This is a genomic window from Pediococcus ethanolidurans (genome assembly GCF_001437405.1).
Taxonomy (GTDB): Bacteria; Bacillota; Bacilli; order Lactobacillales; family Lactobacillaceae; genus Pediococcus; species Pediococcus ethanolidurans.
Genome location: NZ_JQBY01000005.1, coordinates 1 through 57,671, shown reverse-complemented (window position 1 = coordinate 57,671; position 57,671 = coordinate 1). Strand labels below are relative to the sequence as shown.

At 37.7% G+C, this 57,671-nt stretch carries 58 protein-coding genes (1 of these 58 running past the window's edge); 14 read left to right on the top strand and 44 right to left on the bottom strand.

Features of this window, described 5'->3' with window-relative positions; translation table 11 throughout:
* The 3 genes from IV87_RS03160 to IV87_RS03150 form a co-directional block, all read right to left on the bottom strand.
* Window positions 1-1,191: the 5' portion of an ABC transporter ATP-binding protein gene (locus IV87_RS03160; RefSeq protein WP_057805461.1), read on the bottom strand. The gene continues 546 nt to the left of window position 1, outside the view; the window shows 1,191 of its 1,737 coding nt (coding positions 1-1,191); it begins with the start codon at window positions 1,189-1,191; its stop codon lies beyond the left edge, outside the window.
* The gene (locus IV87_RS03155; RefSeq protein WP_057805460.1) at window positions 1,188-1,643 is read right to left on the bottom strand and encodes a MarR family winged helix-turn-helix transcriptional regulator; all 456 of its coding nucleotides are present in this window, start codon (window positions 1,641-1,643) and stop codon (window positions 1,188-1,190) included. Before IV87_RS03155 ends, IV87_RS03160 begins: the two co-directional genes overlap by 4 nt.
* A gap of 192 nt (window positions 1,644-1,835) precedes the next feature.
* Window positions 1,836-2,516 carry a YjjG family noncanonical pyrimidine nucleotidase gene (locus IV87_RS03150; RefSeq protein WP_057805459.1) on the bottom strand — a complete coding sequence of 227 codons (681 nt, stop codon included), beginning with the start codon at window positions 2,514-2,516 and terminating at the stop codon, window positions 1,836-1,838.
* A gap of 154 nt (window positions 2,517-2,670) precedes the next feature.
* Here IV87_RS03150 and IV87_RS03145 point away from each other — a divergent pair, with 154 nt between their 5' ends.
* On the top strand, window positions 2,671-2,859 hold the full coding sequence (locus IV87_RS03145) for an LBP_cg2779 family protein (protein ID WP_057805458.1): 189 nt from the start codon (window positions 2,671-2,673) through the stop codon (window positions 2,857-2,859).
* Between the two features lie 761 nt (window positions 2,860-3,620).
* Here IV87_RS03145 and IV87_RS03140 read toward each other — a convergent pair.
* The 4 genes from IV87_RS03140 to IV87_RS03125 form a co-directional block, all read right to left on the bottom strand.
* The gene (locus tag IV87_RS03140) at window positions 3,621-4,130 is read right to left on the bottom strand and encodes an O-acetyl-ADP-ribose deacetylase (protein ID WP_057805457.1); all 510 of its coding nucleotides are present in this window, start codon (window positions 4,128-4,130) and stop codon (window positions 3,621-3,623) included.
* Window positions 4,131-4,142: 12 nt separating this feature from the next.
* Complete coding sequence (locus IV87_RS03135; protein WP_143053129.1) at window positions 4,143-5,309, bottom strand: hypothetical protein; 1,167 nt, start codon at window positions 5,307-5,309, stop codon at window positions 4,143-4,145.
* 14 nt (window positions 5,310-5,323) lie between these two features.
* Window positions 5,324-6,517, bottom strand: coding sequence for an MFS transporter (locus IV87_RS03130; RefSeq protein WP_057805455.1), 1,194 nt, complete (start codon window positions 6,515-6,517; stop codon window positions 5,324-5,326).
* Between the two features lie 192 nt (window positions 6,518-6,709).
* The gene (locus IV87_RS03125) at window positions 6,710-7,090 is read right to left on the bottom strand and encodes an iron-sulfur cluster biosynthesis family protein (RefSeq protein WP_057805454.1); all 381 of its coding nucleotides are present in this window, start codon (window positions 7,088-7,090) and stop codon (window positions 6,710-6,712) included.
* 131 nt (window positions 7,091-7,221) lie between these two features.
* Between IV87_RS03125 and IV87_RS03120 the strand changes: the two genes are divergently transcribed.
* Window positions 7,222-7,749 carry a GNAT family N-acetyltransferase gene (locus IV87_RS03120; RefSeq protein ID WP_057805453.1) on the top strand — a complete coding sequence of 176 codons (528 nt, stop codon included), beginning with the start codon at window positions 7,222-7,224 and terminating at the stop codon, window positions 7,747-7,749.
* Here the strand turns inward: IV87_RS03120 and IV87_RS03115 are convergent.
* The 4 genes from IV87_RS03115 to IV87_RS03095 all read right to left on the bottom strand — a co-directional run bounded on the left by IV87_RS03115 (window position 7,746) and on the right by IV87_RS03095 (window position 12,200).
* Complete coding sequence (locus IV87_RS03115) at window positions 7,746-8,597, bottom strand: ribonuclease H family protein (protein ID WP_057805452.1); 852 nt, start codon at window positions 8,595-8,597, stop codon at window positions 7,746-7,748. The two genes, IV87_RS03120 and IV87_RS03115, sit on opposite strands and share 4 nt — an antisense overlap.
* Window positions 8,598-8,795: 198 nt before the next feature.
* The gene (locus tag IV87_RS03110; protein WP_057805451.1) at window positions 8,796-8,975 is read right to left on the bottom strand and encodes a hypothetical protein; all 180 of its coding nucleotides are present in this window, start codon (window positions 8,973-8,975) and stop codon (window positions 8,796-8,798) included.
* A gap of 246 nt (window positions 8,976-9,221) precedes the next feature.
* On the bottom strand, window positions 9,222-10,289 hold the full coding sequence (locus IV87_RS03105) for a DNA glycosylase AlkZ-like family protein (RefSeq protein WP_057805450.1): 1,068 nt from the start codon (window positions 10,287-10,289) through the stop codon (window positions 9,222-9,224).
* Window positions 10,290-10,886: 597 nt separating this feature from the next.
* The gene (locus tag IV87_RS03095) at window positions 10,887-12,200 is read right to left on the bottom strand and encodes an NCS2 family permease (RefSeq protein WP_057805448.1); all 1,314 of its coding nucleotides are present in this window, start codon (window positions 12,198-12,200) and stop codon (window positions 10,887-10,889) included.
* A 294-nt stretch (window positions 12,201-12,494) separates the two neighbouring features.
* Here IV87_RS03095 and IV87_RS03090 point away from each other — a divergent pair, with 294 nt between their 5' ends.
* Window positions 12,495-13,460 (top strand): hypothetical protein, encoded by a 966-nt coding sequence (locus tag IV87_RS03090; RefSeq protein WP_057805447.1) that lies wholly within the window; start codon window positions 12,495-12,497, stop codon window positions 13,458-13,460.
* A gap of 639 nt (window positions 13,461-14,099) precedes the next feature.
* Here IV87_RS03090 and IV87_RS03085 read toward each other — a convergent pair.
* Both IV87_RS03085 and IV87_RS03080 read right to left on the bottom strand, forming a co-directional pair.
* Entirely contained in the window at window positions 14,100-16,019 is a 1,920-nt protein-coding gene (locus IV87_RS03085; protein WP_057805446.1) for a M13 family metallopeptidase, read from the bottom strand.
* Window positions 16,020-16,091: 72 nt separating this feature from the next.
* Complete coding sequence (locus IV87_RS03080) at window positions 16,092-17,063, bottom strand: asparaginase (protein WP_057805445.1); 972 nt, start codon at window positions 17,061-17,063, stop codon at window positions 16,092-16,094.
* Between the two features lie 180 nt (window positions 17,064-17,243).
* Here IV87_RS03080 and IV87_RS03075 point away from each other — a divergent pair, with 180 nt between their 5' ends.
* The gene (locus IV87_RS03075) at window positions 17,244-18,002 is read left to right on the top strand and encodes a potassium channel family protein (protein ID WP_057805444.1); all 759 of its coding nucleotides are present in this window, start codon (window positions 17,244-17,246) and stop codon (window positions 18,000-18,002) included.
* Between the two features lie 76 nt (window positions 18,003-18,078).
* Here IV87_RS03075 and IV87_RS03070 read toward each other — a convergent pair whose 3' ends face one another.
* Window positions 18,079-18,405 carry a heavy metal-binding domain-containing protein gene (locus tag IV87_RS03070; RefSeq protein ID WP_057805443.1) on the bottom strand — a complete coding sequence of 109 codons (327 nt, stop codon included), beginning with the start codon at window positions 18,403-18,405 and terminating at the stop codon, window positions 18,079-18,081.
* 544 nt (window positions 18,406-18,949) lie between these two features.
* On the bottom strand, window positions 18,950-19,600 hold the full coding sequence (locus tag IV87_RS03060; RefSeq protein ID WP_057805441.1) for an MIP/aquaporin family protein: 651 nt from the start codon (window positions 19,598-19,600) through the stop codon (window positions 18,950-18,952).
* Window positions 19,601-19,811: 211 nt separating this feature from the next.
* On the opposite strand from IV87_RS03060, the gene IV87_RS03055 reads away from it, so the two are divergent.
* From IV87_RS03055 to IV87_RS03045, 3 genes are all read left to right on the top strand, one after another.
* On the top strand, window positions 19,812-20,246 hold the full coding sequence (locus IV87_RS03055) for a hypothetical protein (RefSeq protein WP_057805440.1): 435 nt from the start codon (window positions 19,812-19,814) through the stop codon (window positions 20,244-20,246).
* A 185-nt stretch (window positions 20,247-20,431) separates the two neighbouring features.
* Window positions 20,432-21,163 (top strand): C40 family peptidase, encoded by a 732-nt coding sequence (locus IV87_RS11200; protein WP_057805439.1) that lies wholly within the window; start codon window positions 20,432-20,434, stop codon window positions 21,161-21,163.
* 111 nt (window positions 21,164-21,274) lie between these two features.
* A complete protein-coding gene (locus IV87_RS03045) occupies window positions 21,275-21,598 on the top strand; it encodes a magnetosome magnetite crystal formation protein family (protein WP_057805438.1) in 324 nt (107 codons plus the stop codon).
* A gap of 1,390 nt (window positions 21,599-22,988) precedes the next feature.
* On the opposite strand, the gene IV87_RS03040 is transcribed toward IV87_RS03045, so the two are convergent.
* The 6 genes from IV87_RS03040 to IV87_RS03015 all read right to left on the bottom strand — a co-directional run bounded on the left by IV87_RS03040 (window position 22,989) and on the right by IV87_RS03015 (window position 29,128).
* The gene (locus IV87_RS03040) at window positions 22,989-23,978 is read right to left on the bottom strand and encodes a ribose-phosphate diphosphokinase (protein WP_057805437.1); all 990 of its coding nucleotides are present in this window, start codon (window positions 23,976-23,978) and stop codon (window positions 22,989-22,991) included.
* A gap of 146 nt (window positions 23,979-24,124) precedes the next feature.
* Complete coding sequence (glmU, locus tag IV87_RS03035; protein ID WP_057805436.1) at window positions 24,125-25,534, bottom strand: bifunctional UDP-N-acetylglucosamine diphosphorylase/glucosamine-1-phosphate N-acetyltransferase GlmU; 1,410 nt, start codon at window positions 25,532-25,534, stop codon at window positions 24,125-24,127.
* A 26-nt stretch (window positions 25,535-25,560) separates the two neighbouring features.
* Entirely contained in the window at window positions 25,561-26,379 is an 819-nt protein-coding gene (gene purR, locus IV87_RS03030; RefSeq protein WP_074693806.1) for a pur operon repressor, read from the bottom strand.
* 364 nt (window positions 26,380-26,743) lie between these two features.
* A complete protein-coding gene (locus tag IV87_RS03025) occupies window positions 26,744-27,538 on the bottom strand; it encodes a metal ABC transporter permease (RefSeq protein ID WP_057805435.1) in 795 nt (264 codons plus the stop codon).
* Window positions 27,531-28,226, bottom strand: coding sequence for a metal ABC transporter ATP-binding protein (locus IV87_RS03020; protein WP_057805434.1), 696 nt, complete (start codon window positions 28,224-28,226; stop codon window positions 27,531-27,533). Before IV87_RS03020 ends, IV87_RS03025 begins: the two co-directional genes overlap by 8 nt.
* The gene (locus IV87_RS03015) at window positions 28,223-29,128 is read right to left on the bottom strand and encodes a metal ABC transporter solute-binding protein, Zn/Mn family (protein ID WP_057805433.1); all 906 of its coding nucleotides are present in this window, start codon (window positions 29,126-29,128) and stop codon (window positions 28,223-28,225) included. The genes IV87_RS03020 and IV87_RS03015 overlap by 4 nt, the downstream gene beginning before the upstream one ends.
* A gap of 410 nt (window positions 29,129-29,538) precedes the next feature.
* On the opposite strand from IV87_RS03015, the gene IV87_RS03010 reads away from it, so the two are divergent.
* Window positions 29,539-30,717, top strand: coding sequence for a GNAT family N-acetyltransferase (locus tag IV87_RS03010; protein ID WP_057805432.1), 1,179 nt, complete (start codon window positions 29,539-29,541; stop codon window positions 30,715-30,717).
* Between the two features lie 74 nt (window positions 30,718-30,791).
* Here the strand turns inward: IV87_RS03010 and IV87_RS03005 are convergent, their stop codons facing one another.
* The 18 genes from IV87_RS03005 to IV87_RS02925 all read right to left on the bottom strand — a co-directional run bounded on the left by IV87_RS03005 (window position 30,792) and on the right by IV87_RS02925 (window position 44,047).
* Window positions 30,792-31,094: a nucleoside triphosphate pyrophosphohydrolase family protein gene (locus IV87_RS03005; protein WP_057805431.1), complete on the bottom strand. Its 303-nt coding sequence runs from the start codon at window positions 31,092-31,094 to the stop codon at window positions 30,792-30,794.
* Between the two features lie 367 nt (window positions 31,095-31,461).
* Window positions 31,462-32,049, bottom strand: a complete 588-nt coding sequence (locus IV87_RS03000; RefSeq protein WP_057805430.1) for a hypothetical protein — start codon at window positions 32,047-32,049, stop codon at window positions 31,462-31,464.
* A 49-nt stretch (window positions 32,050-32,098) separates the two neighbouring features.
* On the bottom strand, window positions 32,099-32,410 hold the full coding sequence (locus IV87_RS02995) for a hypothetical protein (protein ID WP_057805429.1): 312 nt from the start codon (window positions 32,408-32,410) through the stop codon (window positions 32,099-32,101).
* A 36-nt stretch (window positions 32,411-32,446) separates the two neighbouring features.
* Entirely contained in the window at window positions 32,447-33,664 is a 1,218-nt protein-coding gene (locus IV87_RS02990) for a CPBP family intramembrane glutamic endopeptidase (protein ID WP_057805428.1), read from the bottom strand.
* Window positions 33,665-33,705: 41 nt separating this feature from the next.
* Complete coding sequence (locus IV87_RS02985) at window positions 33,706-33,930, bottom strand: hypothetical protein (protein WP_143053127.1); 225 nt, start codon at window positions 33,928-33,930, stop codon at window positions 33,706-33,708.
* Window positions 33,931-33,963: 33 nt separating this feature from the next.
* Window positions 33,964-34,527, bottom strand: coding sequence for a hypothetical protein (locus IV87_RS02980; protein ID WP_057805426.1), 564 nt, complete (start codon window positions 34,525-34,527; stop codon window positions 33,964-33,966).
* Window positions 34,528-34,565: 38 nt separating this feature from the next.
* Window positions 34,566-34,850 (bottom strand): hypothetical protein, encoded by a 285-nt coding sequence (locus IV87_RS02975; RefSeq protein ID WP_057805425.1) that lies wholly within the window; start codon window positions 34,848-34,850, stop codon window positions 34,566-34,568.
* Window positions 34,851-34,873: 23 nt separating this feature from the next.
* Entirely contained in the window at window positions 34,874-35,152 is a 279-nt protein-coding gene (locus IV87_RS02970; protein WP_057805424.1) for a hypothetical protein, read from the bottom strand.
* Between the two features lie 220 nt (window positions 35,153-35,372).
* Entirely contained in the window at window positions 35,373-35,744 is a 372-nt protein-coding gene (locus tag IV87_RS02965) for a hypothetical protein (protein WP_074693802.1), read from the bottom strand.
* 15 nt (window positions 35,745-35,759) lie between these two features.
* The gene (locus tag IV87_RS02960) at window positions 35,760-35,948 is read right to left on the bottom strand and encodes a hypothetical protein (RefSeq protein WP_057805422.1); all 189 of its coding nucleotides are present in this window, start codon (window positions 35,946-35,948) and stop codon (window positions 35,760-35,762) included.
* Between the two features lie 602 nt (window positions 35,949-36,550).
* Complete coding sequence (locus IV87_RS11020) at window positions 36,551-36,712, bottom strand: hypothetical protein (RefSeq protein ID WP_156407367.1); 162 nt, start codon at window positions 36,710-36,712, stop codon at window positions 36,551-36,553.
* A 139-nt stretch (window positions 36,713-36,851) separates the two neighbouring features.
* Window positions 36,852-37,937 (bottom strand): DUF871 domain-containing protein, encoded by a 1,086-nt coding sequence (locus tag IV87_RS02955; RefSeq protein ID WP_057805421.1) that lies wholly within the window; start codon window positions 37,935-37,937, stop codon window positions 36,852-36,854.
* A 115-nt stretch (window positions 37,938-38,052) separates the two neighbouring features.
* Complete coding sequence (locus IV87_RS02950) at window positions 38,053-38,514, bottom strand: hypothetical protein (RefSeq protein ID WP_057805420.1); 462 nt, start codon at window positions 38,512-38,514, stop codon at window positions 38,053-38,055.
* Between the two features lie 174 nt (window positions 38,515-38,688).
* Window positions 38,689-40,011, bottom strand: coding sequence for a PTS cellobiose transporter subunit IIC (celB, locus tag IV87_RS02945; protein WP_057805419.1), 1,323 nt, complete (start codon window positions 40,009-40,011; stop codon window positions 38,689-38,691).
* Between the two features lie 316 nt (window positions 40,012-40,327).
* A complete protein-coding gene (locus tag IV87_RS02940) occupies window positions 40,328-41,092 on the bottom strand; it encodes a MurR/RpiR family transcriptional regulator (RefSeq protein ID WP_057805418.1) in 765 nt (254 codons plus the stop codon).
* 569 nt (window positions 41,093-41,661) lie between these two features.
* Entirely contained in the window at window positions 41,662-43,110 is a 1,449-nt protein-coding gene (locus tag IV87_RS02935; RefSeq protein WP_057805417.1) for a 6-phospho-beta-glucosidase, read from the bottom strand.
* Between the two features lie 67 nt (window positions 43,111-43,177).
* Window positions 43,178-43,519, bottom strand: coding sequence for a PTS lactose/cellobiose transporter subunit IIA (locus tag IV87_RS02930; protein WP_057805416.1), 342 nt, complete (start codon window positions 43,517-43,519; stop codon window positions 43,178-43,180).
* 213 nt (window positions 43,520-43,732) lie between these two features.
* Entirely contained in the window at window positions 43,733-44,047 is a 315-nt protein-coding gene (locus IV87_RS02925; protein ID WP_057783362.1) for a PTS sugar transporter subunit IIB, read from the bottom strand.
* Window positions 44,048-44,443: 396 nt separating this feature from the next.
* Here IV87_RS02925 and IV87_RS02920 point away from each other — a divergent pair, with 396 nt between their 5' ends.
* Window positions 44,444-45,145, top strand: a complete 702-nt coding sequence (locus tag IV87_RS02920) for a GntR family transcriptional regulator (protein WP_057805415.1) — start codon at window positions 44,444-44,446, stop codon at window positions 45,143-45,145.
* 82 nt (window positions 45,146-45,227) lie between these two features.
* Here IV87_RS02920 and IV87_RS02915 read toward each other — a convergent pair whose 3' ends face one another.
* Complete coding sequence (locus tag IV87_RS02915) at window positions 45,228-45,944, bottom strand: GntR family transcriptional regulator (RefSeq protein WP_057805414.1); 717 nt, start codon at window positions 45,942-45,944, stop codon at window positions 45,228-45,230.
* 194 nt (window positions 45,945-46,138) lie between these two features.
* Here IV87_RS02915 and IV87_RS02910 point away from each other — a divergent pair, with 194 nt between their 5' ends.
* Together IV87_RS02910 and IV87_RS02905 are read left to right on the top strand one after the other, a co-directional pair.
* Complete coding sequence (locus IV87_RS02910; RefSeq protein WP_057805413.1) at window positions 46,139-47,512, top strand: glycoside hydrolase family 1 protein; 1,374 nt, start codon at window positions 46,139-46,141, stop codon at window positions 47,510-47,512.
* Between the two features lie 28 nt (window positions 47,513-47,540).
* The gene (locus IV87_RS02905) at window positions 47,541-48,896 is read left to right on the top strand and encodes a PTS sugar transporter subunit IIC (protein WP_057805412.1); all 1,356 of its coding nucleotides are present in this window, start codon (window positions 47,541-47,543) and stop codon (window positions 48,894-48,896) included.
* Window positions 48,897-49,188: 292 nt separating this feature from the next.
* Here IV87_RS02905 and IV87_RS02900 read toward each other — a convergent pair whose 3' ends face one another.
* From IV87_RS02900 to abc-f, 3 genes are all read right to left on the bottom strand, one after another.
* Entirely contained in the window at window positions 49,189-49,500 is a 312-nt protein-coding gene (locus tag IV87_RS02900) for a hypothetical protein (protein WP_057805411.1), read from the bottom strand.
* A gap of 189 nt (window positions 49,501-49,689) precedes the next feature.
* Entirely contained in the window at window positions 49,690-50,571 is an 882-nt protein-coding gene (locus IV87_RS02895) for a GW dipeptide domain-containing protein (RefSeq protein ID WP_057805410.1), read from the bottom strand.
* Between the two features lie 241 nt (window positions 50,572-50,812).
* A complete protein-coding gene (abc-f, locus tag IV87_RS02890; RefSeq protein ID WP_057805409.1) occupies window positions 50,813-52,315 on the bottom strand; it encodes a ribosomal protection-like ABC-F family protein in 1,503 nt (500 codons plus the stop codon).
* Between the two features lie 1,044 nt (window positions 52,316-53,359).
* Here abc-f and trpX point away from each other — a divergent pair.
* The 3 genes from trpX to IV87_RS02875 are packed head-to-tail and all read left to right on the top strand — an operon-like array spanning window position 53,360 to window position 56,032.
* A complete protein-coding gene (trpX, locus tag IV87_RS02885) occupies window positions 53,360-54,352 on the top strand; it encodes a tryptophan ABC transporter substrate-binding protein (RefSeq protein WP_057805408.1) in 993 nt (330 codons plus the stop codon).
* A complete protein-coding gene (locus IV87_RS02880; RefSeq protein WP_057805407.1) occupies window positions 54,349-55,275 on the top strand; it encodes an ABC transporter permease in 927 nt (308 codons plus the stop codon). The genes trpX and IV87_RS02880 overlap by 4 nt, the downstream gene beginning before the upstream one ends.
* Window positions 55,268-56,032, top strand: a complete 765-nt coding sequence (locus IV87_RS02875) for an ABC transporter ATP-binding protein (protein ID WP_057805406.1) — start codon at window positions 55,268-55,270, stop codon at window positions 56,030-56,032. Before IV87_RS02880 ends, IV87_RS02875 begins: the two co-directional genes overlap by 8 nt.
* Window positions 56,033-56,238: 206 nt before the next feature.
* Here the strand turns inward: IV87_RS02875 and IV87_RS02870 are convergent, their stop codons facing one another.
* Entirely contained in the window at window positions 56,239-57,309 is a 1,071-nt protein-coding gene (locus IV87_RS02870; protein WP_057805405.1) for a hypothetical protein, read from the bottom strand.
* Window positions 57,310-57,671 lie beyond the last annotated feature (362 nt).

Sequence of the window (57,671 nt, the reverse complement as noted above, 5' to 3'; positions counted from 1 at the left end):
GACGTTTTGCCCACCAACATCCACTTTGCCTTTATTCACATCATATAAACGCGGAATCAATTGAACCAATGTACTTTTACCACTACCAGTTTCACCGATAATGCCAATTGTTTCACCAGATTTAATATGCAGGTTAATATCATGCAAACGGGTGACATGATCATCAGCATAATTAAAATCAACATGTTTAAATTCAATATCTCCGTTGGCAACATTAGTTAAGGCATCCTTAGGAGTGGTTAACGTGCTGTTATAAGTTAAAACTTCATCAATTCGTTGCGCCGATGCGAGTGAAATTGTCATTTGATTAAATACGTTTGATAAAATATTCAAACTCATTAAAACGGACATCGCGTAAGCAAGCAAACTGACTAATTGTCCCGGCTGCATTGTGCCGGCCACAATACGTTTGGAACCAAACCAAGCCAAAAATAATAACGTTCCATACATCACGAACTGCATGATCGGACTATTCAATTGTAAAATGCGTTCCGCTTTACTAAATACTTCATAAATACGAGAAGAGGCTTGTGCTTCTTTTTGGTTTTCTGTTTCTGCACGATTATAAGTTTTAACAACGCGAATACCACGCAGATTTTCACGAACTACCCGATTTAATCCGTCATAACGTTGATAAACTTTCTTAAATAATGGGCGACCAATTGCAATAATTATCGTGAGTCCAATTGCCATGGCTGGAACAGAAACTACAAACACCATGGCCATTTGTGCATCCACTGTAAACGCCATTGTAATCGAAAAGATTAGCATCAAAGGTGCTCGCGCTGCAGCCCGAATTAACATTTGAAACGCTTGTTGAATATTCATAATGTCTGTCGTCAAACGAACTACAATACTAGACGTTGAAAAATGTTCATAATCTTCAAAGGAAAAGTCCTGAATATGATAATACAGATCATGTCGCAAGTTTTTAGCAAAACCCGCACTGGCTTTACTGGAGTACCAACTTGCTCCCGCGCCTCCAGCTAGTGAAATAAAAGTTCCCACCAGCATAAAAGCACCTAGTTTTTCAATATAGCCTAAGTTACCTGGAATAATTCCTTTATCAATCATATTTGCCATTAAGTACGGAATAAACGTTTCAATAAAAGTCTCGATTGCCACTAACACTGGTGAAATTAAGGCATATTTTTTAAATTCTCGAACTGAATGTCCCAAACGTTTTATCATTGTTTATCACTTCCTGAATCTTGTTTTTCTAAATTTTTAATCATTTTTTGAGTAACCTTTTGCCACGCCGTTATTTCTTCGTCTGAAACTCCTTGAAGCAGAAGTTTTTCAAAATCAAACGTTCCAGCTACAACATTTTTACGAAACTTTAAGGCTTTGGGAGTCAAAATAATTTGTTTTAACCGCGCATCTTTGGCAACGGCCTTTCGCGTAATATACCCTTTTTCTTCCAAAGCTTGCAGTAAGCTTGTGACTGAAGAGCGGCGAATACCAAAATACTCCTCTACATCGCGTTGATAAATATCTTTCTTACCTACACGCAGAAGTAGAAAATGCAAAATACCGCCCTGTTTACCAGTTATATCATCACTTAAAAAAGTACGGTTAAATGTACGTGTTGCCCGGTTTGACAAAATATGTAACTGTCGATTAATACCTAAATGTTTTTCCATAATGACCTCTATTATTATTGTTAGAATTCTAACAATAGATAATAGCACTTCCTGAAAATTCATGCAATTAATTAACATTTTCTTGAGTTTTCATATTCTTTTGCACAAAAAAAGCAATCTCCAACTGTTTTCGATTTAGACTCTCGAATTCAATGAGTGATTGCTTGTTCAATTTGAACATAAATTTTAATATTACAGAATCGTCTGCAGATCCAGCAAATCGTCAATTTGATATGTAGGACTGACTGTTGAATGATTTGGTTGCAACTTAGGATTAAACCAGACTGAATCAATGCCTGCGTTCACGCCACCTTGGATATCCGAAGTGAGTGAATCACCAATAATTAACGAATTTTTAGGTGTAAATCCGGCAATCTTTTTCGCAACGTAATCGAAAAATTCGATCCGTGGCTTTTGGTAACCAACCTCTTCGGAAACAAAAATGTGTTTAAAGTAATCAGTTAGACCCGAATCGTTTAAACGATGTGCTTGAACTGATGCAATGCCGTTAGAAACAATAAATAAATTAAATTGTCCCTTTAAATCGTTTAACAGTTCGCGGGCATGGGGTTCTAATTGATGACCTTGATTCAAAAAGCTACGATAAATTTTTTCATACTTGATGCCATCAACCTCTTCGTTAAAATGTGCGAAAAGTTTCGTGAAACGGGTGTTGACTAAAGTTTGGCGATCCAATTGACCTAATTCAAACCGTTGCCACATTTTTGCGTTTAAAACACGAAAATAACTGACCACATCGTCTGTTAATGGATATCTGATTTCTGTAAATAATCCTTTAAGGGCTTGATTTTCAGCCGCTTTAAAATCTAATAATGTGTCGTCCACATCAAATAATAGATTTTGATACTTCATGCTTTTCACCTCAATCCCTCTTGAGTTGCATTATAACAAATTATCCCGCACTTTGACGAATTTCTTTAAAAAATACACACAATTCACGTTCTTTTTGCCCTCAACTATGGTACATTAAATGTAAAGGGAACCAACCACATTAGGAGGATTTGTAATGAATGATTTAACTAAACTTGCTGAAGAGATTGTCGGTTATCAGAAGAAACATGACTTAACAGATGCAGATGTAGCGTTCGGGACTCATTTATCCGTGGAAAAGATTCACAATATCAAAATAAATTCGTATACCCCAACAGCAGATGATATTCAAAGAATTAATAATTATATGAGGGACAACAAATAAAAGTGAGCGAAACAAGGCGCTAAAGTCAAGAAAAATAAGCAGGATGGAGGTGGGATCGCAATCCCACTGGAATCCTGCTTATTTTTCTTGGCTTGCCTTGAGGAGCTGTCCTAAAACAGTGAGCGGATTGAAGCGTTTAGCTCTTAAAAGATAAGGACGACGGAGGGGGATTGTAATCCCACGGGAGTCGTGCTTATCTTTTAAGGGCTGCTTCAAGGAGCTGTCCTAAAAATAGTGAGCGGAACAAAGCGTTAAGATAAAAAACTCTAAGGAAGACGAAAACGGGATCGCATCCCGTTGAGAGTCTTGCTTAGAGTTTTTTATCTGCTTTGTGTAGCTGTCCTAAAAATAGTGAGCGGAACAAGGCGCTAAAGTCAAGAAAAATAAGCAGGATGGAGGTGGGATCGCAATCCCGCTGGAATCCTGCTTATTTTTCTTGGCTTGCCTTGAGGAGCTGTCCTAAAAATAGTGAGCGAAACAAGGCGTTAAAGCAGAGAGCTATAAGCAGGATGGAGGTGGGATCGCAATCCCGCTGGAATCCTGTTTATAGCTCTCTGCTTGCCTTGTGTAGCTGTCCTAAAAACAGTGAGCGGATTGAAGCGTTTAGCTCTTAAAAGATAAGGACGACGGAGGGGGATTGTAATCCCACGGGAGTCGTGCTTATCTTTTAAGGGCTGCTTCAAGGAGCTGTCCTAAGAAAAAGAAGCCCAAAACACGCAATTCCAGGAGCATGTTTGGACTTCTTTATATTTTAAAAAACCTCATCCAACCGCCTTAATCGCCATCAAGTAAGCTTCGTAAGTTCCCTCATCAAAGCAAACCATCGTCACATCTTTGACAAAGGTTGCTGTTTTCAAAAATTTTAAAATCGTCGCGACAGCTATTTTAGCGCCTTCGTTCAGTGGAAAACGGTAAACTCCGGTACTAATTGATGGAAAGGCAACACTCTGACACTGATTTTTCTCAGCCAATTTCAAACTGTTTAAATAACTATTATGCAAGAGCTCCGCTTCATGATGAGTACCGCCACGCCAAATTGGACCTGGGGTATGAATAACGAATTTAGCCGGTAATTTGAACCCCGGTGTAATTTTAGCCTCACCGGTCTGACAACCATGAAGCGGCCGACAAACCGCTAATAGTTGCGGACCAGCTGCCTGATGAATTGCCCCGTCAACACCGCCACCACCTAATAATGTTGTGTTAGCAGCATTAACAATCGCATCTACTCGCATTTTTGTAATGTCACCACGAATCACATCGAATGCCATTTACTCACCTTCTTACAAAAGTCCTTTATCACGTAAATGATTTTCTAATAACACGGCATTTAAGAAATCAAACGAGAGTTCATCCACATCCTCAATTGTAACTTCCACGCCAGTTTGATCAACATACAAATCTGGATCAATCACATGAAAGCGAAAATTTTCAGCTCCAAGCTCTGTGATATAACCCATTTCACGCACACCCGTTATTAACGTCATGCTGAGAACACGTGAAAAAGTCTCAGCTTGTTTTATTAAAGCTAAAAATAAATCATCCGTTGAATCAAATAAACGTTCTTCATTCAAAACAGGTTGGACAAAGGTTTGATGCTTTTTTTGATAGTTAACGAATGCTTGAATGACCTGTAGATAGTCTGACTTTAACGTAATGCTGGCAATCGTATCCATTCGAATCAAAGAATAACCGCCAAATTGACCCGCCATATCCACTAAATTACATAAAACTTCATCTTCATTAACCGCATTCACTGTCCCAACGAAAAAGTTAGTCGATTTTGTTTCATCGTTAATCGTGATCAGTGTCTGACTTTGTTCGGCTGATTTTAGGACTTCATAAAAGCTCGACTCATCCGTAACTGTCAATCTTGTTTTTGGTGTTTGGGTCATAATTTTAGGCCACGTAGCAGACTCAACCGCCAATTCACGACCAGAAAATTCTACAATTTCGGCTTCCGTATATTTAATTGTTGCTTCAACACGATGCATCAAATTAAACTTATCAACCAGTGTCATTTCAAAATCATTTTCATGAACTGCCGTCACAGTACCTTCTTGATAGTTCTGCAAGTCACTTCTAGTTAAGACTAAAAATTGGTGGCTGGCAAATGCCGCTTCAACAACTTGTTTGATTAAATCACTAGTACTATCAAAATCAGGAATTTGATCAGTTGCCATAATTAGCTGATCTGTTTCTGCAATTTGAATGGTTTCTAACATATTATCTAAGTCAGGACTATCATATTCAACATTATCAATTGCATCAAATTGAACATAAACTGACCCATCCGCTTGGCCTGTGTCATCAAAGGTGTTAAGGACTACGCCATCGGCACCAATACTATTCACAAACCCTGTGTAAAAAGTTTCTTGCGCTTTTGGAAAAACATTGGCTAAACGTTGATCGTTTTTGGCAAATTCTAAATCATATAAAATCGAATCCACTTCGACACCTTCTTTCATTCTGGTGTTCTTTCCATTAAGTATACGACCAATAATCCGAAAAGTACTAATCCGCCAAGCACGAAAAATGTACCATGATTAAACCAGTCTGAAATAAAACCAAATACAAAGGATCCAAATGGATGCATGCTGTCAAAGCATAAAAACCAAATTGAAAAGACCCGCCCTAAATAAGCAACTTCGGTGGCATTTTGAACAATTGTCATCATGCGGACGCCCATTCGTGCTGTATAGAAACCATAGACTAACGCAATGGCCAGCAATAGCAAGTAATTCACCCAAATGCCCGTAACAATTAAACTAATCCCCAAAATAAATGCGTCTTGATAATTATTTTTAACTTTTGGTTTACGTTTATCTAAAACCAATGAAAGGCCGCCCAGCATGCCGCCAACAGCTACCAATGTCAGTACATAACTGTATAAACGTTCATCCCCGTTGTAATACCGATCAACATCATAGGGTAAAAGTAAAGTAAAGCCCGCATACATTGCAGCCAAAAAAGCATCAAAGATAATTAATCCAAAAACATCACGATTATGCCGAACATAATTTAATCCCTTGGATAAACTCTGTAAAATGGGCATCGTTTCCTTAGTGTGATCCTTTTCAGGCGTATATTTTAAAACCCACGTAAAAATAAATGACAACAAAAAGGATAACGCATTAATAATCAAAAACGATTTAAAATTAATCCAGTGTAACGTCAACAAAAAGCCACCAAAAAGTGGTGCGATAATGTCAGCCAATGTTAACCCAGTATTTGACCAAGAATTAAAAATTGATAGTTTGTCGCTACGAATTATTTCCGGAATCACCGCCTTAGCAGCTGGAAAATTAAACGCCAAACCGATATCAATTACGCAGGTTAACAAAACTAACTGATAAAAAACAGGTTCATTTACATCCATAATGACCGCCATGATTAAACACGCAAAAAAACTGACGGCATCTGCCATAAGCATAATTATTTTGCGATTATATTTATCTACCATGGGACCCGCAAATAGATCGCCAGCCACGAGGATAATTCCACCAATTCCTTGTACAATTCCCAAAAGAGAAGCATGGCCGGTCGCTTTTACAATGAACCAGTTTAACCCAAAAATAAATAACGCATCGCCCAATCTAGACACAAAAGGACTAAAAAATAAAGGCCAACTAAATTCCTGTTTAAATCGCTCTTCCATTTTGACACTTCCCCTGTAGTAAGTCTCTCCATTCTACAAGAATTTTTAGAAAGGAACAAGGGAGAATCCGCTTTATATCTAGGATCAAGCGAATAAATTGCCGTAATCATCACAAACTTTTTCTAAATTAAAACTAACAACCATCACGAATTTTTTTAATTCGTCATAATTGTTAGTTTTTGGTAAAACAACTTATTTAGCTGGATTGTTCTTGACACCATTTTTATCTGTAAAATCAATAAATCCAACATTGTCATCGATTGCACCGCCATCTCCGCTCAGTTGCAGGGTGCCAAGATGTGAGTTCAATTTGATAGTCATGTTTTCTTCCAAATCTGCTGCTGAATAATCTTTAATTAATAAATCACCAATATTCGAATGAACAATGGCATTATAACCATCGATTGGCATATCATTACCCACAATATTAATTGTAAACTGCACTTGCATATGAATCATGGCATGTTGCGAATAGGCACCCACACCATCCTCAAATGTTAACAATAATTTTTTTGATTCATCTAAATTTTTTTGAACTTTATTTGCCGCAGCAGAATCAAACTGAATTTTCATTTCAATTGACCTCCTATAATTTTCCCTTATTGTATTCGCTTTCTAGATTAAACCCAAGCAAAATTACTTGGCTATCATGCAAAATGTTATATGCTATGATTATAAATAGAAAACAAACGAGGAGCTTTTCAATGGAAAAATTCGAAAAATATCATCCAATTTTGACAACGCATTTTACCCTTGACTGGTTAACAGCCACCAAAGTAAAAGACATTTATGCCTTACGTCATGACACTTCAATTGCAGCCATGAGCGGTCGCCATGTTGACCAGGATATTAAAGAAACTGCCGACTATGTCAACAAGATGATGCGCTTAATTATGCACAATGATTCATTACTCTGGGGAATTTCCGATCGTAAAACTGAAGAATTTTTAGGTACTTTTTGCATTTGGAATTTCAACGATGCCAAAACAACTGCTGAAGTGGGTTTCGAAATTCTTAGTGATCATCAGGATCATGGCATCATGTCTGAAGTTTTAAGTCACATGATTAATTTTGCCTTTGCCGAACTCAAGTTAACAAGTCTTTATGCCGTAACGGCGCAAACAAATTTGGCTTCGCGTGCCGTGCTTACCAAAAGCGACTTTACGCCTGATTCAAATTATCCCGGAGAAAAAGAAACGATCAGCTTCAGCCTAACTGCTCCTAAAAATTAATCATTATACCATTCTAGTTTTTCCAAACTCTTTTTAAGGGCGTCTACCGATTTTTGATGATCTTCGGTTACCACGTCCTTTTTTGTATACACTCTTTTTGCTGATTCAGGTGCAGTTGGTCTGATCGCTGTTTTCTTAACATCAGTCGTCTTCGTACTCATTTGATCCATCGTTTGATTTAGCAAAGTATCTACAAAAACATTTCCGCGATTAGTCGCATGACCCTTTGTCCAGTAATAATGCAGATTTGGGAAGTGACCCAGCAACTGATCTAATTGTCGCCACAACTCACTGTTAGCAAGCGGTTGACCAGAACCGCGTTTCCAACCCCGTCGTTTCCAGCCAGCTAACCAATGTTTTTGAATCGCATTTAACACATATTGAGAATCCGCAACAATCGCAATTTTTGCTTTGGAATCAAGATTGGTTTCCAGCCATTTCAGTGCCTCAATTAAGGCCATAATTTCCATCCGATTATTTGTAGCACCAAATTCACCTTTAGAATCGGAATACTGTTGTCCATCTGTCTCTATTAAATAGGCCCATGCAGCCTTATCCTGCTTTTTAACATGACCGCCGTTAACGTTACCTGTATTGCGTGAACCACCATCTGTGTAAACCACAATCGATTCTGTCGGGTTTCCTGCCGTTTGGTGAACAACACTCTTGACTGTTTTTGAAACAGGCTGATCACCCTTTAACCAATGTTGTGCCTCTTCACGTGTGGCAAAGCCCTTATATCTCGCACCAGAATAGCCGTCAATCTGCTTTTTGGTTTCATTCCAATCAGTGAAGATACCGGTTTTTTTACCCTTTGCAACAGCATAAAACTTTTTTTTAGTTGCCATTTTAATTCCTCAATTCAAATTTAATCGTTTGTAGTTAATTGAACCACATTGTTAAAACACGTTTCAAGCCATTTTTAAGCAAAAAAATTCCTCTAGGGTAAGTTTAATACTTTTGTATCAACTTATCCTAGAGGAACTGAACTCGTTACCCGAAACGGAATCATCAGCATTCAAAATTGCTAGACCTCGAATTTCTTATTAGTTTGCGTACCGGAGTACTTGACCGTCAGTTTTTTCGTTTAACTTGTTAAGTGCTTCTGTGATGGTTACACCACTAGCTTTAATGTTTGAATCGTGTTTGTCACTAGCCCAGAACAACTGTGTTTTCGTGTCCAAAGCAATACGGTAACTACGATTACTAAAGTTTCCAAATCTCATTGTAAAACCCTCTTTCCTTTTGTTTCTCAACAAAGGTCTCAATGAGATACGAAATATCAATGATTCAAAATGAATATATTTTTTGCAGCCGCGTTCTTCCCTTCAAAAATGATATGTCGTACCAAAATACCTTTGTTCGATTGCAATTACCAATTCTCTAATCACAATCGTCATTTGTTAGACTAACATCAAACAAGGGTAAAACGCAAATAAAAAGCTTGCCGAAATATCGATTCAGGATCTAGTTTAATTCATTTTTTTAAATGTAAATTTTGGAACAGATCCTTGAAACTGAGCAATTTTAGTCAATTTATCTTTTAAGGCGTTCTGATTCGTTTTACTGATCACTAGCCAATGATTAATTGTAAATTGGATGTAGTTTTTCTTAATTTGTTGCGTCCAATAACCAGTCAGATCCCCATTAATAATAATCGGCGCCCGCAAAATACCATTTTTAGTCCACATTACTTTTTGCATCTCTGGCTTCATTAACCAGTTTTTATCTGCATAGCCTGTTAAACTGGCATCAAACGGTGCTGCAATTAAGACCTTGGTTTCTAATTCATCGGCTAATTCCTGTAACTGACTTTGGGAGTATGCTCGTAAACTTACCAGTTCTGACTGTTCAAATTGGTTATGTGCTTTTGCAATTGACTCCCACACTGGCCGAACCACGGAAACTTTGATTCCGGACCACCGTACAAAATCAGTTAAGCTCGCTGGTCCAAAGCCCTTCAAATAACGACGAATCAGAGTTGCAACTGATTTCGCCCCTTTCTGTGGCTTAGTTGCGATAATTCGCCAGTTTTGCGTTGAAGAAGTAGCATCAAAATACAAATAACCCTTCATTGTCAAAACCTGTAAAACAACATAAATAAACCGACCATCTAGGTCTAACGTTGGAAATTGTTGGTGTAACTCGGTTAAGACATCTTCACGCATCAACGTTTTGTGCTGCAATAACTGTTTAATTACTTCGCCTACTGCTAAAATTTGATCTTTTTGTCCTAAAAAATAAGCTGCCGGAATTTTTTCACTACTTCTGGCATTAACCACCAATTGAAAATCAGCCAGACTAAATAAATGCAATGTCCATCTCTGTCCCCAAGCGCGAACAATCTGTTGTTGTTGAGCCATTTTCATAACGGTGTCTAAATTTGCATTTTGTGTATGTAATCCCCAATTTAACCATGCTGTTTGTGGCTGCTGGCTTTGAATGCCAACAATTCTTTCAATCGCCTCAGTTGGATCCTCAAAAGGATGCAATAGTCCTTGATTAGCCAATCGTACTGCTCTTAATTGTTTAATTTCCATATGATTTCCTTTGCAGAAGTTCAAGATTCTTCTATTAGTATAGCAAGAATTGTTAGGTTATTTTTGGATAAAGCCAAATTTTCCTTAAAACCGCTCGATAAGTCAAAAAGAGAACCACAAGCACAACTCCCGTGGGATTGCGATCCCGCATACTTCCTCTTGGCTGTTTTTTTCCCGCTGAGCTCTAGGACCGCTCGACAAAACAAAAGACGGAAATTAAGCATGATTCCCGCGGGATGCGATCCCGCATACATCACGATTGTTTGCTTTTTTCCGCTGAGCTCTAGGACCGCTCGACAAAACAAAAGGCGGAAATTAAGCACGATTCCCGCGGGATTGCGATCCCGCATACATCCTCTTGGCTGTTTTTCTCCGCTGAGCTTTAGGACCGCTCGACAAAACAAAAGGCGGAAATTAAGCATGATTCCCGCGGGATGCGATCCCGCATACATCCTCTTGTCTGTTTTTCTCCGCTGAGCTCTAGGACCGCTCGACAAGTCAAAAAGAGAACCACAAGCACAACTCCCGCGGGATTGCGATCCCGCATACGTTGTGCTTGTGGTTCTCTTTTTACCGACTTGTCTCGCGCACTCTTCTCTATCCCTTACTCAAAATATACATGAAGAAGATAAACACAAAGAACAACCCATACATAATCGGATGCACTTCCTTACCCTTCTTCGCCGCAATCATCGTAATCGGATACGTAATAAATCCAAGCGCAATCCCATCCGAAATACTATATGCCAGTGGCATTCCAATCAAAATCAAGAACGATGGAATCGCAATCTCCATCTTTTCCCATGACACATGCTTCATCGACTGCGCCATCAACACTCCCACAATAATCAATGCCGGTGCCGTCACCTGATTCGTCACCACCGTCAACAACGGTGAGAAAAACATCCCTAAAATAAACAGCACACCCGTTGTAACCGCCGTCAATCCCGTTCGACCACCAACCGCAATCCCGGCTGACGATTCCACATACGCACCCACCGGTGAAGTTCCCAAAACCGATCCTGCCAACATCGCCGTTGAATCTGACATCAATGCCTTACCTACTCGTGGCATCTTATTATCTTTCATAAATCCAGCCTGCTGCGCCAAACCAACCAATGTACCAGCCGTATCAAAAAAGGTAACCAGCAAGAAGGTCAACACAACAACCCACAATTGAATCGTATTAATATCGCCAATATGACGAACGCCTACCATAAATGTAGGTTTCAAACTTGGTGCCGCAGAAACCCATTGTGAAGGGCCCTTAATTAGTCCAGTTACCAAACCTAAAATGGCAGTAGCAGCCATCCCAATAAAAATACCACCAGGTACACGCCGAACCATCAAAATAGAAGTTAAAATCAATCCGAAAATAGTCAACCAGGTGGTCGCCACACTCAGTGATCCCAAACCAACGACCGTTGACTTGTTTGCCACAATCAAACCACCATCATGCAATCCGATAAACGCAATAAACAAACCGATCCCACTTGAAATTGCATATTTTAAATCGGCTGGAATTGCATTAATAATCATTTCTCGTAATTTAAAAATTGTAATCACAATAAATATTAATGAAGCCACAAAAACACCGGCTAAAGCAGTTTGCCAAGGAATCTTCATCCCGATACAAACTGAATAAGCAAAGAACGCATTAATTCCTAACGCAGGAGCCGTTGCAATGGGATACTTTGCAAGTACACCCATTAAAATACATCCCAATGCACTAGCTAAAGCAGTTGCAGTGAAGACCGCCCCTTTATCCATCCCCGAAGCACCTAAAACACTTGGATTAACGAATAAAATGTAAGCCATCGAAATAAAAGTAGTGAAACCTGCCAAAATTTCACGTTTTACCGTGGTATGTAACTGGTCAATCTGAAAATAATTATTAATCTTTTCTCCCATAATTGCTTTCTCCCTTAGCATTACTGATTCAAAACTAAAAAACTAGTTTTGTTCGTGTTTTGCTCTTGAAACAACAATATATATCTTACAATAAAATTCATTCAATGTAAAACACAAACTTTAATTAATTTAAAAAACAGTTCATTATTAAAAATAAATTAATTGCGGTTATTCGTTCTCACGTCACGATTAAATTAACCTCGTATTTCTTTGCATAAGGGTGTATAATTCATGATTATGACAGTGTGTCACATCAAACACACGAATGTAAACTTTAAAGGTGGTTATTAAATTATGAAAAAGTTTTTACCGGGGATCATTGGCCTTGCTGCCATTTTCGCACTTGCTGGGTGTGGCAATCAAAAGCTAACCGTGGGAGCATCAACTAAAACGCCGAGTGGCATGGTTGCCGTAATTAAGGGCAAAACCAACAAAGATGCCAAGATTAGCTATCAAGTTAAAGGCCAATCCAAAAAATCAGTTAAAAATACTGATGGTGCGTATGTTATTGAAGTACCCGCAACCACAAAAACGCAAAACGTTACAGTAACTTCAAAAAAAGGTTCCAATACAATCACTAAAAAGGTGACGATTAAAAAAACCAAAGCTTTGGCAAAATATCAAACAATTGCCTCTAAATATAATCAAGCTGTAATTGGTATGTCGTTATCTAAATCAACGCAGAAAAAGGCACAAGAATTAGCTGCCGCCGAAAAGAAAGCAAAAGCTTCTAGCTCAACTGCTACTTCCGCTGCTAAGGCTAAAGCTGCAATTGCTAAATTACCGGCGAGTCAACAGAAAAAGGCTCTTGCTAAACTTCAGGCTGAACAAAAAGAAATGCTCGCTTTACAAAAAGAAGCTAAAGAAGTTCAAGCAGCCATGGCTTCAGCAAAGAAGAAAAACAAGGACAAATTACTCCCAACAAGCCTAAATAATGGTGTTCAAAATGTCATCACTCAAAAGAATTACGCAGTGCGTGCAAACTACCAAGACAAGGATTTGATGGGTCTCACTTTAATTGTTCCGGTTAAAGCAATGAAAAAATCAAGCGGTCAAAAAGATTTTGGAACGGTCTTTGCGTTGCTAACTAGCGAAGTTGGTGCTAAACCCAAATCCGTAATGAAACAATTTAAAAAAGTTCAAAAAGACGCCAAAAACAGTACCAGTACTTCCACCACTACTCACGTGATCAAATCAAACGGTGTTAAATTTCAGGTTGGCTATTCAACAACCCATCTGTACATTTACATTACCCGATAGATGGAAGCTAAAAAGACCAACTAATTATGCTTACAAGCGTAATTGGTTGGTCTTTTTTGGTTAACTTTTGTATGTTTTTAGAGCGCTTTTCCTTTACAGCCGAAACGTCCAAAAAAAGGCAGCTTTCTCCGCTTGCCAGTTCTTGCGGCGTGGTTTACCGCCACAAGAATGGTCAACGTATGAAACATCGTTGATTATTAGCGAATCTTGCTAATAACCTTCCTTAATGTGAAATAGTGCCAGTTCTTGCGGTGTGGCTTGCCGCCACAAGAATGGTCAACGTATGAAACATCGTTGATTATTAGTGAATTTTGCTAATAATCTTCCTTATAGTGGAATAGTGCCAGTTCTTGCGGTGTGGTTTTCCGCCACAAGAATGGTCAACGTATGGAACATCAAGGATTATTAGTGAATTTTGCTAATAATCTACCTTATAGTGGAATAGTAGCTACGAAATCCCAACGATTCCTAAACCGAATCATTGGGTGAGTTACTAGATCATTTTATCTTTATAGTCGAAACGTGCAAAAAAAGGCAGCTTTCTCCGCTTAGCCCAACTCATCCAACGATTCCAAATACGAATCATTGGGTGAGTTACGCTAATGCTCAAAAGCTAAACGCCTTTTTTTGCACTCTTTTTTACCAGATCTGCACCCGTTTTTCCGGCTTCAAATACATGCCATCTCCCGGCTGCACCCCAAACGTCTCATAAAACTCGTCAAAGTTCTTCACCTGCACATTTGCCCGCAACTTCGCCGGCGCATGCACATCAATCGACAACAACAATTGTTCATACTCCTTCGTTGCCTTACTTCGCCATACTCTTGCCCAGTTCACAAAGAATGCCTTCAAATCTGGATCATCCGTATGCTTTGCCGCCTCCAACGCACAGCTCAAACCACCATCATCAGCCACATTTTCCGTCACTACCAACTTACCATTCACCTTACCACCCGCAAATGGCAAACCGTCAAATTCTTCAATCATCGCTTGAGAACGCTTCTTAAATTCCTTCATATCCGTTTCCGTCCACCAATTATGCAAACTACCATTTTCATCAAACAACGCACCATTTGGATCAAACGCATGTGAAATTTCATGTGCCATCACAGCCCCAATTCCACCATAATTCTCACTTGCACTTTGTTTCAAACTATAAAATGGTGCCTGCAAAATTGCAGCTGGGAAACAAATCAAGTTTCCTTCTGGCGAATAATAGGCATTAACCGTATCCGCACTCATTTCCCACTTTTCTTTATCAACCGGTTTATTATATTTACTTAATTGATCTTCCGTAAAAATTTTGGCAAATGTCTGAACGTTTCCTAACAACGTTCCGCCATCTTCAACCGCAGTCGTCTGCAATCGTTTGTAGACTTCCTCCATCTTATCAGGATAGCCAACATGAATATCCATCGCACTCAGTTTAACCACCGCTTTTTCACGGGTAGCCTTACTTAGCCACGTGTTATTTTGCAAACGTTGCTTATAAACGCCTGTCATGGCTATAACCATGTCATGCACATCCTGTTTAGCCTTTTCGCCAAAGTATTTCTTACCATAATAATCACCAACAACTTGGCTAAATGTGCGCCGAGCAAGATAAAAAGCACTCTTTTGTTGCTTCATAGCTTCCTTTTGGCCTGATAATGCACGATGATAAGTTCCGCTTACTTGACGGAATTCTTCACTAAGATACCCAGCCAACTGTGTAACTGTATTTACAATCAGCCAGTTTTTAAATGCTGGGAAGGTCTCTTCATTAACAACTTTTGTAAAGTTTTCAAAGAATTTTGGCTCCGTGACGATCACTTGTTTTGGTGTTTCGCCTAATAAATCACTGATGGCATCGCCAACCTTGAATTCACCTAATTCTTTAACAAATTCAGAAAATTCAATCGGATTATATAGCTTGGCAACGTCGCTCATTTCCTCGGAGTTTTTCTTAAAAGGTGCCATCGAAGCATCAAACTTTTTAGCGTCCGCCATAATTTGTTTGGCTTCATCTGCAGATTTGCCCACCATGGTTAGTAACTTTTCGGCCATTTGTGTGAAGACTGCCAATAACTGTGGACCTGCCTGATTACCTTTATCATAGTAAGTCTTATCAGGCAGAATCAAACTACCGCCTTCTGCCCAAAGAACATTCAATTTGGTTTTTCCTTGACTCTTCAAATCAGGTTCAACACCAATATCAAAAGGAACAGGGAAACCTGTTAAAATCCAATCTTTAAACTGTTTATTGAGATCTTCAAAACTAGAAATTGCTTCTACTTTTTCAAGGAATGGTTTTAAAGGCGTTGCGCCATCCTGATCTCGTTTTTCAAAGTTGGCAGCAACATCATAAAACTTCAAAAATTCAGTGATCAATGGGTCATCGTTCGTAAGTTTGCCCGCTTTCATATCAGCAAAATCGCCCATTAACTTCTCATCTACATCATCGACTAAATCCATGAATCCACCTGTAGATGAATGGTCACTAGGAATCTCCGCCTTTTTGATCCATTCTCCATTTATTGCATCATAAAAGTCATTTCTTAATTTGGTTGCATCTGCCATTTTTATCCCATCCCTTTATTTTCAGATAGCCATAGTATAGCGCATTTTTAATTTTCTCACAAAATTTTAATTTTACGATACAGCATTACTAATATAATCCCGTAATGTTTGTCCTTTTAGACCAGCACTAATCCCAATTAAGAGTTTAATTCGTGCCTTGGGACCGTTTAGGCCTTGGCAAAAGGTGACACCCATGCGTTCCAGATCAATGCCGCCACCAGGATAATCATAAATAGGTTCTGCCACACCGTTATAGCAGCGAGAAACCATTACCACTGGGATTCGATCTGCCAAAAGATGTTTGATTGCCTCAACTGTTTCCAAAGGCATGTTACCCGCCCCTAATCCTTCAATGACGAGTCCGTTAGTATCCGTTTTATCCAAACACTCTAGCAAACTAGCCGGCATTCCCGCGTAGGCTTTTAACAAATAAACGTTATGTTTTAATTTATCAATTGGCATAACCGTTTGTTGAATAAGTTCCTGGAAGTAATGAATGCCGCGTTTACCTACAAGCCCGATTGGACCAAAAGTAGGGGTTCGAAAAGTGTCCACATTAGTAGTGTGCGTCTTTGTCACATAACGTGCCGTGTGAATTTCGTCATTCATCACTACTAGCACACCTTTATCAGTGGATTCATCGGCAGCTGCCGTTAAAATCGCACTTTGAAAATTATAAACACCATCCGACCCAATTTCATTTGAAGATCGCATCGCTCCGGTCAATACAATTGGCAAATGATTGGGCAGCGTGAGATCTAAGAAATAAGCTGTTTCTTCCAAAGTATCTGTTCCGTGAGTAATCACAATACCGTCATAATCCTCAGATTCGGCCTGTTGTACTCTTTTTTGAATCACCAGCATATCTTCAGGCGTAATGTGTTCAGAAGGTTTATTTAAAACGGCTTCATTCGTTAATTCAATGTTGTCATCAATAAAACGACTATCCAACAATGGATTTTCCTTATTTGTTGAAACTTCGCCAAGATCGTTGGCTGACATCGAAATGGTACCACCAGTATGTAACGCTAATATTTTTTTCAATCGTTTTCCTCCGTTTTCAAGATCATCTCTAGTCTTGATTCTAATAGATTTTTTGATCAGTTACTAGACCACTTTCTTAATTCAAACTTAAATATTTTCTTGCGTTTAAAATTCGGTAGTTTACACCCTTGAATAAAGGTTTAAAATAAAATTAATATGTAAAATAACAGGTGACATATAATGACTAAAAAACAACAAAAGTGGCTTTTATTTTACCAAATGGTCATCGGTGGTTTGGCGCTACTCTCTAGTGGTATTGCCTTTTCAACTTTCTTCACACACGTTAATCTTTTAACCGGCTCTCTTGGTGTATTTATGAATAGTACACTGGGTATTTTTTGGATCGATTATTTAGTTCGACTTATTCTTTCTAAAAACAAAAAATCTTTTCTTATTAATAATTCCTTCGATATGTTAGGGCTAGTTCCTTTGCATCCCGTTTTTGCCATTTTTCGAATCGAACGCGTGATTCGAATTGTTCGTTACTATCATTTGTTTTGGCGACTTGGTTTAGATGGTAAGTTTACCAAAGCGGCACATCGATTTTTCTACTCTACCGGTTTTGTATACCTTCTCTATGCCAGTGTTGTCATCCTAGTGTTAAGCGCACTGCTTTATTCAATTGTTGAAAAAATTTCACTTGCAAACGCCCTGTGGTGGGCAATTACGACTGCTACAACTGTTGGATATGGTGATGTTTTCCCCCATACCGCAATCGGTAAAATTATTGCTTCCGTCTTGATGCTAGGTGGAATTGGTTTTATTGGTTTATTGACTAGTACAATTACCGGGTTTTTCACATCAAACAACGCCAATGTAGAAAATACAGATTTAACTTTGTTACTACAAAAGATTGATGATCTGTCTGATCAAGTCACGCAATTACAAAAACAGGTCGCAAAGAATCAAAAAAAACCACATCATAAAAAGAAATCATGAACCAGTAAGAGAGATTGGAAAATGAGTATTTTTCCAATCTCTCTTATTAACTACATAAAAATAAACATTAAAGTACCTAATCTGTGAACTTCACGGCTGTCCCATAGGCAGCGACCGTTTCCATATCCTGACTAATCGAATCAGAATCAAAGCGCATCATAACTACCGCATCGGCACCCATTTCAACAGCATTATCTCTCAAACGCGTAATGGCCGTATCACGTGCTTCTGTCAAAAGTTCTGAATAAGCCTTAATCTCGCCACCCACAATATTTTTAAGTCCAGCACCAATATTTTTAATCACATTTTTTGACTGGGTTGTCAGTCCAAACACTTCACCAATAATTTCATAATTATGACCGGGAATATTTTCCGTCGTCGTTACTAAAATTTTGTCTGCCATTTGAATCTCCCCTATCTTTTTTGACTAAACGCTGCTTAACCCCTGTATTATAGCATGAACGGGAATTTGATAGATATTATTTAGACACTTTATAGTTAAAAACACTTTCCGTTAAGCTTTAGGACCGCTCGACAAAACGGTAAAAAGAGAATTCTAAGCATGATTACTGCGGGATCATCATGCTGCATACTGCTCTTTGCCTGCTTTTTTCCGCTGAGCTTTAGGACCGCTCGACAAAACAAAAAGAGAATTCTAAGCGGGATTACTGCGGGATTGTCATGCTGCATACTGATACTGCTCTTTGCCTGCTTTTTTCCGCTGAGCCCTAGGACCGCTCGACAAGTCAAAAAGAAAATCCTAAGCACAACTCCCGCGGGATTGCGATGCTGCATACCACCATACACCCTTCGCCTGCTTTTTTCCGCTGAGCTCTAGGACCGCGAGACAAAACAAAAAGAGAATTCTAAGCATGATTACTGCGGGATCGCGATCCCGCCTCCATCACGCTTAGAATTCTCTTTTTACCGTTTTGTCTCGCGCACTTCTATTCCTCACTACCCATATAATTACCAACACCTGCGGCCAACACCGCTCCTACCAATGGTGCCACCAAATACAACCAGTAGTGACTCATCGCCGAACCGCCCGCAAACAACGCCGGTCCAAAACTTCGTGCCGGATTCAACGATCCTCCCGTCAAATTCAACGCCACTATAATCATCAACGCCAACGTAATTCCAATTACCAAACCCGCAAAGTTTGCATTTCCCCATTTATTACTCGTTACCAACAAAATAACCAAAATAAACAAGAAGGTGACCAACGTTTCCGTAATGAACGCTCCGCCCACCGAAATATTTGGAAAATCCGTTTGTCCCAAATTTTTCGTAGACAATCCTAATTCATGCACCAAATCAAACACAATTGCCGATGCCAAAATTGCACCGATAAATTGTGAAATTACATACCCTACAAAATCCTTTAAACTCAATCGTTTATTCAATAACATCGCCAATGATACCGCCGGATTAAAATGACCACCCGAAATGGCACCCACCGAGTATGCCATTATCGTAACTGCCAGTCCAAACGCTAATCCAATCGTTAACACGCTTCCCTTACCAATCGTGACCGTTGCAGTTCCGACAAAAACTAATACAAATGTTCCAATAAGTTCAGCTAAATATTTTCGCATTATGCCATCTCCTCTACACATTATAGATAATGAATGCTTTCTATCTACTAAAAATTATAGATTAAAATATAAAAATAAACAATCTTAAACTATTAAAAACTTACTACAAATTTTAACTATCCCTTAAAATCAGGGAAAACACTCGTTTATATAGCGTAACTTTCTTCCTGTTATGGTAAAATGTAACTAATATATTTTAGGGGGAATGACCATGAGCCAAGTCGATGTCGCATTAATTACAGAACCAACTGCTAAACAATTTTTAACCGATTATAAAGAACAAAAACGAAATAATAACGTTCCCGAACTCGAAACCCAAGGCCATTTTATTTTACCCGACTACAAATTGACCAGACAGCGTAAAGCTTTTAAAATTATGAAACACACCTATTTAACAAAGCACTACAAATCTTATGTTGCTTTCGATTCTGATAATGGTCATACATTGTGGATGAAAAACTTTGCCAGCCTCACTGAAGCTGTCTTTTGGCTTGAAACTGGCTTGGACATTGGTGATACAGATACTCGTTCCACTTATAAAGACTGGAAAATTAAACATCAGGATGCCATTGACGACTTAAAGGATCAATTACGTCAGTTAAAGAAAAAAAGAACCCAACAAGTTCCATTAGATAATGCTAATTAATTTTTAAACCACGTGCCCACCTACTTTTGTGTAGATGAGCTTTTTTATTTAAACTACACCTTATATTACAAAAAAACGAATTTTCTAAGTTTACTTTAATTGCATTGACATTTCTAAGTTACTTCCCTGTAACATTAAATACGTATCATAGACGATATACAATTCGTGCGGGGGTAACTTCTAATATGAAATACATAGTTAAAATATTCGCAATTCTAGCCATTTTTATCGGAATCACTGCCGCTCATGCTACACAAGCAAAGGCAGCTACTACTTTTCGAGTCGTTTCAACGAAAAACGTCACTCCAAAGTCCTACATTCGTTCTAGTGCCAAGGGTTCACTTTATAATTTGAACGGAAAATTACCATACGTTAGTTTTAAGGCTGTCCATCAACTCAAGAATTATCCAAGAACTACTTTTCGAGTTACAAAAACTCGGGTTATTTTAAGAAGTGGTGTTAAATCTACTTACTACTATGCTATTAGTACAAACGGTCGTGCTGCTGGATGGGTATGGCATGGTTATTTAAAAGTTAAACCTGGCACAGCTACTTATGCTAAAGTTTATAGTCAAGCTCGCAAACAACTAGGCAAACGCTATGTTTACGGAGCAGTTGGTCCAAATTCATTTGACTGTTCTGGCTTTTCAAAATATGTTTACAAAAAGTCAATCAACAAAACACTTCCTAGAACTGCACAATCTCAATACAATAAATATAAAAAAACTTCTACAAAAACACGTAAAGCTGGCGACCTTGTTTTCTTTGGTTCCAGTAAAAAACGAATTTCACACGTTGGTATCTATGTTGGCAATGGCAAAATGATTGATGCTCAGAACCGTGGCGTTGTGACAGAAAAAGTTGTTTCACCTTGGTGGCATTGCGTCGGATATTGCCGACCAGCAACTCTAAGTTAATCATCAATCAAGTAGTACTTCGGTGCTACTATTTTTTTGTTCATTTTTCTATAATCTCCAATCGGAATACTGTACAATAATGGTAACAAAACAATTAGGAGGTCGATTAAATTGACAACTGAAAACAAAATATTAAGTTCACTTTCCTATTTAAGTATCTTATTTTTACCAGTACTTTTCCCCTTAATTGTCTGGATTCTCACAAGCGATCGTCCACAAACACGTCATTATGCTGCGAACGCATTAATTGTTCATCTTTTCCCTGCCCTACTGCTATTTGTAATCTTGATTATTGCAGGTATTACCGGTTTCTTTACCCATGATGCTTCTTCCGTCGGTTGGATGATGGTGTTTCTTGCAGGTCTATTTGCCATTGTGGGAATTGGCTTTTTTATCTACAGTATTTACAAAGGAATCAAAATTCTTGTCGATTAACTAAATCTTAATATTCTCCTAAAGCCTTGTGTAGCGGTACTTTTGCACAGAGGCTTTTTATTTTTCCAAAAGAAGTGCACTAAATGTTGCAAGCGGTTACATGATGTGCTAATATAATAAGTGAGGAAAGGGAATGAAAGATTTCCGATTAACTCAAACTTCTCAAAGCGCTTTAGGTCAGTCGATAGTTGCCGATGGTGATCTAACGTAGAAGCGCAACTGGGAATCATGTAGTGAAGGCTTATCAATCATGGGCATCGCGTAAAAGTTTTGATGCGCAACTCATGAGAGTATGAACAGATACCTTGAGTTATGAGCATCGGTTTCCAAGGTTTTGATGTTGAAGAACATTATGAGCGGATAAAGTTAGTACTTGGCTCAAAAGTCTAGATGTGCGATTGATAGGTGCATGATTCTTTGGTAATATTGCAACAGATTTTTGGTAGATATGTAGTTGAACTTCGGTTTAAGTGGGTGTTGCCAATGACAAGTGAAAATGTAAGCTAGAAGTAGCTTACAGAGTGACAAATCATTTCAAGAATTACAGTAGTGTTTAGTAAGTAACAAGTACGTTTGCGGAGGTATTTAGGATAGAAAAACTAATTTCTTCCAAAACCGTCTTTAATCACCGTTAGCCTGTATTTTGTGTATGTATCACGTGGGATTCAAACTTACGCTGATCACAATTAGCAGATTTTGATAACAACGATCACAGGTAGGTCAGGTTCACGACGGTAGAACAATTGAACAATGAAGGTGTAAAGTTATTAACAATTCTGGTATTGAAGAAGTTAATCGCGAAAACCTTTCCTCGTAGGTAGACTTTAAGCTTTGAGAAGAACTTAAAGTCTATCTTTTTGTATAAAAGTGAGCGCAATAAACCGATAAGAAAAAGAAGCTAAGTGTGTTGGAGACGGGATCGCAATCCCGTTGGAAACATACTTAGCTTCTTTTTCTTGGTTTATGGAGCTGTCCTCAACTACTAAAAATATGAATTGTGTTGTTGGAGGCGGGATCGCAATCCCACTGGAAACATACTTACTTTCTTTTTCTTGGTTTATGGAGCTGTCCTCAACTACTAAAAGTTGAAAATCAAAATCACTTCAATAGCTTTTGTTAAACGACTTAGCTCATAAATAGTAGTCTAACTGCCGTCCTGCGGCTCACTTGGTCTGGAACGGGGTGCGAGTTCTTGCGGCTGACTTTTGCCACAAGAACTCGCACCCCGTTCCAGCCCAAATTTGCTGGAAGACGGCATTTTAATCTAATTTTGTTACCATGAACACTTTGGTATCAGACAACAAGAAGTGTTTTTGTACTTTCAACCTTTAAGTCAAAAATAAAAAAGCACTTACCTGTTACCGGCGTAAGTGCTTTTACAAATTAATTATTAGCTTCTTTCCGCTTCTTCTTTGCTGAAACGGTTGTTGAATAATGGACTAACTGGTTTGTTTTCGTGAATTAAACGAATAGCTTCGCCAATTAATGGACCAACAGAAATTTGCGTAATTTTTGAAATTTTCTTTTCTTCTGGTAAATTAATCGAATCCGTCACAATCAACTGCTTGATTGGTGAATTAGCAATTCTTTGAATAGCCGGACCAGATAATACTGGATGAGTACAACTTGCATAAACTTCAGTTGCGCCAGCATCCATCAAAGCTTGAGCACCAAGCGTGATCGTTCCAGCCGTATCAATCATATCATCAATCATGATACAACGTTTGCCCTTCACTTCACCAATAATGTTCATAACTTCAGCCACATTTGCACGTGGACGACGTTTATCAATGATAGCAATTGGTGCCTTTAAGAATTCAGCTAACTTACGAGCCCGTGTCACCCCACCATGATCAGGTGAAACCACAACGGAATCTTTATCCAAATGATGTTCAATAAAGTAGTCCGCCAACAATGGTGCTCCCATCAAGTGATCCATTGGAATGTCAAAGAATCCTTGAATTTGGGCAGCATGCAAATCAAGCGCAATAATACGGGTTGCACCAGCCTTTTCAATCATATCTGCTACTAGTTTAGCAGTAATTGGTTCACGTGAACGAGCCTTACGATCCTGACGTGCATAGCCATAATATGGAATTACCACATTAATTGTTTGTGCACTTGCTCGTCTTAGCGCATCGATCATGATTAGAAGCTCCATCAAGTTGTCATTTACGGGTGCCGAAGTGGACTGAATAATGTACACTTGGTCTCCACGAATACTTTCCTCAATGTTAATTCTAATTTCACCATCGCTAAAACGATCAACAGACGTCTTACCTAGCTTAACACCAACTGCTTTAGCGATTTTTTCCGCTAAAGGCTTGTTTGAATTCAAAGCAAAGATCTTCAGCTTTGGATCAGAATATTGTCCAGACATGAAATCCTCCAATAACGATTTTTAAGAATCTGTTCGATTACCACTATATATAATAATTCATTTGAGGCTTCAAAAGCAAGCGTATTTCCTATGCAAACGGTAAATAGTTAAACTTGTCTTCGAAACTTAATACCAAGTTTTTAATCCTATTTCTTCGCCTGATCTGTTTCTTCTTGTTTAACTGCATCATAAACAGGTAATTTCTTGAAATATCCTGGTTTAGTCGTTTGACGTGAACGGGCAATTCCCATGTCATACTTATCCAAATCATCTGTAATGGTTGATCCTGCTGCCACATATGAGTAATCCGCCATCTTAACAGGTGCAATGATATTTGAATTACTACCAATGAAGGCATGATTGCCAATGATCGACGTATGTTTGTTAATGCCATCGTAGTTGACAAATACGACACCACAACCAACATTGATATCAGTACCCAAAACAGCATTACCAACGTAAGTTAAATGACCAACTTTGGTACGTGCACCAAGTTTAGCCTTCTTAATTTCGCAGAAGTTACCAATATGGACACCTTCACCAATTTCAGCTTCAGGACGCAAATGACTGTTAGGACCGATATCACTATCATCATGCATAATTGATTCTTCAATTGTGGAAGAAGTCACATGGACACGATCACCGATTTTAGATGACACGATTTTTGAATTAGCACCAATGACACAATCTGAGCCAATTTCTGTTTTCCCAGAAATAGAAACTCCAGGTTCAACAATCGTGTCAGATCCAATTTTGACATCCACATCGATATACGTGTTATCAGGATCAATCAAGGTTACCCCATTAGCCATATGTTGATCATTGATTCGTTCTTGCATAATTTTGGTTGCATTTGCCAAAGCTTTGCGATCATTGACACCCATTGATTCAGAAAAGTCTTTCATTTCATATGCAGCCACAATTTCACCCTGTGACTTCATGATTTCAATAACGTCTGGCAAATAGTACTCACCCTGGGCATTATTATTTTTAACTTGATGTAAAGCCGCAAACAACTTTTTATTATCAAAACAATAAACACCAGTATTGATTTCATGAATAGCTGCTTCTTCACGTGTGGCATCTTTTTCTTCAACAATCTTAGAAACAACACCAACGTTATTACGAACAATGCGACCATATGAAAATGGATTGTCTGCATCAGCTGTTAAAATTGTTGCGGCAGCACCCTTTTCTTTGTGATACTCAAATAGATCTTCAAATGTGCTTGCACGAAACAGTGGCGTATCACCACTGACGACCATGGTCATTCCATCCTTGTCACCTAAAATAGGTTCCGCTTGTAACACCGCATGACCCGTTCCAAGTTGTTTTTCTTGATACGCATATTCGGTCCGTTTACCTAGTTCGTCTTCAACGCGTTCTGCACCATGTCCAACAACAGTCACAACTTGATCCATATTTGTCTTTTCAACCTGGGTCAAAACATGATCCACCATTGATTTTCCACAAACTCGGTGCAAAACTTTGTATAATTTTGACTTCATTCGGGTTCCTTGACCAGCTGCTAAGATAACTGTGTATTTACCACTCATTTGAATTTCTCCTTGCTTTTATTCATTTAATCAAAAACTTTTGTTAAATAATTCCCCGGTTGAATTTGAATTTCATCACGACTCGCATCCACATTCAATAAAGAGGTTACATTATCAATCATTCGTTGTCCATTAAAGTTTCCCTGGGCAAAAACGGTCGTTCCAATTAATTCTGCATCGAATTCATTAATTAAGGCTTGCATCCCTTTCAGAGTGCCACCGCCTTTCATATAATCATCCACAACCAACACACGGGTGCCGGCCTGCAAACTGCGTTTAGAAAGTTCCATCTTCTTGATTTGTGCCGATGATCCGGAAACATAGTTCACACTAATTGTGGAACCTTCCGTAATTTTAGAATCATGACGCACAATAATAAATGGCACACCTAAATAATCGGCAACACTCTGGGCAATCGGAATTCCCTTTGTTTCAACGGTCATAATGGCATCCACTTTTTGTTGTGCATATTCACTTGCAATCAGCCGTCCCACCTTTTTCAAAACAACAGGATTACTCAACAAATCGGACATATATAAATAACCGCCTGGTAAAATTCGGTCGGCTGTTGATAATTGCTCAATTAGGTCATCAATAATTGTTTTTGCTTCATTTTTTTGAATTGTTGGTATAAACAAAGCTCCTCCTGCAGCTCCCGGAATTGTTTCTAAAATTCCAGTACCCCGGTTGGAAAAAGTTCGTTTAATAATTGCCATATCTTCGCTAATTGAAGATTTAGCAGAATCGTAACGTTCGGCAAAAAAGCTAAGCGTTACTAATGTGTGAGGCCGCTCCAAAAAATATCTTGTCATATCAATCAAACGGTCACTTCTTCGGACACTCACTATTATCACTCCATTTCTATATATAAGTCACTTTACCTTCGATCATAGCATAAATGTTCGTGTTTTGGTCAAAAAACAATAATTTTTTTTATGAATTCTCTACTTTTTACTTTCTCTAATTTGATTGCACACTGTTGATATTTTAAAACGTAGTAATAATTGATTTTACTAAAAAAATTAATCACGCCGAGTTATGAAAAAAACGGACTGGAACGTAGTGGGCACAAATTCAAGCCAACAAGTTGTCTTGAATATTGACCTTACTGTAAGTGCTAAAGCACCAACAGTAATTTCACTACTGAGTCCATTTTCATAACTCGGCGCGATCAATTTTTGATTTTTATTCACCTACATATCAAATTAATTAAGCATTCTTAATTCGATTCCAAGCCAGTGCCCCAAAGTAAATTGCGCACTCGATCATGGCAATGAAAAAGCTGACCGGCCAGTTTGTGAGATAGCCTAAATATAAACCTAACCAAACTCCCAGTAACGCTGCACCAATCGAAAAAATCATCATGCCACTTACCGTTCGTGTGAAATGTTTGGCACTCGACGCCGGCAACGTCAACAACACGAAGATTAGTAAGGAACCCACAATCTGGGCTGCCACACTCACACTTAACGCTAAGATAACTAGAAAGACAATGGAAATCAACTGCGTATTCACGCCCTTGACTTCGGCTCCGACATGATCAAATGAATCAAAACGCAAATCTCGATAAACAAAGAAAATTATCACCAGCACCGCAATTGACAACCATAAAATTTGATTAACTTCTGACTGACTAATCCCAATCATACTCCCAAATAAAATACTGGTTGCGTCACTGGCATTTTTATTGGCTAGCGACAAAAACAGAATTCCAGATCCCAGAAACAAACTGGAAATCGCACTAATTGAAGCCTCTCGTCGCGATGACTTTGAACTCATCTGCCCAATTAATACGGAACTGACAATCGTAAATAGCAGCATACCATTTAATGGTGGCCAACTCATAAAGATTCCAAATGAAGCACCCGAAAAGCCAATTTCTGAAAGCATGTGACTCAAGAATGACATGTTACGGCCAATCACATAAACACCAATAATTCCGCTAATGATCGCAATCATCGTTCCTGCAATATAGGCATGTCGCATAAATGCAAAACTAAGCATGTTCAGCCTCCTCCAAATCAGATTCCTTAAATTGGGCAATCGGACCACTCTGATAAGTACCATGACGCATCAGCAAATAATCGTGCGCATACTTTTGTGCCAATTCAATATCATGTGTGATAAACAGCACCGTCACACCCTGCTGCTCATTAAACTCTTTAACAAGATCCAATAGTTCAAACTTTCTGACGTTATCTAGACTAGCCGTTGATTCATCCAAAATTAATAAATCTGGATCATTTATCAAGGCTTGTGCCAAGTAAGCTTTCTGCTTTTCACCGCCTGATGCCTCACCCAACGGTGTATTTTGAATGGTTTCAAGGTTGGTTTGTGCAATAATTTTATCCAATTTTTGGCGTTCTTTTTTGGATAGCCAGGGCATATGACTATCATGCAGATTCAGACCCACAAAATCACGAATGGACAGCGGATACTCTTCATCAATATTTCTAAATTGAGGCACATAGCCAATCTTCATACGTTTAAAAACAGGATGGTACTCAATTTTCCCGTGTTGCGGTGCTAACTGATGTAAAACAACACGAACTAAGGTTGTCTTACCGACACCATTTTGTCCCACAACACTTAAGAAGTCTCCCTTATTCACTGCAATCGAAAGATCGTTTAAGACCAAGTGATCAGGAAACGAGACGGTTAAATTTTTTATGTTTAAGACAGGTTCACTCATTGCAATCTTTCTTTCTTTTGAATTTTGGCAACCTGATCATATTGATCAGTCATCCATTGTAAATACGTTTTTCCCGATGGTTGTGTTTCTGTGACATTTAAAACGGGCACGTTATGTTTGTGGGCCAACTTAACCATATTCTTTACAATTGGATCTGAGGCCTGTGGATTATTAACAAAAAAGGCAATCTTATGCTGTTTAATATCGTTTTGCATTTGTCGAATATCCTTAGCCGTTGGATCCGACCCGTTCTCCACCGCCAATGCAAAATGCGAGTTATTAATTTTATAACCCATTTTTTTCAATGCATAATCGAAAACTGGTTCACTAACATCCACCCGACTCTCTTGTCGGTTCTTCTTAAGTTCGGCAATTTGTTTTTCAATAACACTTAACGATTTAATATAACGTTTAGCATTACTTTCAAACTGCTTACGATGTTTGGGATCCTTTTTAGCATATACGTCCGCTAAACGCTGTGCCAATCTAGGCATGGTGCGATAGTCATACCACATATGCGGATTATCCGTTAATTGCTTGCCCATGATCGAACCACCCACATTAATCGTGGTCACTCCGGACTCAGAATCAGCCTTGATTAAGCGCTGCATCCAACTATCGTACCCCAAACCGTTATAAACAATGACGTCTGCTTTTGCCACTGACTTAGCCGTATTAGTGGTTGGTTCGAAATCATGCGGATCCACATTCGGACCATTGATAATTTCATCTACCGTTCCATACTTGCCTGCCACTGCTTTCGCTGCCTCACCATAAAAATTAAGTGAAGTCACAATATGTAATTTTCCTGAATCTTGTTCTGATCGTGCACAGCCACTCAGTAAAAATAAAAAAGCACCAACTAAGACAACAGCACGATAGAACCATTTATTTTTAAGCATCTAATTCCTCACTTGTTTAAAAAGTAATGATTACTATTTAGCAACGATTTATATTATAGCAAACCACCACTACTTGAAGCAAGTTTCATATTGGTTTATTTACTCTAACTGCCAAATATCGCTTTAATTCATTCCATCAATAGTGAGGCTGGAACGCTACAGACACAACTTCAAGCCGAAAAACACGTCTTGAAGCTTGGTCTTATTGTAAATGCCAAAGCATTAACAATAATTTTGTAGCTGAGTCCACTATTGATTCCATGAATTAAAGCGATATTTTAGTTTACGGTGACGTTATTTTTTAAAACTGTAAATCAAAAAATAGTTTCGCCTCTTTTCAATCATAAATCTGTCTATACCACTGCTATTTATGCTAAAATTAAGGTATTAAATATGACACGGAGGCTCCCATGAAATCACGTTTTGTGCTTGATAAATCCGCAAAAGCCGATTTATATAATTTATATTTATACGCGTTCAATAAACCCGACAGCCCGTTTCGCAAAAAATTCTGGTCCACTCGCTTTGATCATGGCATCCCTTATGGCATTCGTGAAGACGACGAACTTGTCAGTGGCCTCTTCAGCATGCCTTTTGAAGTTAATTTTCACGGTCGTCCCTTTCTCATGAATGGCATTACCGATGTTATGAGTGTGCCCGAATATTCTGGAAAGGGTGCTGCCGGAACCCTAATGAAGGCTGCTTTAAATGATATGTACGAAAATAATGTTGTTCTCTCTTATTTAGCGCCCTTCTCATTTGCCTATTATCGCAAATTTGGCTACGAGCAACTGTTCGATCACCAATTCTACCAATTAGCTGGTGATAAATTACCACGCGTCAAACCTGCCAAAGAGGGTCGTGTCCATCGCACAACTTTGAGTAAGGCCATTTCACTAATTCAAACCGCTTATCTTCATTCGCCACTTAGTCAAAATGGTGGCTTGATTCGCCAAGAGTGGTGGTGGCACTATTTAACTGAAAAACATCCTGAATGGCAAGTGGCTTACTATCAGAACGCAAAACAAGTTGTAACTGGTTATTTAATCTACACCCGTTCAGCTGATGAATTTCACGTTCAAGAATTTGTCCATCTTACACCAGCCAGCTATCAATCATTAGTAAGCTTTGTTTTTAAGCATGGCGCTGGTTATCAAACTTACACTTTTGAAAATGCTAATCCCAATTATCAAGGTGATTTAGTGGCTGATCCATATACATTAAAAGTGACCACCCAACCTTATATGATGGGACGGATTGTTAACTTACAAGCCTTTTTAGAGAAATATCCGTTTAACCAAACCGACTTTGAACCAATCAGCTTTAACATTGAAGACGAAACGATTGCACAGAATCAAGGTAGTTGGACAATTTCCGCAACTTCAGGTGAAATCGGCATTGAACATGATTCTGAACCACAAGTTAATGTACCAACTTTCACAATTCAGCAGTTTACAAAAGCCACCTTTGGTTACCGATCTTTAACATCACAACAAAGTTTCGGACAAATCAATGGCAAAACAAGTTTGCTTGCCAAACTAGATCAATTATTCACAACACAAAAACCAGTTTTGGCAGATTATTTCTAGAAATTAATAAAGTGGTAAATATAAAAAACACAAAATTGAGAAAGTTCACTTTTTTCAATCTTGTGTTTTTTAATTTACATTTTTTCTTTTTCTGCCAGAAACTTCTCTAACTCAGACTCAATATTCACATCTAGACGATCTGATAATTCCATCAACCACCAGATATTTTCGGCCAATTTTTGCTCCAGTGTATATGGTGTTTCATCATAATAACGACCATTTTTTGTCATTACCAAACGATCCAAATTACCAATATCATTAGACAACGCAAGCAGGTCTTCATCAATTGTCCATTCACTGCCATGGTTTGCACGTTCAAATTCATGATATCGATTCCTTATTGCCGTACTACGTTCCATTAATTCTTTTAAGTCCATGCTTGATCCTTTCTGGTGCCGCTTATTTTGTGATTATCATAATTATCACACCACAGTCCTAGATGTTCCAATCATAGCTATTTAATTAATCAAAGATTGGGGATTCCCATTGAAAATGTTTTAATGGTGTAGTCGGTTTTATAAAATTTCTCTTTTTCCAAAGTGGTAATAAGGACATCTTCTTTGTACTCATCTATTTTTTGGTCCGTGGAATCACTACTGTTTGTGATTTACTATCGGTCCATTTCCCAATTTTTTTATTGAATTCTTATCCAACATCAAACAATATCCAGTTCTTTTGATTCTTTTTGATATTCTTGAATTTTATGTTTAAGTGTCAAAGTGCTCACTTCTTTTAATTGATATTTTATATCCAAAGCTTCGATTTATTGCCACTAACCGTATTTAATTGTTGGGGATAGCCTGCTGCAGGCGCCAAAGTATTGAATTGCGTTTCAAAATATTTATACTTCTTTTCAAGATCTTCCGGCATCTTCGTCAGTACAAAAGGATCTTCAAAATTCACATTATTTTCTTTCATTAACTGTTTTAGTTCATCAAAAACTTTATATTTGGCATTCAAAAAATAATATTGTTTTGACTTAACTTCAATTATTATTGCCAATCCGTAATAGTACTGTGGTAAACCTGCAAGCATGCCTATTGTCCGTATGAGTCCAATCTGCATATATGAAAATTCTGGAATTGCTTCTGTTTTAATTACCTTATTTTTAACATCAAAAATTTGCATGGTATCTTTTGTGAACACAATCCTTAATGGTTTAGGTTCTCCCAAAACTTTTCTAACCGCATTTTTCAACTTTTGATAACCGGTTTCATAATCTGTGCCATTCACCGAAATTCTTACTGGAGTAAAACCTGTAGTATAAGAATCACTCGAATTCGACAAATACAGGCTTGCATTTTCAAACGCTTCTTTAGAAATTTTGTGCATGTTACTCATCTTCTTAATCTTTATAAATACTTGATTCCATCTAATTCTTTTAAAAGGGTGCATAAGTATACGGTACATTAGGAACATGTGTAATTAAGTAATCTTTTTGTGAATATTTTTGCGTTTTCAACACATTCTTAATTATTTCTTGAACTTGATCAGCATTCTGAATTTTAGCACTACCTGGAACCGCCAAAATATACACATTTTTATCAGGATCTTTCCACCATCTGCCAAGTACTCGTAAACTCAAATAGTTTTTGGGATTAAATTTAACCGGTTCTCTAAATTCAATTCGATACCACTGCCATTTTCTTTTCAGAACACTCATTTTTTGAAAATAACTTTTTATTTTTCCCATAAAACTCATCTCTTTTTTTCTAGCTTCGTTTGAGTTTTAATAAATCAACGATCCCTGAATACTTTGCTTTCGTTTTCCTGTAACTAAGAACAAGGCAACGAGAACCAGAACAATTACGACAATCCAGGTGGCAACCCAATCCACGCCGTCTGGTGCTTCCATCAATAAATTGCCATTCATATTTGAAAAAGCAAGCACATCTAAGAAGAAATGGCTAATCATCGTGACAGCAAGACTTTGCGTATAAAGATACGCCGCCGAAAGAATTATGCCACCGCCAAACGCAAATAGCATTTGATTCAACGTGGCGCTAACCGATTGGCCTGCCAGTATATTTGAAGCATGCCACAGGCCAAATAACACCCCGTTAAGCACAACTACCCAAATATACTGATTTTTTCGATGACTGAAAGCTTTTAAGCTCAAAAACAAAACTGCAAAGCGAAACGCCCATTCTTCACTCATAGTTTCCAAGGCTTGTAAAATAATTTTTAAGTTAAAGTGACCCAACGAAAAATCATAACTCGTGAAAATGTTGGAAAGCTTGTCACCAGTACCGAAACCATTCCAGACAACTAACGCTGCCAAAACAACAATTACAAAACCGACAACTAACCAGTTTGCTGTGCGTGATAATCGCCAACTAGGTTGTTTGAATCCCCACAAATACATTAAGAACCCAACTGTAAGCATAAAGGCTAATGCATTCACAATTCCACTCATATCAATCGTTTGCAACACTGCCCCGATTTCTTTAGGTCTGGTATACATTAAAGCCAGCACCGATCCCGTACCAATCGTTTCAAAAATAACAATTGTAATTAAAATCAGTCTGCCGATATAAGATCGGATATTAACCAACACATAATAGGTAGCCGGCAAATACATAATTAACACATATAGCATGGCAAGTATCGCTAATATTGGATAATTCAACAATAAAATTTTGTGAAAAATCAAAGTAATGGCAGCCAGTCCCAATGGAAGCAACAGAAATTGGCTAAATGCCTGAAAACAATAATTAAATTTTCTTAGTGCTCTTTTAAGTTTTTGTTCAGGTTTCAACGGTTTTTCAAAAGGAATTCCGATACCTAATATCACTGCTAAAGCCCCAAATATTACCTCAACTAACCTTGTTGACCCAAATGGCTCCCAGAAAAAAGTTAGACAAAACGCAATAAACATAACGCCGAGTTGCCAAATGTACCATTGCTTTAAAACCCGTACATATTTCACCGATAGATTATTAACCATAGTTACTCCCCCATGCTAAAAATGAATTTAGTTTAAAATGCTCAAACGATCATCGCTCCCCATACAAGTCCAGCAATGCCAATAATAATGATGATGGCTCCCATAATACCAGGCGCAAAACCATACGTGGCTGGTGTTTTCTTAAAATCAACCTTGACACCAGCCTTGGCAAACGTGGCCTTGCTAGTACGCGCATAGCGAATACCAACAGAAATGATGCCGATACTAACTAAAATAATGATGATTCCTAAAAATGACTTCATCATCCTCACCCCCTTTAAAACCTTCATAATGCGTTTTTACAGCAACAGTGGCATCCATTCTAATTGAAGTGGGTAATTTGTTTCTTTAGCTCTTTTCTCATAAAACATATTAAAGTAATGTTCCCGTTCCGCATTGCTAGGCAATGAAGCAATATCAAACGGATCCTCAACGGTAACAGCATGTTGCTTCAAAATTGGTGTTAATCGTTGAAATACCGTAAAGTTTGGATTCAACACATAATAGAATCGATCAGCCACGCTAATAACCATCGTCAAAGTATACGTATACACAGGCGGCCCAACTGGCATCGTCCGAATAGTACCAAACTGAACAAACTTAAATTCATTAATTTCTTCGGTTCTGGTTACTTTTCCTTGCTGGTCATGAACCATCATTTCATCATTCGTAAATTCAATTGTGGACGGTTTACTGAGTCCAAAAGCTTTTCGGGTTATTTTATGGTTTTTCTTTGGAACATGAGGAAAAAGCTCATCATTAACCGAAATTTGCATCGGTGTAAACACATGTAACACCGTTTTTTCTTTGTCATTTTCATAATTATTAATTGATTCAAATACTGAAGCTGGAATCCTATGCATATTAAAACCTCTTTGAAATTGACTAAGCCATTTTCAACTTAAAATCCCTTGATACTATAATTTGATCCATAAGAAATCGGATAATTAGTTCCCTTAATTTTATCTTCGTAATCCTTGTTGAAATACTCATCACGTTTTTCGTTGTCCGGTAACGAAGTGATATCAAACGGATCTTCAACTGTGACACCTTGAGCCTTGAATAAACTTGCCAACGCTTTAAATGGTGTGAAGTTAGAATTGATTACATAGTAATTTTTTTCCTTTGTCACAATTGCCATCGTCATCGCACAGGTTAGTAATGGTACCCTCGCAGCAAAACCCATCTTTCTGATGACGCCAAACTGTACTAATTGAAAGTCGGCAATTTTTTGGTTTCTACAACCTGATTGGTTTGATCGTAAACTTTCATTTCATCTTGAGTAAACTCAATCGTTGAAGTTGCTGGTAAGCCCAAGAATTTTCGGGCTAACTTCACGGACTCACCATTCCCTTTTTTCGGAAAATGTGGATACGTTTCTCCATCAACGGAAATACGCATGGCCGTAAAGCAGTTCTCCATGTCTGTGGCTTTTGCCGCAGAAAAACTAGTTGTTAACTTAAATGCTGAAGCTGGAATCAAATACATAATAAAGTCTCCCCATAAATTTATATTTGAAAACGGTTACTTGATATCACACCGATATCATAGCACCATTTTATAAAAATAACAATAATTACTAAAATAAACCTTATGTTTCTCAAAAAAAACAGAAACATAAGATTTACGTTTTGCTCACAACCTACATTAATTTAATATCAAGCGCTAATTCTAAAGTATTAATTTGCACTCAATAAGTCACGTCACTTTATTGATGCAAGGACGTATTTTCACCTAGACATTCATACTCAGTTCCTGCGATCAATTTATTAAACCCAAAATTATTAATCTCTTTTACCATCTTTTGATTATCATCACTTAGTTTGAATTTCTTAAGATTAAGCGGATCAGCAACTGTTAATCCATCAATCATTTGAGAATGAGTTGCTAAATAAATACCAGCTCCAACACCAAATACCTCCAAAAAATAGGTGCCATTTTCGTCAGTTATACTAAGAACCGTACTATAGCGCGGTTCAAAGTTTGCCACTTCACTATGTGCAGCATGTTTATTGAGAAAAACTGCTACTTTCTGTGCTGTATTTTTTGTCCAGTTTTTCTGCATCATACCATTCTGCAATAACTTCAAACCCGCTTATGTAATTTCTAAACTAGGACCATGTGGTGCCTTCTTCATAAAATGTGCTAGTATCCCTTGATCTGGCCAAATCTGTTCATCAATTCGAATTTGTTTTAGTGCAACTATCCGGTTATTTAATAGATTAAGATCATTAGGAACCGTTTGCCAAGTTGGTTTATTAAAAGCTGTTTGAATAGCATTCATTAAGCCTCAAATCTCCTTTGTAAGATCACTATTATTTAGTCTGTTTGCTGATTTTTTCTAACAATTTCACAATTTTTCTCAACAAATGGAAAAAGTAGACCAAAAGTCCTATTCCAATTAGCCAAACTATTATATATATTAATGACATATACATCATTGCACTCATTTTCCCGTCCTCTTCGTGAATAAGTAACAAACCTGTTTTCACTTACAGCATAGGTACTAACGGGTGGCTTTGCAAGCGTTTTCTGTCCAAGGACTGGGAAAATTTACTTTTCCAGTTTAAATGTATTTTAGATAAACTATTTTGGGATCACTTTACTGCCGAAACGTGTTAAAAAAGGCAACGTTCTCCGACCTGCTACGATAGCCAAACGATTCTCAAACCGAATAATTGTGGTACTACTTTACTGCCGAAACGTGTTAAAAAAGGCGGTTAGCCTCCTCCGCTGAGCTACGATAGGCAAACGATTCCTAAACCAAATCATTTGCCTATCTAGGCTCTACTCGGAGGCTAACCGCCTTTTTTAACACTCTTTTCTATAACAGAATCAAGCCCCAAACCATACCACAAATTCCGACTAATATAATGAGCGTTCCCATTACTCCTGGTGCAAATCCATACGCAGCCGGTGTCCTACTAAAATCACTTTAACACCTGCATCAGCAAACTTTACCTTGCCAATTTGCGCATAACGATAACCACCGTAGACGACTCCTAAACTAATCACCAGAATCGCAATGCCTAATACAATTTGTAACATGTTGCACACCTTCTCCAATAGAAATAGAAAGTAGCATTATGCTTTCGCCCTCACTATAGCACCAAATCGTTTTTTTGAAAGCGCTTTTTATTTTAAGAAAATAAAAAACAGACCTCTTCCAAAGTCTGTCTTCAAAACCTTATTTCAATTCAAATGTACTCCATGGTTTAATGTAATTCAAAAGGAATAAATCATCATCGGTCAAATGACCCACAACATTGCGCCGACCATCATTTGGGAAAGCCTTCAACGCAATTTGTAACTCACCCTTGTAACGACTATAACTATCGTTAACTACAATGATATCACCACGTTTAAAGTCTTCTTTTTCATGGTGTGCAGGAATCTCTTTATCCTTATACCAAACCCGTGGCATTGTGTCCCGCAAGAGATAATCCGAAGCATCCCCTCGATACAAATGTGGCTTGCCCAAAGCAACCAATTTTTCGTTTGCTGTCAGGTCGTCCACAAAATCAGCATGCAATACCGGATAACGACCAAAGAACGTCTCAGAAGCCGCCTTAAGCTCTTCTTCTGAAGCATATGCATTACCAATCAACACATCATCAATCAAACCCGTCAACAACAAATGCTGTACTTGTGTTGCAATTGGTAAATGACGATCGTCTTCGATAGTTGGCAAACCATCTTGAACGGGCCAAGGACCAAAGCCGGCTGCTTTTGAGCTGACAAATGCTGCTGTGTTGATATTATGCTTACGGAAAAGTTTAGAGCACTTAGTGAAGAATTCTTCGCCTAAACCGGTATATTCTTGAGGATAGAAGTTATGACATCCCAACAAGTTTTGTTTGTCAGGTGCAAAGCTCAAAATATTTTCCAAGTAACGAGTACCGTTACTCATATTTACTTCAATCTTGATTCCATAAGGATTACGTGTCATTCGGGATTCTTCCATTCCTGTGAAGCCTTCATCTAAACGTAACCCCCAAGCGCCTAGATCATCAAAGAATGATAAGTCATCATAAGTCACACCTAGTTGTTTGAACAAAGATGGATTCATATCAACCATCACTTTAAAATCAAGTGAATTGGCATACTGAACAATTTTCTTAAAGTTTGCGACAACTGCGTCTTGATCACCATTAATTTGTAATAGTGACGTGAAAACACGCGTATAGCCATACTTATGAGCTAAGTCCAAATATGCTTTGTCTTTCTCAAATGTTGAATGTTCCGGATATAAAGAAATTCCTAATCGTGCCAAGATAATACCCCCTCGTTTTTCATGAAAATTTTATTGCAAAAAATCTTAGTCTCAGTTTGGGTTGCCTATTTTTATTACCTACCTAAACAGCAAGTCGAACTGATCTTAAATATTTTTAAGCCGTAAATGCTCTAATCAATGAATAGATAAGTACCGCTGAACAAACAATCACCACCAAAACATTAGCCAAAAAGCCGAATATTTCATTCCAGGCAAAATGATCAATTTCAGTTACCTGCTCCGACTTGCGCCGAATCTTGATGCTGACATAGCTTCCACCAGAAATTAATAAACTGACGAAAGGTATAATGAATAGTGCATTTTTGTTAACCACAAGTCCTCCGCCCATTGGCACACGATTTCCTAATAAAGGTGTTGTCAAAACGGCAATAATTAGAGGAATAAAAGAAATCACTTCGCTTAAACCAAATCTTTTATAAGCCATATCCTGAGCCCACTTAGGTAATTCATCAATTGTAGTCTGTTGAGTCTTAGTTTTCTCTCTAATTCTATCAACATTAGCCTGCGCAGCTCTTGCAACAGCAGGACTTGGCTGATTCTTTTTACGTTTACTCATGGTCCTCGCTCCTCTTTTAAATAATCAATTTCTCACTTAATCTCAATTATACGCAGTTTACTAAAGCAATGTAGCTAAAATTATAATTTTAGCTACAAACAAAACATTCTGCTCTTTACTAAAAAATCTGCCGAAAAATATTCGACAGATTTTATTGGTTCAACAAACTAATGTTTAGTTCTTTGTAGCAGCTTCTGCAGCTTCTTTGTCAGCAATTTCTTTTTCTTGTTTCAATGCTTGACGGTCAGCAATCTTGAAGAATGGATACCAGATGGCACCACCGATTACAAAGTTAACTAACTGAAGTACAGCACCAGAAAGGTGACCTGTTGCCAACCAACCTGAGATAATTGGCGGCGTTGTCCAAGGAACAGCGATACCCATTGTCCGTGCAACAATTCCTGTCTTCATTGATACATAAGTAACAATAACAGTTACCAAAGGTACAACGATAAATGGAATTGCCATAACAGGGTTCAAAACAATTGGTAAACCAAACATGATAGGTTCGTTGATATTGAAGATTGCAGGTGCACCAGCTAAACGACCAATGGCCTTCAAGTTAGCGGACTTTGCAAAGAATAACATCATCAAAGCTAAGGAAATAGTTTCACCAGAACCACCAGCATGGACGAAGTTATCAACGAATTGTTGACTAACAACGTTTGGAATAGGTTTGTTTGCTTTAACAGCAGCAGCGTTTTGTCCCATTTGGCCTAACCAAATTGGTGCCATGATACCACCAACAACGTTGGCACCATGAATACCAAATAACCAAAGGAATGAAACAAAGAATTCAGCAACTAGAGCACCCCAGATGGTACCACCAACAGCAGTCAAAGGTTTAGCTAAGATAACTGTGATGATATTTGGAATAGTCTTGAATGCAGTGAATCCAATTGCAATCCGGAACAACCAAACAACTGAAATAATTACGAAGCCAGGAATCAATGCAGAAAATGCGTTCCCAACTGCGGGTGGAACAGTATCTGGCATATGGAACTGCCAATTCTTATGAATCATCCATACATAGAAATCAGTAATGAATAATCCAATCAATAGGGCTTCGAACAATCCCATTGAACCCAACATTGTCAAAGGCACGTATGTGTTACCGGCCTTGTCTGTTGTCAAAGGAATTGTTAGTAAAAAGGCACCTAAAGAAATAATACTTGCTGACAGTGCGTCGACACCGTCATACGACTTAGCTAATTGATATGAAATACCAATACATGCAACCATCCCAATAATATTGAATGTTGCATTAGTCGCCCAACCAACAACTGTTGCCCAGTTAGCACCGAATACCGAACTCATCCAATTGATGTATGCCGGAATCGGGAACTGACTGACGATCATGAAGACTGAACCAATAATGATTAGTGGCATTACTAGTGCAAATCCATCACGAAGAGCAACCAAATGACGAGAAGCAGCCATTTTCCCAGCTAAGGGAATAAGCTTATCTTGCACAAAGCTAGATTTCTTCTCACTCATATAAAACCCTCCCAATTTATCACTTGTAACGAAATATAAATAGCAAAATCTGTCAAATAATAATTATAACTTTGCAAGTGATAAAGTTTATTTGAAACTGCTTGTATGCGGTTTCATCATTTACAATATAGCACATTTTTAGATTTGTGCCTACCTATTTAGGCCAAAAACTTTAAATTTTTATTAAAAAAAACATGTTTCAAAGCGAAACATGTTTCATAGTATTAATTGGTATACGGTTGAAATCTTTTATTGCCGGTCTTTACTAAAGGTAAGTGTTGTTTGGTATAGTCCAATTAATAAGAATTTTAAAATTTTAAAAAATTGAATCTTTTTGAACTTGTGCAACGTTTAATAAATCTTTATGAGCCTTAATACCAATTTGTTCCAAAAGAAAAACAACCGGAATCTGGGAAGTCAAATTTAAGTCTGCCATCCGCACTTCTGGAACATTATACGAAATATTAAAATCAACCAACTGAGCCAATGTGGAATAACGATTAGCTGTAATTGCCATCGTTTTAGCGCCATTTTCTTGATAAAACTTTGCTTGTTGCAAAACTTGCGGTGTTTCTCCCGAAACGGACAGTAAGATTAACAATGTGTCGGAAAAGTTACGTCGTTCTAATGGCTTGGGTTGGAACGGATCAATGATACTCAGCGTATAGATGCCATAGTTGGCTAACAAACGCGCCCCATACTGTGCCAAACTGCCACTGGTACCTAATCCAAAGATTAAACTCGTGTCAGCATCAATAATAAATTGTGCGGCTTGTTTAATTTTCCCCAAAAATTGATCATCGTTAACCTGATCAAAGAATTGACTCATCGGTACATTTGTTTGCTTTTCAGGACGTTCTACTTCCATTTTTTGCTGGCGTTTGAGCGCATACTTAAATTCTGAATAACCATCGAAATCCATTTTTCGAAGAAATCTTAAAATCGTTGTTGGTGAAACATGACTTTTCTTAGCTAGCTGTCGAATTGTCATTCCTTCAACTTCAACAGGATGCGCAATAATATATTTATAGATGCTTAGTTCTAGTTGATTTAATAGTTTTACTCGTTCGTACGGAAACATCTTACGCACCTTCTTCTAAATAGTCTTACCAAACTTATTTTAGTTTGGTTTACCTGTTTACAATATCACAATTTGCTGATTATCGGAACATGTTACAAATCAAAAAAACAGTTTACCACAAAGATGTAGCAAATACTGTTTTTTATGTGCGCTGTAAAATCATTTTTTTCTTTGAACTTTAAGTGATTAATTGACTGCTCTGGTGACGCTTCAGAAAATACATGAAAGATCTTGCCGAAACGTGCTAAAACAAGCACCCTTCTCCGCCTTGCTACGATAGTCAAACGATTTCCAAACCGAATCATTCGACTATCTAGGCAATGTCTCTTTCATCCTTTATCACCGAAACGTGCTAAAACAAGCACCCTTCTCCGCTTTGCTACGATAGTCAAACGATTCCTAAACCCGAATCATTTGACTATCTAGGCAATGTCTCTTTCATGCCTTATCGCCGAAACGTGCTAAAAGAAGCACCGTCCTCCGCTTTGCTACGATAGTCAAACGATTCCCAAACCGAATCATTCGACTATCTAGGCAATGCTCGAACGGTAAGCGCTTCTTTGAGCACTCTATTCTGTGATATCCTCACCATTCGTCTTAATTACCTTCTTAAACCAGTCAAACGAATCCTTCTTCGATCGTTTCAATGAGCCATTTCCCTCATCATCCTGGTCCACATAGATAAAGCCATACCGTTTCTTCATTTCACCTGTACTTGCAGAAATCAAATCAATGCAACCCCATGGCGTATAGCCCATCAAGTCCACACCATCTTCGACCACCGCTTTTTCCATCTCTTTCACATGGTCATGGAAATAACTGATCCGATAGTCATCATGCACACTACCGTCAGCCTCTTTCTTATCATAAGCACCAAAGCCATTTTCCACAATAAACATTGGTTTATGCCAACGATCCTGCATCCAGTTCATCGCATACCGCAAACCAACTGGGTCAATCTGCCAACCCCAATCCGATTTTTCAGTATATGGATTATCAACTTGATCCTTAGATTCTGTATAAACATAATCGGGATTATCAGCCTTATACTTCGTCACAAATGACATATAGTAGCTAAAGCCAACATAGTCCGCAGTACCTTCACGCAAATCCTTAGCATCCTGTTCCGTGCGGTCAATCTTGAATCCTTTACGAGCCCAATACTTTGGTACCCAGTTTGGATAAAAACCATTAGCCTGCACATCACCATAGTAGTAACGGGTCTGCATTGCGCGTTCAGCCATCATGATATCTTTAGGATCAGCCGTCAATGGATAAATTGGACACATTGCGATCATATCGCCAATCTTGAAATCAGGATTAATCTTATGACCTAATTTAACTGCACGTGCACTAGCTACCATTTCATAATGAGCAGCCTGATACATTGACTCTTCCCAGTTATCATCTTTGCCTAACTGCAAACCAGAGTTTTGTAACATTGGATGTGGATCATCCCAAGTAGTCTGATTATTAATTTCGTTAAATGTCATCCAATACTTAACTTTATTCTTATAACGTTTGAAGACAGCTTCCGCATAATTAGTAAAGAAATCGATTAACTTACGGTTTGACCAGCCACCATATTCCTTAACCAAATGATAAGGCATTTCAAAATGTGACAACGTAATGACGGGTTCAATATTGTACTTCAACAATTCATCAAACAAGTCATCATAGAATTGAAGTCCTTCTTCATTAGGTTCTGTTTCATCACCATTTGGAAAAATACGTGTCCAAGCAATTGATGTTCGGAAACACTTGAAGCCCATTTCAGCAAATAACTTAATGTCTTCAGGATAACGATGATAAAAATCGATTCCCCAATGGTTTGGATAAATCTCACCAGGTTTAACCCCATCTGTCACACGACGAGGATGATCTTTATCGCCTGCAGTCATTACATCAGCGATACTGACACCTTTACCGCCTTCTTGCCAGCCACCTTCTAATTGATGAGCAGCAACTGCGCCGCCCCATAAAAAGCCATCAGGCATCTTCATTTTTTGTTCACTCATATCTTGCACCTCATTTTTTATTTAAAAAAAGCAGCCAGATAACCTCGTGGCCGCTTTTTCTGATTCATTAGTCTTCTACTTTAACGCCATCAAGACGTTTGTAAAGGTCGACAATTTCACCAGCCAAATCACGGAATGTGATGGCATTCATAATATGATCTTGTGAATGAACGGTTAACAACGTTACTTTTGCATGTTTGCCGTTTGCTTCATCTGTTAACATCCCAGTTTGAGAATTGTGAGCTTCTGTCAAGAAGTGATCTGCTTCTTTCAGCTTTGCCTCTGCTGTCTCAAAATCACCTGTTTTTGCTGCATGAATTGCTTCAAATGAGGAACTTTTTGCGTTTCCACCATTCATAATTAAGCCCATGATTGCTTCTAAGTTTTGTTCTTGTTCTTCTTCAGCCATTTGTTCGTTTTCTCTCCTTATGAATCATTCTTTAAGATTATGTAAAAGCGGAAGCAGTTTCTGTTTCCGCTTTTAGTGTGTTTATGATTTGGGGGTTGAAATGTGTTAAGCAAATTCTTTTGTTTAGCTACAGGTCACAAACGATTCACAAACTTCCGTGAATTATTCGTTACCTTAGACTATACTCAGAATTTAAGCACCTTTTTAGTACTCTTATTTCACACCCAATGTCTTAAATGCTTCTGCCAATACCTTTTCGCCATTCATCATGCCATAATCTTGCATGTTGATAACTTCAACTGGAATGTCTAACTTACTCTTGAAGTTGTTTTCCATATAACGAACTTGTGGTCCGAGCATTAAGATGTCTGGATGTTTTTCTTCCAACTTGTTATTTGCATCTGAAGCTGCTGTTGCAAAAATCTCTGCATCGACACCCTCTGCTGCTGCGGCCTTTTGCATCTTAGATACCAAAAGACTTGTTGACATACCTGCTGCACAAACTAACATAATTGTTTTTTCTGCCATAATGCTCACTCCTAATAATTTATCTTATTTTTTTGTTACTCGGCGGTTTGTTTTTAAACCGCTTTCATTACAATTGCATTGTAACTCGTAGGTACAAATTTTACAAGCCTGTTGTTCAAAAAAATTTCCAAAAACTTGTAAATCCCTTATATGACGGCAATCAGTAATTTTACCATTTCAATAATGAATATAATTTGTTCTTTATTCATTCAATTTGTCCACAATTCAATTACATAAGAATCCTTTAAAAACATGTTCTATTATTGAATAATATGTTCTTTTTGCACTAAAGTGGTTGACTATTAAACCGTTTACATTACAATTAAGTACTGAATGGTAGGTACAAATCATTCAGGTAGTTAAAATTATTCCCTAGTGGAGATAGGAGGTAGCATTATGTATCATGACATTGCAGATGATCTGATTCACTCAATAGAAAACAAGCTGTTCAAACAAAAGCTTCCCACTGAGCATCAATTAATGGACCGATACAACGTAAGTCGCAATACGATTAGGAAGGCCATTGATATTGTCGCTCAGAAAGGCTTGGTACGTCGGGTACAAGGAAGTGGCTACTTCGTCAACGACATCAGTCAAGCTGAAAAGACGGTCGTCAACCTAACTATGGGATTGAGTCGCACACGTTATCATAAAGAAATGACTTCAAAAATTGTAACCTTTGATGAAATTCATGCTGATGAAGCATTAGCAGAACAGTTTGGCACACGTGATGGTGCGGCTTTATTACGTGTCATTCGCCTTCGTTACGTGGAAAAGCAATTATATAGTTTGGAATATGCTTATTATGTAAAAAGTGAAGTTCCTTCACTAAGTTTAAAAAGTATCAACCACTCAATTTTTGATTATGTTAAGCAAAAATATGGAATTCGCATTAATAATAGTGATCAATATTTGTCTCAAGATCAACTAACCAGTGAAGCAGCCAATTTGTTAGGCTTAGAACCACGGACAGCCTGTATGACATTGCAGCAATCTAATTATTATAAAAATGATGTGCTGTTTAATTTTTCACAGACAATCTACGTTTATCCACATTTAAGTTTTTATTTTCATGCGGCAAATCAATCAGGAAATTAAAAAACAAGACTTTTTATACACAATTTAAACTTGCATTCCATAATAAAAAGCAGATCGGTTGAAAACTGATCTGCTTTTTATTCTAATTATTTAAATCGATATCTGCAGTAACTTGACTTTTCTGATATGGAAAATGTGATTCCGAAAATTCAAATGGTTCTCCATCTTCGAGATAGCTTACCTGCTTAATAACTAATACCGGATCATCATGTTTAACACCCATTGCCTCAACGTCTTTTTCCGTGGCCTTATTTGCCTTAACAATTCGGTGCGATCCTGAAATTGTTAACCCACATTTTTTTGTTAAAAAACTATAAATGGAACCCAATAAAACTTCCTTGGTGATTTTAGCAATAGCTGTGGGCATAATTGTGTGCTCATAACTGTACACCTGATCATCAATGTAACGAACACGTTCAATTACATAGACTGGTTCAGTCGCTGAAATCATCAAATTGTCTTGTTCTTCTTGACTAGGCAATCGTGCATCTAATAATAGAATTTTACTTACCACTTTTTTGTTTGGATGGGTAAGTGTCGTTCCTAATGGTTTATCAATTGCATTGCCAATATCATCAAGATTTTGTATATAATCTTTACGCACAAAAGTACCGGCACCCCGTTTTGTATAAACAATTCCCTCAATAATCAAAGCCTGAATTGCCTTTCGAATTGTAATCCGTGTCGTATTAAAATCCTCTGCTAGCTTGTTTTGATCAGGTAATAATCCACCAGCTTCGTAATTACCATTCACAATTTTCTTTCGAATTTTTTCTGATATTTCTTGATATTTATACACTTTTTTCCCCCGATATCTTTACTAACTATATTTTACCCTTTTAAAACAAAATTTAATACTCCTGAATACCATTATCACGTGCTTTAGCTGAAAGTTTTTAAACAAATGTATATACTTTTTAAATAAAAGACTTTACATAGATAATTATATGGATATATAATGTAAACGGATTCAAGAAAGGCGGAGATTGATTTATGACAAAAGAGATGCCCAAGAACTTTCTTTGGGGAAATTCCGTATCAAGTATGCAAACGGAAGGAGGCTATAACGAAGGCGGAAAAGGAAAATCCGTCTACGATACATTTCCCGCAACAGAAAATTCATCAGATTGGAAAGTTGCAATTGATGATTATCACAATTATCCAGAAGATTTAGACCTTATGGCTAATCAAGGAATGAATTGCTATCGGTTTCAGATTTCTTGGAGTCGGGTTAATCCGAATGGTGACGGCGAGTTCAATGAAGAAGGAATCAAATTCTACGACAACCTCATTAATGAATTGTTGGAACGGCATATCCAACCTATGATTTGTTTATACCATTTTGACATGCCACTTCATTTAGCCGAGAAGTATAACGGCTTTTTAGATCGTCATGTTGTTGAAGCATTTGTTAAATATGGTAAAAAAATGATTGATTGCTTTGGAGATCGAGTTAAATATTGGATTACATTTAACGAACAGAATCTCTATTCTACTTCGGAAGCATTTCGCATTGCCGGTTACTTAAAGGGTGATCGGACTAATAACGAACTATATCAAATTTCTCACCATGTCATGTTAGCTCATGCTGAAATTGCCAACTACTTACATAAGCAAACTGACGATTTAATTGGTGGCATGTTGGCCTACAGTGAAGTTTATCCTGCTTCATCATTACCAAAAGATGTGCAATACGCTCGTCAAATCGATGAGTTTTTAAACCGTAATCTATTAGATGTTTTTGTAAATGGTCATTATTCAAACGAGGTTCTAACTTATGTAAAGAATCATGACATTAATTTAGATCTCACGGATGCAGATCAACAAGTTTTCAATCAGTTATCCAGCGATTTTATTGCTTTCAGCTATTATCAAAGTGTCACTATTAGTAGTTCCGTTGTTCCAGATGGTACCCTCCCAAATTACTATCTGAATGCCGGCGGAAAAGAAAATCCATTCTTAAAAGTTTCTGAATGGGGCTGGTCAATTGATCCACTTGGTTTCCGTGATATTCTCACAAAAACATATAACAGTTATGGTGTTCCAATGTTTCCAATTGAAAACGGAATCGGCGTTCGTGAAACTTATGATGGTCATGAAATTCAAGATGACTATCGGATCAATTACCACCGTGCCCACATCCAAGCCATGAAGGATGCAATGTTTGAAGATGGTGTACCAGTTATCGGCTATCTCGGCTGGGGATTAATTGATATTCCAAGTTCATCAGGAAACATGGAAAAACGTTATGGAATGGTTTATGTCAATCGTGGTAATCATGATTTGCGTGATATGAAACGAATTCCAAAGAAAAGTTATGGTTGGTTTAAAAAAGTCATTGCTTCAAATGGTAACGACTTAGGATAACTTGTTTTAAATAAAAGGAGGAAGACTTATGAGTGAAGATAAGAACCAAAGTTCAAGTGAAAAGCTTGAAAACTCGGGTTTTATTGCAAAATTCACTGAAATATCCGTTAAAGTTGGTAACTGGGTTTATCTTCGGTCTTTACGTGATGCATTCGCAGTTATTTTACCTGTTTTCATCATTGCTGGACTCGGAGTATTACTTAACAACACAGTCTTTACATGGATATTCCATGGTGAAACTTTAGCCAAAGTACAAGTTTTTGGTAATGCCATTAACAATGGTACTTTACAGGTTGCCGGTTTATTGGTAGCCCCAATGATCGGGTATGCATTAGCTAAAAATAAAGGTTTTGCTAACCCAATTGCTGCATCTGCCATGTCATTAGCTTGTTTAATGATCATGATGCCTCAGACTGTATCATTAGGAACTGTCGCATCTGCCGGTGCTAAAATGTCAACTGTTACTGGTGGGCTTAGCTACCTAAATACTGGTACACAAGGTATGTTCGGAGGTATTATTGTTGGTCTACTCGCAACTGGTATTTTCATTAAACTATCCAGTTACAAGAGTTTACAAATTCATTTAGGCGACAATGTACCACCTGCTGTTTCTTCATCATTTAGTGTTTTACTACCAGCCTTAATCTTGATGTCTTTATTTGCTTTAATTGCTGCTTTACTTGCAGGCTTTTTCAACGCAGATTTGATTAACTTAATCAAGACTTGGGTTCAAGAACCATTGCGTGGTTTCAATACCAACATTGTTGGATTCTGTGTCATTTATACAGTTGCTAACTTCCTATTCACATTAGGTATTCATCAAACAGTTATTTCTGGTACTTTGATGGATCCCCTAGTTTTGATCAATATGAATGCTAACATGACTGCATATGCAAGTTCACATTCATTTGCACATATTCCAAATATCATCACTACTTCATTTGTAAGTAGTTACACATTGATTGGTGGTTCAGGAAGTACAATTTCTTTGATTATTGCTATTTTAATTTTCAGTAAAGTGAAATCTTCACGTCAAGTGGCTAACTTATCACTAGCTCCTGGACTATTTAACATTAATGAACCAATGATTTTTGGATATCCAATTGTTTTCAACTTACCTATGATGATTCCATTTGTCTTATTTCCAACCATTGGTAGTATCATTGGTTATTATGCAACACTCATTGGCTTAGTACGACGAACCGTTGTGTTAGTACCCTGGACAACGCCACCACTAATTGGGCCATACCTAGCAACTGCCGGTGATTGGCGTGCACCTATTGTACAGCTTGTTATTATTGCACTTGGTGTTGTTCTCTATCTTCCATTTATGAAGATTAGTGAACGTGTTGCTAAGGTACAAGCTGAAGAACAAAATGCTTAGGTCGTGAATAACTATGAACAGAAAAATCATTTTTAGCCTTATTGGCGCAATATTTATGCTGCTACTCTCAATCATTGATTTCGTCTCGTTTGGACTTACAATTACCACCGTAAGCACAATTGCAATCTTTATTCTGTTCAGCTATGATCTTTACAAAGCTTGGAAGCTTAAAGAAGACAAATCAAAATAACGAAAAATGGCAATCCGCTTAATTGCGAACTGCCATTTTTTGTGTCCTAAAAAAAAATGTCAACAGCCTTGCCTGTTGACACCAAATAAATACGGTTATTTTTTATCCCAAAACAAATTCATATTTTCGTTGCATTCCCATAAACAAAACTTCTTTATTAACCTTTTTAATCACATATTTACCTGCATTGGTGGCCTGAATCTGTTTGCCAACTTGATAAGCATCCCCATTTAAAACCTCTAATTTACCAGTTTCATAAAACCAAACATATGTGTAAAAAACTTTCGTGTCATCTTTTGTGGGCAGAATTTTCATTGAGATTGACTTGTTAGCCCTCATCAATAGCCACAGTGGAATAAAAATACAAAGTAAACCAATTATCGTTAATACGCCCGTATAAATTAAGTGAACCATTTTTAGAATCTCCTTTAAATTTGTATATACTTGTAAAATATAAAGTATACTCGTGTAGTTTATTTTAACATATTCGCATCTTTATTGTGCGTTTTTAAAGTTTATAAAGTCTCGTTATAGAGTACTAAAAAAGCAAAAAAACCACTAACTTAATCAGTGGTTTTGAATCGATTTTATTTATCTAATAATTTATTTGATGTTCTTCAAGGCACCGCCATAAATCCAACCAATCTCTTTGCCATTGATGTAGCAACGATAATATGGTGTTTTAGTTCCTACTCGAACAGCCTTATCATTAATAGTTACTTTTTTATTTTTGTATGTCTTGCCATAATGCAAGCGCTTTGTGGCATAAATACTAGAGGTTACATGGTTATAAAAATCATTTTTAGGGTTAGAGATAACTGTAGCTGTTTTCTTAATCTTAGTGTATTTAACAGAATTAACTACGGCAGAATAATAAATCCATCCAATTTCCTTGCCTTTATAATAGCAACGGTAATACGGTGTTTTCATTCCCTTTTTTATACCTTGCTCGTCAATGGTAATAGTCTTACCTGCATATGTTCTCCCATAATGCAGACGTTTTGCCGTATATTTGCTGCCAGGAATATGATTATAAAAGTCATGACCTGGTGCTAATTTAACTTGCTTGGTTAATTTTTGTGTCTTATAAGTAACTGCAACGCCTTTTATTTTTGTGTAGTACAACTTATTTAACAATTTAGTTGTCTTGGTTGATGTAGTATAGTAAAAATTTACCCAACCAACATTAGGTTTATATCCTGATATATTAGGAGAATTTACAAACCCTTTCAAATTACTATTACGTGTAACAACTCCTTTACTATTTGGTACTGGACTAGCACCCCAACTACCAAAAGTAATATCACGCATCTTATTTCCCACAAGTACTTTAGCATGTATGGTTGGGTAACTATCAGCATGTGCAATCACTGGCTGATTCACCTCATAAGATGATAGATTACCAGCAACTACTCCCACACCAAGCATCGATATTCCTGCCATAACAGTAACCATCAATTTTTTGACTCTCAGTTTTTTTCTCACTATAAACTCCTCCATATTTCTATATAATTTTGAAATCATTTATAGTTTGCCATACACATGTGACATAATACGTCGCTTTAAAACGATTACAAAAATATCTATAAAAAAATCAATGTTAAATGAAATATATCACTAACATTGATCTTTCTTTACGCTTGAAATTTTTAGAAACCTACTTTTACTCTCATTGATATGGGGGTTGTATTGTTTAGTTTCCTCCATTTTTTTGTTACTTTTTATTTTATTTTTTCAATTCCACCACATCATTGGTCACGTGCTCAATAAAGGCTTGGTCATGTTCCACAATCAACATAGAAGGAGCTACAGACTTAATCAGAGTTTCCAACTGCTCCTGATTAAAAATATCCAGGTAATTCAGGGGTTCATCCCATAAATAAAGTTCTGCTGGAATCGACAAAGACTTGGCTAGTTCAACCTTCTTGCGTTGTCCCATACTCATATGCTCAACTCGCGTGGTAAACACGTTGCGCTCCAATCCTAATTTGTGCAAGTTATTCAAAAATTCTTGATAATCTAAATGTTGTGTTTCTGCAAAATCTTGTAAAGTTCCGCGATTATCTTCATAAGCTTGACGAACATAACTTACTTTCAGATTTTTTGGTTGAATCACCTCACCAGTAATTTCACCCGCAAAATCTCCTAAAATAGCATGAATCAGTGTGGATTTACCAGCACCATTAGGGCCCACTATTCCCACACGTTTACCCTGCTTAATTTCAAACGAAATCGGATCAAACAATGGTCGCTTAGCATCCGGATAACTCAACGTTAGTTTGTTAACCGTCAATAGCCGTTCATGATGCCCAGGCTGAAAATTCATTGACAAAGGATCCACATACTCAATATTTTTCAGAAGCTTTTCTTTCTCATCAATGTCGCGTTGCATGTGTTTCTGCAACGTCAACGCCCGTTTCATGGTTCTTGCCGCACGCGCACCAATGCCTCCCTTGTCTCCAATAGCACCACTGCCTTTAACATGCGGATTGCCAAACTTCTCGCCCTCTTTAGATCGCGACCATTCCGCCTTTTCGGCAGCGGTTTGTTTCAAGCGGCTGATGCTCTTTTTCAGTTTGGCATTCTCCATCTCTTCATGCGTATCACTCAATTTTTTCTGTTCTTCATAGGTGGCAAAATTTCCCTGATACATCAAGATATTAGATTTTTCAATCGATAAAATGTGATCTGCCACATCATCCACAAACTTGCGGTCATGGCTAATGACAATAAATCCCTGTTTCTTCTGCTTCAAATAATTAGCCACTTGCTTACGACCATTGATATCCAAATGATTCGTGGGTTCATCAATCAACGGAAAATTCACTGTCTGTGTAAACAGACTAGCTAAAAGAACCTTGGTTTGTTCGCCACCAGATAACGTGGTGAATTCACGCCACAAAATATCGGGATCAGTCCCCAATAGATTCAGCTCTCGTTCCACTTTCCACTGCTCGGTGACACCTAGATCGTTTAAAACGAAAAACGTCAATTGCTGTTTCTTGTGGATTTTTTGCGGGAAATAATCAAACTTTAAATTAGCATTAATTTTGCCTCGATAGCTCAATTTGTTTTGCAGAAGATTTAGAAAAGTTGTTTTGCCACGGCCATTACGTCCGATCAGCCCTAATTTCCAGTTACTATCCAGATTTAAATTGACATGATCAAATAATAAAGGTCCTTGTGTATCATAACCAAACGTTAGATTTTTAATTTCAATTTTAGACATTTTTTATACCTCATTTTTCTAGCTTTTTTCAGGCAGCTAAAAATGAGCATACAAAAAGACCTGCTCATCGAGAAAGATTAGCTGATCCTGAAAAACTGCACAGTACGCCCTATGACAGGTACACTTACAGATTCAACAGAATTAGCTTAATTTCTCAATGGCAGATCCCTCACTTTTATAATTTTTCTAAATTATAGCATGATTGCAAGGGTTCGTCTATTCTCGTATTTTTAAAATTACTTGATCACCAATATTAAGGTTTAAAGCTATCAACTTAAAAATAAAACAAGTTCTTTATTTTAGTGGAACAGGTCAAGTATAATAAAACAGTTGCCTGCTGATCTCACGCAGTAAATTCTGCGATAGGTTGGAGGTGTTATTGTTGGTTCCATTTTTCACGTCGCTTTTGGCAGCGTTACTTAATACGCTGTTTGCTTGGTGGTTGAACAGGCAGAACCGAAAGTAGGACGTTCAGGCAACGTCAACCCGCCCGCTTAGTTTTAAATTCTGACCGAAGTCCAATTTAAAACGAATTAAATAAGTGTAAAAAAGGCCTTAACTATAACCGGTAGTTAAGGCCTTTGGTGTTATTAAGTTGATACCATTTCTCACAGATTTATTATAACACGTTCTTATGAGAAGCAAAATTAAAACTGCCGAAGTTTTATTCAATCTGATATTTTTTCTGTCAATGAAATTATATTTTCTTCTTGACACTCATCAAAAACTTATCTATACTCAGAGACAATTAATAAAGAAAGTTGGTTACGCACATGACAAAGACAAATACACAACTAAATAATCGTTGGCAAAGCCGGTAATTAGGTTGTGTTTGTCTTTTGGCAAGATACGACCTGGATGCATACAGATCGTATCTGTGCCGGCTAACTTTGACGTAGAAAAAGGCCCGCATGGATTTATAATATTCATGTGGGTTTTGTTTCGGTTTATTAAGAACAATCCTGCAATGGGATTGTTCTTTTTTCTTTCAAAATTTTTCAATTCCAGCTGCAACATTTTATTGTAAATAGGAGAGTGAATCATATGAAACGCTTAATCACGTTTATCGCGGCAATTTTTATTTTTCTTGGTTTTGCTTTTTTCAAAGGCAACAGTACTAAAACTACCAAAGCAAAGGTTCCAACAGTGGGAATCCTTCAGTTAATGAGCCAACCTGCACTGGAACAAATTCAAAAAGGTGTTATCGCCGGCTTGAAATCTGAAGGCTACACCAAAGGTAAAACGGTCAAAATTGACTATCAAAATGCTCAAGGTAATCAAAGCAACTTGAAGACAATGAGTGAAAAATTTGCCAACGAAAATGCCGACCTGATGATTGGTATTACCACCCCTTCTTCACAGGCATTGGCCGATGTCACCAAGAATACTCCGATTGTTTTAGGTGCCGTTACTGATCCAAAGGGTGCTGATTTAGTTAAAAATGAAAACCATCCCGAAGCCAACATTACCGGCGTTTCCGATCAAGCACCGTTAAAAGAGCAGTTAGATTTACTTTTGAAACTCATGCCCAAACTCAAAACACTGGGAATTATTTACACTTCTAGTGATAACTCGGCCGTAACTCAGTACAAACTGTTTAAAAAGCTTTGCCAACAAGAACATGTGACTTTAAAAGCTTACTCAATTTCAAATTCAAACGACCTAAATCAAGTTTCACAAACCATGTTGCAAAATGTTGATGCTGTGTATGTGCCAACTGATAATACCATTGCTGGTGCGATGCAAACACTAGTTAAAAATGCCAACAATGCTAACATTCCCGTCTTTCCTGCTGTTGATTCGATGGTTAAACAAGGCGGCGTGGCAACGTACAGTGTGAACCAGTATAAACTTGGGGTCATGACTGGTAAGATGGCTGGTCGCTTACTCAAAGGTAAAAAAGTTAGCGAAACACCAGTAGAATACGTCAAACATGGTGAACTTACCATTAATTTGAAACAAGCAAACAAATTAGGCATTCACATTCCTGAATCACTAATTAAAACGGCTAAAACGAAAGGGGAGTTGTTCAAATGAGTTTAATTACTTCTGCAATAGGACAAGGATTTCTCTGGGGCATCTTAGGAATCGGATTATTTTTGACTTTCCGAATTCTTGATTTCCCTGATATGACAGTTGAAGGCACCTTTCCAATGGGAGCGGCCGTTTGTGTCGCCGCTATCAGTCATGGAGTCTCTCCCATTCTAGCCACATTGCTGGCTATTATCATCGGAATGGTTGCTGGTTTGGTCACTGGATTACTTTATACAAAGGGCCGTATCCCCATTTTATTAGCTGGAATTTTAGTTATGACGGCTTGTTATTCCATCAACTTGCGCATTATGGGAACTTCCAACATTTCACTGTTAGGCAAACAGAGCTTGTTTACCAATCACCTTCTGGAGTCGCTGCCTAAATACTTTGATAGTGTGTCGCTTGGATTATTGATTGTCATCATTGTGACTATTATTTTAGCGATGTTTCTTCAGACTAACTTAGGTCAAGCATTCATTGCTACCGGCGATAACGAAACCATGGCCAAATCACTAGGCATTCACATCGACAGCATGAAAATCATGGGTTTGATGGTATCTAACGGATTGATTGCCCTTTCCGGTGCGCTGGTTGCACAAAGCGACGGTTATGCTGATGTTAATATGGGAATCGGCATCATCGTAATTGGCCTTGCTTCCATCATTATCGGCGAGGTCGTGTTTGGCAATCTATCCATGAATCAACGTTTAGTTGCCGTAACTTGTGGTAGTATTTTATACCGCTTTGTCTTGTTGATTGTTTTACAACTCGGTTTCAGCACCAACGATTTGAATTTGATTTCTTCCATCGTTTTGGCACTATGCCTGATGTTGCCGACCTTCCGAAAGGCACTTCACTTAGACAGATTTATTAAAAACGGCGTTAAAACGCCACTCCCAGATAAGAAGGTGCGCGATCATGACTAATCCAATTTTAGAACTTAAAAACGTCACCACCTATGTCAATCGACATACTCCTGATGAACAAAAGATTCTTCGTGGCATTAATTTAAAAGTTTATCCAGGTGACTTTATTACTGTGCTAGGTTCAAACGGAGCTGGTAAATCTACCCTGTTCAATACGATCGGTGGAAACTTAGCGGTTGATGAAGGCCAAATTCTTGTGAATGATAAAGAGATCACCCATCTTTCCGAAGAAAAACGCACCCGTTTTCTCAGTCGTGTTTTCCAAGATCCAAAGTTAGGCACCGCTCCACGAATGACCGTTTCCGAAAACTTATTGCTGGCAGAAAAACGTGGTGCTCATCGTGGTTTGGTTTTCCGAGGCCTCAAACACCAAATGCCGCATTTTAAAGCCATCACTAGCACCATGGAAAATGACCTGAATCATCGTTTAAATACGCCTGCTGGTGAGCTTTCTGGCGGTCAACGACAAGCTTTAAGTTTCTTAATGGCCACAATCAAACGACCTGATATCCTGTTGTTAGACGAACATACAGCGGCCTTGGATCCCAAGACTAGCCAAGAATTATTGCAGGCCACTGATGAACGCATTAAAGAAGATAAATTAACTTGTTTAATGATTACCCACCATTTGGAAGATGCCTTAAAATATGGCAATCGCTTGATCGTTTTAGACAAGGGACAGATCAAAATTGATGTCACTGGTGATGAAAAACAACGATTGACGATTGATGATTTATATAAATACTTTGAAATTTAGGGTAAATTAAAATTAAAATGAGGTTGAGAAATGCAAATTTTTCTCAATCTCATTTTTAAATTGAACTAATGTATTGTAATCCTATTTTGAGTTTTCTTTACATCTTTTTTCTTGCTAATTATAATTTCAGTTCAAACCGTTTCAGATTAAACTAAAACGACCCATTTCATTCAAAAAAATGAAATAGATCGTCTTATAATTTATGTTTAAAATTTAATTTCATAACAGAATTCGAGTTTCTTATAGTAGTCCAATTCAATAAAATCTGTCGGTCGGACATCTCCCGCTGGCTTATCAAAGTAGTCCACATGAGCCAATTTCAACATTGAATACACAAATTGCGAACAAAACATGATGTTCGGTCGCAACGAATGCTTGGTCACCAAACCTAATAAGTTATATGCACTGCCCGTTTCGTTGATTTCTTTGATCTTATCAATAATGATCTTTTTTTGTGCCCTAGTTGTCGCTAGTTGATATACCAAAACTGAAGCATCATCCTTTTTATGAAAGGCTTCAACCATTTCGGCATTCAAACCCGGTGGATAAACCTTTTCACCACCATTATAACTAACAATCGTTTTCAAATCGGCATCAAAACTAAGCGATGCGTGATTATATTGTTTTTGCGTAAACAGCGAAATAATCTCACTGGCACTACTACCCGTGTTAGAAATGACCAAGTAGATGAAAGGGTCATCCAAGGTTTGGTTTGCTAACTGAAAATATTCATCAGTCAACGAACCATTGTTAATATATTTTGTGGAACTATGGCGATGTAAATCTTCAAAAGTTTCTTTCAAATTATCACTCGAGAGCGTACTTTTAATTTTGCCCAAGCCCTGAAGCGAGTCCGTAATAGCCGTTTTATTGTTTCGCAGCTGTTCAAAACTGATGGTTGCCAGTTCTTTAACAGAAGGCAAATAAAAATCGGCTCTTTTACGAATAATAATATTGCTTTCCACGGCCAATGGTAGCAAAACACTGGCTGCTGCAATGATTCTACTTAACAGCTTCGCAAAAATATTGGCGTCTTGGTTTGCAAATGACACTGACACAAAAATAATTTGAAAAATAGCTAGCACAACATAAGTCAAAATCATGGGTCGTTTGACTTTTCTAGTTAGTTGACTTTGTGTTGTTCGTAAAATCATGAACACTGCTACCGTTAAATAAGTAATCACAAACAACGGGATGTTGCCAAATAACACACTGCCGACCAAGAAAATCCACAATGCCGTATTGATTAACTTTCGATCAGAAATCAAATCTCTCATTTTTTACTCCTAAAATTTAACCCATCTTTTAAGATGTGTATGTGATTTCAATGTCCACATTTGAACACACGTCAAACTGTAAAATGAGTGCTTAATCTTTGACTTGTGAGCGGTTTTAACTTTATCATCAGGCCATTTCTATGTCAATATAAATTACATTTAGTGCATTGTAAAGATTTGATCACTAGAGTTAAGATTAAGCATTTCATAAAAAAGTTTGTTAGTTTTAAAACGACCGAGGTTAAAGCTTTATATAAATTTATTATCAAAAATTGAAAATATTAAATCACAACCAATTGCCTCCGGACTAAGAACGTTTGATGCTTCAAGGATACTCAGTAACGCTGATATAACAACCTTTA

Excerpts from the sequence above, each read along its gene's own strand:
- glmU (WP_057805436.1), bottom strand. The coding sequence starts at position 25,534 with ATGAGTGGTAAATACACAGTTATCTTAGCAGCTGGTCAAGGAACCCGA.
- IV87_RS02995 (WP_057805429.1), bottom strand. The coding sequence starts at position 32,410 with ATGGGAAAAATAAAAAGTTATTTTCAAAAAATGAGTGTTCTGAAAAGA.
- IV87_RS02880 (WP_057805407.1), top strand. The coding sequence starts at position 54,349 with ATGAGTTTAATTACTTCTGCAATAGGACAAGGATTTCTCTGGGGCATC.
- IV87_RS11200 (WP_057805439.1), top strand. The coding sequence starts at position 20,432 with ATGAAATACATAGTTAAAATATTCGCAATTCTAGCCATTTTTATCGGA.
- IV87_RS03105 (WP_057805450.1), bottom strand. The coding sequence starts at position 10,289 with ATGGAAATTAAACAATTAAGAGCAGTACGATTGGCTAATCAAGGACTA.
- IV87_RS03155 (WP_057805460.1), bottom strand. The coding sequence starts at position 1,643 with ATGGAAAAACATTTAGGTATTAATCGACAGTTACATATTTTGTCAAAC.
- IV87_RS02930 (WP_057805416.1), bottom strand. The coding sequence starts at position 43,519 with ATGGCTGAAGAAGAACAAGAACAAAACTTAGAAGCAATCATGGGCTTA.
- IV87_RS02870 (WP_057805405.1), bottom strand. The coding sequence starts at position 57,309 with ATGAGAGATTTGATTTCTGATCGAAAGTTAATCAATACGGCATTGTGG.
- IV87_RS03120 (WP_057805453.1), top strand. The coding sequence starts at position 7,222 with ATGGAAAAATTCGAAAAATATCATCCAATTTTGACAACGCATTTTACC.
- IV87_RS03130 (WP_057805455.1), bottom strand. The coding sequence starts at position 6,517 with ATGGAAGAGCGATTTAAACAGGAATTTAGTTGGCCTTTATTTTTTAGT.
- IV87_RS03055 (WP_057805440.1), top strand. The coding sequence starts at position 19,812 with ATGAGCCAAGTCGATGTCGCATTAATTACAGAACCAACTGCTAAACAA.
- IV87_RS02905 (WP_057805412.1), top strand. The coding sequence starts at position 47,541 with ATGAGTGAAGATAAGAACCAAAGTTCAAGTGAAAAGCTTGAAAACTCG.
- IV87_RS02910 (WP_057805413.1), top strand. The coding sequence starts at position 46,139 with ATGACAAAAGAGATGCCCAAGAACTTTCTTTGGGGAAATTCCGTATCA.
- IV87_RS03015 (WP_057805433.1), bottom strand. The coding sequence starts at position 29,128 with ATGCTTAAAAATAAATGGTTCTATCGTGCTGTTGTCTTAGTTGGTGCT.
- trpX (WP_057805408.1), top strand. The coding sequence starts at position 53,360 with ATGAAACGCTTAATCACGTTTATCGCGGCAATTTTTATTTTTCTTGGT.
- IV87_RS03025 (WP_057805435.1), bottom strand. The coding sequence starts at position 27,538 with ATGCTTAGTTTTGCATTTATGCGACATGCCTATATTGCAGGAACGATG.
- IV87_RS11020 (WP_156407367.1), bottom strand. The coding sequence starts at position 36,712 with ATGTTACAAATTGTATTAGGCATTGCGATTCTGGTGATTAGTTTAGGA.
- IV87_RS03110 (WP_057805451.1), bottom strand. The coding sequence starts at position 8,975 with ATGAGATTTGGAAACTTTAGTAATCGTAGTTACCGTATTGCTTTGGAC.
- celB (WP_057805419.1), bottom strand. The coding sequence starts at position 40,011 with ATGAGTGAGAAGAAATCTAGCTTTGTGCAAGATAAGCTTATTCCCTTA.
- IV87_RS03070 (WP_057805443.1), bottom strand. The coding sequence starts at position 18,405 with ATGGCAGACAAAATTTTAGTAACGACGACGGAAAATATTCCCGGTCAT.
- abc-f (WP_057805409.1), bottom strand. The coding sequence starts at position 52,315 with ATGTCTAAAATTGAAATTAAAAATCTAACGTTTGGTTATGATACACAA.
- IV87_RS02950 (WP_057805420.1), bottom strand. The coding sequence starts at position 38,514 with ATGAGTAAACGTAAAAAGAATCAGCCAAGTCCTGCTGTTGCAAGAGCT.
- IV87_RS02985 (WP_143053127.1), bottom strand. The coding sequence starts at position 33,930 with ATGATGAAGTCATTTTTAGGAATCATCATTATTTTAGTTAGTATCGGC.
- IV87_RS02900 (WP_057805411.1), bottom strand. The coding sequence starts at position 49,500 with ATGGTTCACTTAATTTATACGGGCGTATTAACGATAATTGGTTTACTT.
- IV87_RS03040 (WP_057805437.1), bottom strand. The coding sequence starts at position 23,978 with ATGTCTGGACAATATTCTGATCCAAAGCTGAAGATCTTTGCTTTGAAT.
- IV87_RS02960 (WP_057805422.1), bottom strand. The coding sequence starts at position 35,948 with ATGAATGCTATTCAAACAGCTTTTAATAAACCAACTTGGCAAACGGTT.
- IV87_RS02990 (WP_057805428.1), bottom strand. The coding sequence starts at position 33,664 with ATGGTTAATAATCTATCGGTGAAATATGTACGGGTTTTAAAGCAATGG.
- IV87_RS02875 (WP_057805406.1), top strand. The coding sequence starts at position 55,268 with ATGACTAATCCAATTTTAGAACTTAAAAACGTCACCACCTATGTCAAT.
- IV87_RS03010 (WP_057805432.1), top strand. The coding sequence starts at position 29,539 with ATGAAATCACGTTTTGTGCTTGATAAATCCGCAAAAGCCGATTTATAT.
- IV87_RS03095 (WP_057805448.1), bottom strand. The coding sequence starts at position 12,200 with ATGGGAGAAAAGATTAATAATTATTTTCAGATTGACCAGTTACATACC.
- IV87_RS03020 (WP_057805434.1), bottom strand. The coding sequence starts at position 28,226 with ATGAGTGAACCTGTCTTAAACATAAAAAATTTAACCGTCTCGTTTCCT.
- IV87_RS03000 (WP_057805430.1), bottom strand. The coding sequence starts at position 32,049 with ATGCACAAAATTTCTAAAGAAGCGTTTGAAAATGCAAGCCTGTATTTG.
- IV87_RS02940 (WP_057805418.1), bottom strand. The coding sequence starts at position 41,092 with ATGTTTCCGTACGAACGAGTAAAACTATTAAATCAACTAGAACTAAGC.
- IV87_RS02920 (WP_057805415.1), top strand. The coding sequence starts at position 44,444 with ATGTATCATGACATTGCAGATGATCTGATTCACTCAATAGAAAACAAG.
- IV87_RS03150 (WP_057805459.1), bottom strand. The coding sequence starts at position 2,516 with ATGAAGTATCAAAATCTATTATTTGATGTGGACGACACATTATTAGAT.
- IV87_RS03005 (WP_057805431.1), bottom strand. The coding sequence starts at position 31,094 with ATGGACTTAAAAGAATTAATGGAACGTAGTACGGCAATAAGGAATCGA.
- IV87_RS03060 (WP_057805441.1), bottom strand. The coding sequence starts at position 19,600 with ATGCGAAAATATTTAGCTGAACTTATTGGAACATTTGTATTAGTTTTT.
- IV87_RS02980 (WP_057805426.1), bottom strand. The coding sequence starts at position 34,527 with ATGCATAGGATTCCAGCTTCAGTATTTGAATCAATTAATAATTATGAA.
- IV87_RS02935 (WP_057805417.1), bottom strand. The coding sequence starts at position 43,110 with ATGAGTGAACAAAAAATGAAGATGCCTGATGGCTTTTTATGGGGCGGC.
- IV87_RS03145 (WP_057805458.1), top strand. The coding sequence starts at position 2,671 with ATGAATGATTTAACTAAACTTGCTGAAGAGATTGTCGGTTATCAGAAG.
- IV87_RS02925 (WP_057783362.1), bottom strand. The coding sequence starts at position 44,047 with ATGGCAGAAAAAACAATTATGTTAGTTTGTGCAGCAGGTATGTCAACA.
- IV87_RS02975 (WP_057805425.1), bottom strand. The coding sequence starts at position 34,850 with ATGGGTTTTGCTGCGAGGGTACCATTACTAACCTGTGCGATGACGATG.
- IV87_RS03090 (WP_057805447.1), top strand. The coding sequence starts at position 12,495 with ATGAAAAAGTTTTTACCGGGGATCATTGGCCTTGCTGCCATTTTCGCA.
- IV87_RS03125 (WP_057805454.1), bottom strand. The coding sequence starts at position 7,090 with ATGAAAATTCAGTTTGATTCTGCTGCGGCAAATAAAGTTCAAAAAAAT.
- IV87_RS03115 (WP_057805452.1), bottom strand. The coding sequence starts at position 8,597 with ATGGCAACTAAAAAAAAGTTTTATGCTGTTGCAAAGGGTAAAAAAACC.
- IV87_RS03085 (WP_057805446.1), bottom strand. The coding sequence starts at position 16,019 with ATGGCAGATGCAACCAAATTAAGAAATGACTTTTATGATGCAATAAAT.
- IV87_RS02970 (WP_057805424.1), bottom strand. The coding sequence starts at position 35,152 with ATGTATTTGATTCCAGCTTCAGCATTTAAGTTAACAACTAGTTTTTCT.
- IV87_RS03075 (WP_057805444.1), top strand. The coding sequence starts at position 17,244 with ATGACTAAAAAACAACAAAAGTGGCTTTTATTTTACCAAATGGTCATC.
- IV87_RS03140 (WP_057805457.1), bottom strand. The coding sequence starts at position 4,130 with ATGGCATTCGATGTGATTCGTGGTGACATTACAAAAATGCGAGTAGAT.